44 protein-coding genes and 3 pseudogenes are annotated in these 44,335 nt (G+C 64.4%); 18 read left to right on the forward strand and 29 right to left on the reverse strand.

All coding sequences use genetic code 11. The annotated features are described in order from the left end of the window. Together L284_RS43260 and L284_RS48865 are read right to left on the reverse strand one after the other, a co-directional pair. Positions 1-1,019 (reverse strand): annotated as a pseudogene (locus L284_RS43260) (IS3 family transposase); the annotation flags it as partial. A 63-nt stretch (positions 1,020-1,082) separates the two neighbouring features. Continuing rightward, a pseudogene (locus L284_RS48865) lies at positions 1,083-1,202 on the reverse strand (integrase); the annotation flags it as partial. Positions 1,203-1,347: 145 nt separating this feature from the next. Here L284_RS48865 and L284_RS43270 point away from each other — a divergent pair. Next, the gene (locus tag L284_RS43270; RefSeq protein ID WP_025160581.1) at positions 1,348-4,317 is read left to right on the forward strand and encodes a Tn3 family transposase; all 2,970 of its coding nucleotides are present in this window, start codon (positions 1,348-1,350) and stop codon (positions 4,315-4,317) included. A gap of 413 nt (positions 4,318-4,730) precedes the next feature. Beyond that, positions 4,731-5,366 carry a response regulator transcription factor gene (locus tag L284_RS43275; RefSeq protein ID WP_021235673.1) on the forward strand — a complete coding sequence of 212 codons (636 nt, stop codon included), beginning with the start codon at positions 4,731-4,733 and terminating at the stop codon, positions 5,364-5,366. Between the two features lie 26 nt (positions 5,367-5,392). Here L284_RS43275 and cueR read toward each other — a convergent pair whose 3' ends face one another. The 5 genes from cueR to copC all read right to left on the reverse strand — a co-directional run bounded on the left by cueR (position 5,393) and on the right by copC (position 10,290). Next, positions 5,393-5,791 (reverse strand): Cu(I)-responsive transcriptional regulator, encoded by a 399-nt coding sequence (cueR, locus tag L284_RS43280; RefSeq protein ID WP_020820526.1) that lies wholly within the window; start codon positions 5,789-5,791, stop codon positions 5,393-5,395. Beyond that, the gene (locus L284_RS43285; protein ID WP_020820525.1) at positions 5,788-8,145 is read right to left on the reverse strand and encodes a heavy metal translocating P-type ATPase; all 2,358 of its coding nucleotides are present in this window, start codon (positions 8,143-8,145) and stop codon (positions 5,788-5,790) included. Before L284_RS43285 ends, cueR begins: the two co-directional genes overlap by 4 nt. Before the next feature lie 107 nt (positions 8,146-8,252). Further along, positions 8,253-8,927, reverse strand: coding sequence for a class I SAM-dependent methyltransferase (locus L284_RS43290; protein WP_020820524.1), 675 nt, complete (start codon positions 8,925-8,927; stop codon positions 8,253-8,255). Positions 8,928-8,963: 36 nt separating this feature from the next. Further along, the gene (copD, locus tag L284_RS43295) at positions 8,964-9,908 is read right to left on the reverse strand and encodes a copper homeostasis membrane protein CopD (protein ID WP_020820523.1); all 945 of its coding nucleotides are present in this window, start codon (positions 9,906-9,908) and stop codon (positions 8,964-8,966) included. A gap of 4 nt (positions 9,909-9,912) precedes the next feature. After that, the gene (gene copC, locus L284_RS43300; protein ID WP_007683372.1) at positions 9,913-10,290 is read right to left on the reverse strand and encodes a copper homeostasis periplasmic binding protein CopC; all 378 of its coding nucleotides are present in this window, start codon (positions 10,288-10,290) and stop codon (positions 9,913-9,915) included. A gap of 133 nt (positions 10,291-10,423) precedes the next feature. Here copC and L284_RS43305 point away from each other — a divergent pair, with 133 nt between their 5' ends. From L284_RS43305 to L284_RS43345, 9 genes are all read left to right on the forward strand, one after another. Then, entirely contained in the window at positions 10,424-10,696 is a 273-nt protein-coding gene (locus tag L284_RS43305; RefSeq protein ID WP_004212738.1) for a hypothetical protein, read from the forward strand. Next, a complete protein-coding gene (locus tag L284_RS43310; protein ID WP_007683368.1) occupies positions 10,696-11,136 on the forward strand; it encodes a periplasmic heavy metal sensor in 441 nt (146 codons plus the stop codon). Before L284_RS43305 ends, L284_RS43310 begins: the two co-directional genes overlap by 1 nt. Beyond that, on the forward strand, positions 11,133-11,699 hold the full coding sequence (locus tag L284_RS43315) for an RNA polymerase sigma factor (protein WP_007683367.1): 567 nt from the start codon (positions 11,133-11,135) through the stop codon (positions 11,697-11,699). Before L284_RS43310 ends, L284_RS43315 begins: the two co-directional genes overlap by 4 nt. Positions 11,700-11,765: 66 nt before the next feature. Beyond that, positions 11,766-13,691 (forward strand): copper resistance system multicopper oxidase, encoded by a 1,926-nt coding sequence (locus tag L284_RS43320; protein WP_020820522.1) that lies wholly within the window; start codon positions 11,766-11,768, stop codon positions 13,689-13,691. Then, positions 13,691-14,839, forward strand: a complete 1,149-nt coding sequence (locus L284_RS43325) for a copper resistance protein B (RefSeq protein WP_020820521.1) — start codon at positions 13,691-13,693, stop codon at positions 14,837-14,839. Before L284_RS43320 ends, L284_RS43325 begins: the two co-directional genes overlap by 1 nt. Before the next feature lie 90 nt (positions 14,840-14,929). Continuing rightward, the gene (locus L284_RS43330) at positions 14,930-15,403 is read left to right on the forward strand and encodes a DUF305 domain-containing protein (RefSeq protein ID WP_004212732.1); all 474 of its coding nucleotides are present in this window, start codon (positions 14,930-14,932) and stop codon (positions 15,401-15,403) included. 59 nt (positions 15,404-15,462) lie between these two features. Then, positions 15,463-16,998, forward strand: coding sequence for a PAS domain-containing sensor histidine kinase (locus tag L284_RS43335; protein WP_020820520.1), 1,536 nt, complete (start codon positions 15,463-15,465; stop codon positions 16,996-16,998). Continuing rightward, positions 16,988-17,611, forward strand: a complete 624-nt coding sequence (locus L284_RS43340) for a response regulator transcription factor (protein ID WP_007683357.1) — start codon at positions 16,988-16,990, stop codon at positions 17,609-17,611. The genes L284_RS43335 and L284_RS43340 overlap by 11 nt, the downstream gene beginning before the upstream one ends. Before the next feature lie 81 nt (positions 17,612-17,692). After that, a complete protein-coding gene (locus L284_RS43345; RefSeq protein ID WP_007683354.1) occupies positions 17,693-18,100 on the forward strand; it encodes a response regulator in 408 nt (135 codons plus the stop codon). A gap of 62 nt (positions 18,101-18,162) precedes the next feature. On the opposite strand, the pseudogene L284_RS49120 reads toward L284_RS43345, so the two are convergent. Then, positions 18,163-18,465 (reverse strand): annotated as a pseudogene (locus tag L284_RS49120) (CorA family divalent cation transporter); the annotation flags it as partial. Positions 18,466-19,076: 611 nt separating this feature from the next. Then, positions 19,077-19,907, reverse strand: coding sequence for an SDR family oxidoreductase (locus tag L284_RS43355; protein WP_020820517.1), 831 nt, complete (start codon positions 19,905-19,907; stop codon positions 19,077-19,079). 69 nt (positions 19,908-19,976) lie between these two features. Between L284_RS43355 and L284_RS43360 the strand changes: the two genes are divergently transcribed. The 4 genes from L284_RS43360 to L284_RS43375 all read left to right on the forward strand — a co-directional run bounded on the left by L284_RS43360 (position 19,977) and on the right by L284_RS43375 (position 25,430). Beyond that, entirely contained in the window at positions 19,977-20,543 is a 567-nt protein-coding gene (locus tag L284_RS43360) for a TetR family transcriptional regulator (protein ID WP_015449258.1), read from the forward strand. Positions 20,544-21,281: 738 nt separating this feature from the next. Continuing rightward, positions 21,282-23,984, forward strand: a complete 2,703-nt coding sequence (locus L284_RS43365; RefSeq protein WP_015449259.1) for a TonB-dependent receptor domain-containing protein — start codon at positions 21,282-21,284, stop codon at positions 23,982-23,984. Between the two features lie 10 nt (positions 23,985-23,994). Then, positions 23,995-24,699, forward strand: a complete 705-nt coding sequence (locus L284_RS43370; RefSeq protein WP_021235676.1) for a PepSY domain-containing protein — start codon at positions 23,995-23,997, stop codon at positions 24,697-24,699. Continuing rightward, the gene (locus L284_RS43375) at positions 24,696-25,430 is read left to right on the forward strand and encodes a PepSY domain-containing protein (RefSeq protein ID WP_031342995.1); all 735 of its coding nucleotides are present in this window, start codon (positions 24,696-24,698) and stop codon (positions 25,428-25,430) included. The genes L284_RS43370 and L284_RS43375 overlap by 4 nt, the downstream gene beginning before the upstream one ends. A gap of 3 nt (positions 25,431-25,433) precedes the next feature. Here the strand turns inward: L284_RS43375 and hutC are convergent, their stop codons facing one another. The 20 genes from hutC to L284_RS43470 form a co-directional block, all read right to left on the reverse strand. After that, the gene (gene hutC, locus L284_RS43380; protein WP_004213136.1) at positions 25,434-26,174 is read right to left on the reverse strand and encodes a histidine utilization repressor; all 741 of its coding nucleotides are present in this window, start codon (positions 26,172-26,174) and stop codon (positions 25,434-25,436) included. A 140-nt stretch (positions 26,175-26,314) separates the two neighbouring features. Further along, entirely contained in the window at positions 26,315-26,752 is a 438-nt protein-coding gene (locus L284_RS43385; RefSeq protein ID WP_004213035.1) for a DUF411 domain-containing protein, read from the reverse strand. Positions 26,753-26,820: 68 nt separating this feature from the next. Then, the gene (locus tag L284_RS43390; protein WP_015449261.1) at positions 26,821-28,062 is read right to left on the reverse strand and encodes an MFS transporter; all 1,242 of its coding nucleotides are present in this window, start codon (positions 28,060-28,062) and stop codon (positions 26,821-26,823) included. After that, positions 28,056-29,042, reverse strand: coding sequence for a copper resistance protein B (locus L284_RS43395; RefSeq protein WP_021235678.1), 987 nt, complete (start codon positions 29,040-29,042; stop codon positions 28,056-28,058). The genes L284_RS43390 and L284_RS43395 overlap by 7 nt, the downstream gene beginning before the upstream one ends. Further along, positions 29,039-30,745 carry a copper resistance system multicopper oxidase gene (locus L284_RS43400; RefSeq protein WP_015449263.1) on the reverse strand — a complete coding sequence of 569 codons (1,707 nt, stop codon included), beginning with the start codon at positions 30,743-30,745 and terminating at the stop codon, positions 29,039-29,041. The genes L284_RS43395 and L284_RS43400 overlap by 4 nt, the downstream gene beginning before the upstream one ends. 25 nt (positions 30,746-30,770) lie before the next feature. Further along, positions 30,771-31,796 (reverse strand): alcohol dehydrogenase AdhP, encoded by a 1,026-nt coding sequence (adhP, locus tag L284_RS43405; RefSeq protein ID WP_004212676.1) that lies wholly within the window; start codon positions 31,794-31,796, stop codon positions 30,771-30,773. Between the two features lie 26 nt (positions 31,797-31,822). Further along, positions 31,823-33,343: an aldehyde dehydrogenase family protein gene (locus L284_RS43410; RefSeq protein ID WP_021235679.1), complete on the reverse strand. Its 1,521-nt coding sequence runs from the start codon at positions 33,341-33,343 to the stop codon at positions 31,823-31,825. Positions 33,344-33,595: 252 nt separating this feature from the next. Next, complete coding sequence (locus L284_RS43415) at positions 33,596-33,925, reverse strand: hypothetical protein (protein ID WP_004212674.1); 330 nt, start codon at positions 33,923-33,925, stop codon at positions 33,596-33,598. Positions 33,926-34,072: 147 nt separating this feature from the next. Then, positions 34,073-34,474, reverse strand: a complete 402-nt coding sequence (locus L284_RS48550) for a hypothetical protein (RefSeq protein WP_015449265.1) — start codon at positions 34,472-34,474, stop codon at positions 34,073-34,075. 318 nt (positions 34,475-34,792) lie between these two features. Next, complete coding sequence (locus L284_RS43425) at positions 34,793-35,083, reverse strand: hypothetical protein (RefSeq protein WP_007406388.1); 291 nt, start codon at positions 35,081-35,083, stop codon at positions 34,793-34,795. A gap of 228 nt (positions 35,084-35,311) precedes the next feature. Further along, complete coding sequence (locus L284_RS0124870) at positions 35,312-36,613, reverse strand: glycoside hydrolase family 130 protein (protein WP_438830636.1); 1,302 nt, start codon at positions 36,611-36,613, stop codon at positions 35,312-35,314. A gap of 254 nt (positions 36,614-36,867) precedes the next feature. Continuing rightward, the gene (locus tag L284_RS43430; RefSeq protein ID WP_015449267.1) at positions 36,868-37,308 is read right to left on the reverse strand and encodes a four-helix bundle copper-binding protein; all 441 of its coding nucleotides are present in this window, start codon (positions 37,306-37,308) and stop codon (positions 36,868-36,870) included. Positions 37,309-37,322: 14 nt separating this feature from the next. After that, on the reverse strand, positions 37,323-37,766 hold the full coding sequence (locus L284_RS43435; RefSeq protein WP_007406411.1) for a DUF1622 domain-containing protein: 444 nt from the start codon (positions 37,764-37,766) through the stop codon (positions 37,323-37,325). Next, positions 37,753-38,475 carry a hypothetical protein gene (locus tag L284_RS43440; protein WP_007406380.1) on the reverse strand — a complete coding sequence of 241 codons (723 nt, stop codon included), beginning with the start codon at positions 38,473-38,475 and terminating at the stop codon, positions 37,753-37,755. Before L284_RS43440 ends, L284_RS43435 begins: the two co-directional genes overlap by 14 nt. Next, the gene (locus L284_RS43445; protein WP_007406424.1) at positions 38,472-39,200 is read right to left on the reverse strand and encodes a hypothetical protein; all 729 of its coding nucleotides are present in this window, start codon (positions 39,198-39,200) and stop codon (positions 38,472-38,474) included. The genes L284_RS43440 and L284_RS43445 overlap by 4 nt, the downstream gene beginning before the upstream one ends. After that, positions 39,200-41,110, reverse strand: a complete 1,911-nt coding sequence (locus L284_RS43450; protein WP_030089529.1) for a 2Fe-2S iron-sulfur cluster-binding protein — start codon at positions 41,108-41,110, stop codon at positions 39,200-39,202. Before L284_RS43450 ends, L284_RS43445 begins: the two co-directional genes overlap by 1 nt. A gap of 23 nt (positions 41,111-41,133) precedes the next feature. Then, positions 41,134-41,454 carry a hypothetical protein gene (locus L284_RS43455; RefSeq protein WP_007406382.1) on the reverse strand — a complete coding sequence of 107 codons (321 nt, stop codon included), beginning with the start codon at positions 41,452-41,454 and terminating at the stop codon, positions 41,134-41,136. 59 nt (positions 41,455-41,513) lie between these two features. Then, complete coding sequence (locus L284_RS43460; RefSeq protein ID WP_007406426.1) at positions 41,514-41,735, reverse strand: hypothetical protein; 222 nt, start codon at positions 41,733-41,735, stop codon at positions 41,514-41,516. Further along, positions 41,732-42,211 carry a heavy metal-responsive transcriptional regulator gene (locus tag L284_RS43465; protein ID WP_007406417.1) on the reverse strand — a complete coding sequence of 160 codons (480 nt, stop codon included), beginning with the start codon at positions 42,209-42,211 and terminating at the stop codon, positions 41,732-41,734. The genes L284_RS43460 and L284_RS43465 overlap by 4 nt, the downstream gene beginning before the upstream one ends. A gap of 140 nt (positions 42,212-42,351) precedes the next feature. Then, positions 42,352-42,690 (reverse strand): hypothetical protein, encoded by a 339-nt coding sequence (locus tag L284_RS43470; protein WP_007406371.1) that lies wholly within the window; start codon positions 42,688-42,690, stop codon positions 42,352-42,354. Between the two features lie 261 nt (positions 42,691-42,951). Here L284_RS43470 and L284_RS43475 point away from each other — a divergent pair, with 261 nt between their 5' ends. From L284_RS43475 to L284_RS43485, 3 genes are all read left to right on the forward strand, one after another. After that, positions 42,952-43,314 (forward strand): hypothetical protein, encoded by a 363-nt coding sequence (locus L284_RS43475; RefSeq protein ID WP_007406428.1) that lies wholly within the window; start codon positions 42,952-42,954, stop codon positions 43,312-43,314. A gap of 77 nt (positions 43,315-43,391) precedes the next feature. Beyond that, positions 43,392-43,649 (forward strand): hypothetical protein, encoded by a 258-nt coding sequence (locus L284_RS43480; protein ID WP_007683334.1) that lies wholly within the window; start codon positions 43,392-43,394, stop codon positions 43,647-43,649. A 63-nt stretch (positions 43,650-43,712) separates the two neighbouring features. Beyond that, positions 43,713-44,335, forward strand: a 623-nt coding sequence (locus L284_RS43485; RefSeq protein ID WP_025161040.1) for a TolC family protein, incomplete at its 3' end; no start/stop codon positions are given.

Consider the following 44,335-nt stretch of genomic DNA (forward strand, 5'->3'; position numbering starts at 1 on the left):
GCGAAGCTCTGATCCGGTTTCGAAGGCATGGAGATAGACGCACTCGTACTTCAGGGATCGCCAGAGGCGCTCGATGAAGACGTTGTCCATCCAACGCCCCCGACCATCCATGCTGATGCGAACCTCGGCTTTGCGCAGTACGCTGGTGAAGGCCTGCGACGTAAACTGGCTGCCCTGATCCGTGTTGAAGATCTCGGGCTTGCCATAGCGGGCAAGCGCCTCCTCCAGCGCCGCGACGCAGAAGCCAGCATCCATCGTGTTCGACAGCCGCCAGGCCAGCACCTTGCGGGTCGCCCAATCCATGATCGCTACCAGGTACAGGAAGCCACGCCGCATCGGGATGTAGGTCACGTCGGCGCACCACACATGATTGGGCCGCTCGATCGCCAGCTTGCGCAGCAGGTACGGATAGATCCGGTGCTGTGGATGCGGATCGCTTGTGCGCGGCCGCTGATAGATCGGTGTCAGGCCCATCTTCGCCATCAGCCGCCGCGCCCGGCGGCGACCAACATCATGGCCTATCCGCTTCAGATGCCGGGCCATCTGGCGGCTGCCATACCATGGGCAATCAAGAAAGGTCGCATCGATCACTTCCATCAACGCCAGCGTCTCATCCGTCTCGGGCACTGGCGTATAATAATAGGCCGATCGGCTGATCGAAAGCAGCCGGCATTGGGCAGAGATTGACAGGCGTTGGTGAGCAGGATCGATCTTCGAGCGCCTCCGTGCCACGCTCATCGACCGGAGGCTTTCGCTAAAAAATCCCGCTCGATGACGAGTTGCCCGATCTTGGCATGAAGCTTTTCCAACTCGGCCTCGCTGGTCGATTTCGTCGCTTCGCCTGCCCCTGAGAAGGTCGTTGCCATGCCATCGACCGCCTGACGCTTCCATGCCGCGATCATCGTATGATGCACGCCATGCTTGGCGGCCAATTCCGCCAGCGTCAGATCACCACGGATCGCCTCCAGCGCCACCTTCGCCTTGAAGTCTGCAGAATACCGCTTTCTCGTCGTCTTCATTCCCGTCCGTTCCTCACGTCGGGATTAGCTTAACATCATGTCCAGAAAACCGGCACCACCTCACTGTGCCTGCGCCGTGCCCTTCTCGCGCCGGATCGCGCGCAGCCGCAGCTTCACGAGATCAGCCTGGGTAGGATCTTTGAGGTCGAGCAGCTTATGGATCTTGGCGATCGACGCTTTGTAGGGGGCACCTCAAGGTTCGTTCGCCAGACAACGCTAAGCCGGAGATGTCTCTGAAACTCTGCAATAACCTTTTTGCATGCCTGCCCCATTGCGCGGGTCTAGCCTGACCGATTGGGGGGTCATTCCGACTCAGGCGGGGTACAACATGGCGCGGCGCAATTTACTGACGCGGGAAGAGCGCGAGCGGCTATTCCTACCAAGAACCGACCACTTCTCGATCATCAGGAACTACACGCTGACGGTCGAAGACCTGGATATCATCGGAAAGCGACGAGGCCCCGTTAATCGGCTCGGTATTGCTGCTCACCTTGCCTTACTGCGGCATCCTGGGTTTGGGCTGCGCACGAACTCGGACATCCCCGATGCTATACTCAACTACCTGTCTGCGCAGCTTGGCGTCGCTCCGGGCACATACGGTGCCTATGGCCAACGTCCGCAAACGCGAACCGACCACAGCTCAATTGCCGCTGATTACCTCGGTCTTAGGCCGTTCACACGCGCGGATGTTGCCCACGCTATTGAACTTGCAGCCCGTGCAGCCATGCGCAGTGACCGCGGAGAAACAATTGCCAGATCCTTGATGGATAACCTGAAGGCGGAGCGCTTTATTCTGCCCCCGCCCGACACCCTCGAGCGGGCCGGGCTTGCCGGGAGAGCACGCGCTCGTAAGCGCGCAGCATCGGAAATCGTCGCCGAACTGGGCGGCAGTACATTGGAGTTGCTCGACGCACTCCTGATCAATGACCCAGCCCTTGGTATGACGCCGCTGGCTTGGTTGCGGGATATGCCCGGATCTCCGTCAACCAAGAACATGAATGCGCTTCTCAAGCGGCTGCGGTTCATACGTGATCTCGGGATTGAACCGGCAATCAGCCTAGCAACCACGGGCTTCCGCTTTGGCCAATTCGTGCGCGAGGGCAGCGTCGCTCCGCCGTTTCTGTTGGCCGACTATTCCCACAATCGCCGCAGAGCGACGCTGGCAGCCGCGGTCGTCAATCTCGAGGTCAAGCTTGCAGATGCCGCAATCCTGATGTTCGAGCGCCTCATTGGCGGGCTGTTCACCCGAGCCAAGCGTGGCCAGGAACGCCGCTATCAGGACACAGCACCTTCGGTCGGCAAGCTCATGCGACTGTTTGGTGCAACGATCGCGGCGCTGGATATGGCAGAGGAAACTGGCGGCGATCCGCTGGTCCTGGTCGATGAGATGGTGGGCTGGCATCGCCTGATGGCAGCCCGTCCGCACGTCGATGCCTTGGCGGATCTCGCTCAGGAGGACACTCTGGTTCTTGCAACCGAGCGATACGCTACACTGCGCCGGTTCTCCCGCAACTTCCTCGACACATTCACGTTCAAGGCCTCGGGCAGCGGGACCAACCTGCTCTCCGCTCTCGATCTCCTCAAGCAGGCCAACGGCAGTTGGGGTACGCAGTTGCCAGCAAACCCGCCGATGCCCTTTTCCAATCGGCATTGGTCCAAATTGATAATGGAGGGAGGAAAGGTCAGCCGTCCGCGCTACGAGACGGCCGTGCTGGCGACACTTCGAGATAAACTGCGAGCGGGCGATGTCTGGGTCGAAGGAACGCGGGCTTACCAGCGTTTCGACGCCTATCTGCTCCCCCGCAAGGCCGCACAATCGGCAATCTCCGAACTGCCGATCAACGTGAATTCCGGAGAATATCTGGCTCATAAGAGCGCCGAACTTGATCGGCGATTGCGTCACTTCGCGCATCAGCTGCGGACCGGCCGCTTGCCTGGCGTGACGCTCGTTCGCGAAAAGCTGAAAGTCGTTCCGCTGCAAGCGGCGACTCCACCAGAAGCGGAAGCTCTTGACCGCAAACTCGATGCCCTACTCCCGCGCGTCCGAATTACCGAACTCCTGCTCGAAGTCGCTGAACGTACCGGATTTCTCTCTGCATTTCGGGATGTCCGCTCGGGCAAGGAGCACGATAAGCCCGCTGCCGTGCTCGCCGCCATTCTGGCGGATGGTACGAATCTCGGCGTCGAACGCATGGCCAACGCCAGCCAGGGCGTCACATATGCGCAGCTCGCCTGGACCCAGAACTGGTATATCTCGCCCGATAACTACGAGGCTGCTCTGGCCCAGATTGTGCGCGAACATCACCGCCTCCCGTTCGCGCGAAACTGGGGCGAAGGTGTCAGTGCATCATCCGACGGCCAGTTCTTCCGCACCGGCCGGATCCGATCGGGCGCAGCCGAGATCAACGCAAAATACGGTCACGAGCCAGGTATCAAAATTTACTCGCACCTTTCCGACCATTTTGCCTCGTTCAGTTCGCGCATCATGTCTGCCACCGCAAACGAAGCCCCATACGTGCTCGACGGCCTGATGCTAGGGGCCCGCGAATTGCCACTGAAGGAGCTGTATACCGATACCGGCGGTGCGTCGGATCACGTCTTTGGCCTGTGCCACCTGCTCGGGTTCCGTTTCGTCCCTCGAATGCGTGATCTTGCAGACCGGCGGCTCGGAACCATCGTATCCGGTGCAAACTACAAAGGCATCGAATGTCTGTTCGGCCAGGCGATCAAGGTCGGCACCATTGAGGCAGAGTGGGATGATCTCGTCCGAATGGCCGCCTCAATTCGGGAAGGAACTGTTGCTCCGTCTATCATCCTGCGCAAGCTTTCCGCCTATCGCCGGCAGAACAAGCTTGACCTTGCCCTTCGCGAACTTGGCCGCATCGAGCGGACGTTGTTCACGCTCGACTGGCTGGAACAGCCTGATTTGCGCCGCGCCTGCCAAGCCGGATTGAACAAGGGAGAGGCCCGGCACGCTCTGGCAGACGCCGTCTACACCAACCGCCAGGGCCGGTTCACCGATCGAACTCTTGAGAACCAGCAATACCGCGCATCTGGGCTCAACTTGCTCATCGCCGCCATTGCATACTGGAATGCCCTCTATCTCGGCCGGGCCGCCGATCACCTGCGGTACTCGGGAATTGAGATCGACGAAACACTGCTAGCGCACGTCTCACCTCTGGGTTGGTCGCATATCGGCCTCACAGGTGACTACCTTTGGGAAGATGCATCTTTCAGCGGCAACCGCGGGTACCGAGCACTCCACGACCCGAACGGCAGACTTCGGCTCGTCGCCTAGGATGTTCTCAGTATTTCCAGCTTAGCGTTGTCTGGCGAACAAATCTTGAGGTGAGGCCTAGAACGGCTCGTATGTCCCCAGCAGGTGCCCGAGCTTTGCGGCTCTGAAGTCGAGCCCGACAGACGCACTTTTGGGCCTCACGCCCCTTTTTGCAGGTAGCGCGTTCAGCCCCGTTGAGGGCGTGTACGTTTTCGGCCGCCGCGTTTTGGGGCGCCCCCCTTCCAGGAGACCAGACGGAGGTGCCCGAACTCCAGTGGTAAGAGCCGCCGTATCGGGGCGATGTCGAGCACCTGCGCCGTTGGAACTGCTGCGGCAATATTTCGGCCTTGACCTTGGACCATGGTCCTGCCCGTAAGAGGCCTCCCCAATAGCGGTGCCTTTGCGGCGCGGCACTCCAGATCGATCCGAGGAGTATGGGGAACAAGCGCGTCGTTCACATCGTCGATGACGAAGAGACAATCCGAAAGGCACTGCGATTCACGTTGCGTACCGCCGGCTTCGCCGTCGAGGCCTACGCTTCGGGGCCGGAGTTTCTGTCGGCCGCGGGTGACGCTAAGAAAGGCTGCGTGATCCTCGACATGCACATGCCGGACATGGACGGCCTTCAGGTCCAGGTGGAGCTGACGCGACGCGGGATTGATATGCCTGTCGTCATGCTCACCGGCAATGGCGATCCCACGCTCGCCGTGCAGGCAATGCAGGCGGGCGCTGCCGACTTTCTCGCCAAACCGGTCGAAAAGGCCGCATTGCTTGGCGCGATCGACCGCGCCTTCAGCTCGCTGGAGAATATAACCGGGCGTGCCGCAGAACAGGCCGACGCGCTGTCGAAAGCCGCGAGACTGACGCAGCGCGAACGGGCCGTTCTTAGAGGGATTGCGCGAGGCTATCCCAATAGCTTTATCGCAGATGAACTCGGTACCACGCCGCGCACGGTCGAGCTGGATCGAGCCAGCCTGATGGTCAAACTGGGAGCCCAAAGTTTGCCCGACTTGCTACGGATCGCGTTTGCTGTGGACCTGAACGGATCGCCTGAGGACGATCGCCATTAGGCTTCACCATCCTGCGACATCGGACGTTATGCGGATCGGCCCGTGGCGAGTTCGGCAATGATCGGACAATCCGGCCGCGCGTCGCCGTGGCAGCGTTCGGCGAGATCGACCAGCGTGTCGCGCAGCGCCGTCAGCGCTGCCGCCTTGCGCTCGAATTCCTCGGCACGGGCCAGCGCAAGCCGCTTCACCTCGCCACTCGCGCGACCCGTATCCGCCCAAAGGCCGAGCAGAGTGCGGATCTCCTCGATCGGAAACCCCAGATCGCGCGCATTGGCGATGAACCGCAGGCGATGAAGATCGCGCTCGTCATAGTCGCGATAGCCCGCACCCCGGCGCGGCGGCGCCGGGATGAGGCCTATCTTCTCATAATGGCGGATCATCCGCTCCGAGACGCCGCTCCGCCGAGACGTCTCGCCGATGTTCACAGCGCCTTCCGGTTGAGTCGCAGCGCGTTGGTGACCACGCTGACCGAGGAGAGCGCCATGGCGGCGGCCGCGATGATCGGCGAGAGCAGGATGCCGAACAGCGGATAGAGCGCGCCCGCCGCCACCGGCACGCCCGCGACATTGTAGATGAAGGCGAAGACGAGGTTCTGGCGGATGTTCGACATGGTCGCCTGGCTGAGCTTACGCGCCCGGACGATGCCGGTGAGGTCGCCCTTGAGCAGGGTCACGCCCGCGCTCTCGATGGCGACGTCGGTGCCCGAGCCCATGGCGATGCCGACATCGGCGGCGGCCAGCGCGGGGGCGTCGTTGACACCGTCGCCGGCCATGGCGACCACCCGCCCCTCGCGCTTGAACTTGGCGACCACGGCGCTTTTCTGATCGGGCAGCACCTCGGCTTCGACCTCGTCGATGCCCAGGCGCCGGGCGACCGCTTCCGCTGTCGTGCGGTTGTCGCCGGTCAGCATGACCACGCGAATACCCTCCGCCTTGAGCGCGGCGAGCGCTTCTGGCGTCGTGGCCTTCACCGGATCGGCGATGGCGAAGGCACCGCCGACGGTGCCGTCGATTCCGATGAAGATTGCGGTGGCGCCATCGCGTCGCAGTGCGTCGGCCTGGCCGGCGAGCGCCTCGGTGGCGACGCCCTCGTCGGCGAGGAACCGCGCATTGCCGAGGACGATGCGCCGCCCTTCGACCGTACCGAGCGCGCCGCGCCCGGTCGGCGAGTCGAAGTCGGTGACGTCGCTCGTGGCGATGGCGCGATCCTTCGCAGCCTCGACGATCGCCAGCGCGAGCGGATGTTCGGAAGCCCGTTCGACCGAGGCGGCAAGCCGCAGCAACTCGGCTTCGTCGAAGCCGGGCGCCGGCACGACCTGGGTGACGGCAGGGCGGCCTTCGGTCAGCGTGCCTGTCTTGTCGACGACGAGCGTGTCGACCTTCTCCATATGCTCGAGCGCTTCGGCATTCTTGATAAGGACGCCGAGTCCGGCGCCGCGGCCGACGCCCACCATGATCGACATCGGCGTGGCGAGACCCAGTGCACAGGGACAGGCGATGATCAGCACGGCGACCGCCGCCACCAGCCCATAGGCGAAGCGCGGCTCGGGGCCCCAGATACCCCAGGCGATAAACGCGACCACCGCAACCGCGATGACCACGGGCACGAACCAGCCCGACACCTGATCGGCCATGCGCTGGATCGGCGCGCGCGAGCGCTGCGCCTCGGCGACCATCTGGACAATCCGCGCAAGCATGGTGTCGCGTCCGACCTTGTCGGCGACGATCACCAGCGCACCGGTCTGGTTGAGCGTGCCGCCGATCACCGTGTCGGCCTTGGCCTTGGTGACGGGCATGGATTCACCGGTGACCATCGACTCGTCGAGCGAGGAGCGGCCGTCCTCGACTACGCCGTCGACCGGCACCTTCTCGCCCGGCCGCACGCGCAGGCGGTCGCCGACCGCGACCAGATCGAGACTGATCTCCTCTTCGCTCCCGTCGGCGGCGATCCGGCGCGCGGTCTTGGGCGCGAGGTTGAGCAGCGCCTTGATCGCGCCCGAGGTCCGCTCACGCGCGCGCAGTTCGAGCACCTGGCCGAGCAGCACGAGAACGGTGATCACCGCGGCGGCCTCGAAATAGACGGCAACCATGCCGTCCTCGCCGCGGAAGGCAGGCGGGAACAGCTGAGGCGCGAGCGTCGCGACGACGCTGTAGATCCAGGCGACCCCCGTCCCCATCGCGATCAGGGTGAACATGTTGAGGTTGCGGGTCTTGAGCGAGGCCCAGCCACGCTCGAAGAACGGCCAGCCCGCCCAGAGCACGACAGGCGTCGCCAGCACGAACTGGATCCATACCGAGGTCGACATCGGCACGAGGCGATGGATCACAGGAAACAGGTGCGCCCCCATCTCGAGGATCAGCACCGGCAGGGCCAGCACCAGGCCAACCCAGAAACGCCGCGTGAAATCGACCAGCTCGTGGCTGGGACCGCTGTCGGCGGTCACGGTCGCGGGTTCGAGCGCCATGCCGCAGATCGGACAGGACCCGGGATGGTCCTGCCGGATCTCGGGATGCATAGGGCAGGTCCAGATCGTGCCCACGGGCGCTGCGAACGGCGGTGCCGGCGGGCCGAGATAGCGCTCGGGATCGGCGATGAACTTTGCCCGGCAGCCCGCGCTGCAGAAATGATAGCGTTCACCGCCATGATCGGCATGGTGCGCGGTGGTCGCCGGATCGACGGTCATGCCACAGACCGGGTCCTTGATGCCGGTCGCCGCTTTCGCGCCGCCGTGGCCGCCGCAGCAACCGCCGCCATGCGCCGCTCCATGTGTCTCGTTCATCGCCTTGCTCCTTTCGACGCCTGACGATCTAGGGTCTGACACCGTGTCAGGGTCAATACGTAATCGCCTAAGCGGCCAAATCGGCGTACCCGGTCGCTCGGCCGGGATCAGCCAAGGTCGTTCGCAACCGTAAGGCCCTGGGCCTGCGCCGGTCGATGCGCGGTAAGCAATTCGATCGCGCCGGTGATGGTCAAGAGCCGAAACGTCTCGGCCACATGCCTGAAGCCGGCCGCCGCGATCAGGCCGGGGAGCACGCCGTCGGCGTTGGGTCGGGTATCATCGATGCCATCGAGTCGCTGCACGGTCAGGCGAAAGGCGAGCCGCATGAGACCGTGCTGGCGGCCATAATCTGCGATCACCAGGCGGCCACCCGGGCGCAGCATGGCGAACATGGCGCGCAGGGTTGCCGCCTTCTCCCTGACCGGCATCTGATGCAGCACGAGACTCGATACGACAGCGTCGGCGGTGCCCGGGGCCACGTCCCTGGCAAATCCCTGACGCCAGTCGATATCGGCCTGCCGCGCAGCGGCCTTGTGCCGCGCGATGTCGAGCGCCTCGGCATCGGGATCGAGACCGATCACCTGCGTCCTGGGCTCGGCTTGCTTGAGCATCAGCGCGAAGCTGCCGGTGCCACAGCCGACGTCGACGACCGTCTCACCGGCTTTGGGCGCCAGGGCGGCGAGCATGGCGGCACGCCACCGCTTCTCCCGCGTCCACAGGCGGATCGCGCGATCATAGTCTTTCGTCGATCCGGTCCCGAGCGGCGGGGTGTAGGATTGCATTGGCTTCTCCCAACGCGAGGCGTCCGAAACGATAAGCTACATCGACATGGGTGGCGACAGTGTCCCCAGCCAGGCGACCAGCCCGAGAATGACGATCGCAAGACCGCCTTCGACGACGAGGCTCGCGCGCAGCAGCGCCTGCGCCCGTGGCGCGTCCTCTTCCTCGATCGCCTGCGCAAGTGCCGGGGTCAGGCGATAACGGTTGAGCGCGGCCAGGCCCAGCATGCCGGCGAAGAGCAGCAGCTTGGCGATGAGCAGCAGGCCGTAGGTCGACTGCCCGAGAGACGCGATGTTGCCCGGGCCGACCAGGAACCAGCCGTTCACCGTCCCGGTCAGGATCAGCAGGGCGACGATGATCGTGCCGACGAGGGAGAAGCCCCGCAGCGCTTCCTCGGCGAGCATGACCCGGTCCATGTCTTCAGTGGCGAGATCATCGGTTGCGAGCCTGGTAAGAACCAGCGCAAGGAATGCGGCAAGCGCGCCGACCCAGGCGCCCGCGGCGAGCAGATGGATGAGATCGGCCCCCAGTTGCAGCCAGCCCGCCTCGCCTTCGCCGGCCGCGCCATGCCCGCTCCAGGCGAGGGTCGCGAGTGCGACCGCGCCTGCCAGAGTGGAGGCGATGAAGGCAGGACGGGATTGCCGGCGATAGAAGGGGATGGAGAGCAGAAGAACGAGGAGCGCGACGAGGCGCGCCTTCAGCGCCGTTCCCATGGACGTGCCGTTGAACAGCTCTGCGACCATGGAAAGATCAGGCTGGGTGAGCGGCAGCCCGGTCATGGCCGCTGCCTGCAACGCGAACCCCAGCGCCGACAGCAGGAGGGCGAGACAGGCGAGACCGGCCACCATTGCTACCATCGGCAGATGCCGCTGTACCATCCGGCCGCCGCCGGGCGCATAGAGCGCGAACAGCGGCAGGCCGAACAACAGGCCGAGATCGACGTAGAGCGCCCAGCGGACGGCGACGAGTGCCACGTCGTTCATGGCGTCACTTGACGGTAAAGGCGAGATTGCCCTGGATGCGGTGCGTGTCGGTCGAGACGACGTGCCAGGCGACCTGATAGCTGCCCGCCATGAGCGGCTTGGCGAGCGTCAGCACGAGCGTCTTGTCGCCTTCGACGGACGTCTTGAAGCCGGTTACCGCCATGCGGTGGTTGGGCATGCCGGGCATGCCGGTCATCACGATCTCGGCGCCCGACAGCTTCGGCATCAGACCTTCACTGAAGGTGAGCGTGATACGCGAAGGCGCCGAGACGCTGGCGTTCGCGGCGGGCGTCGAGGACACAAGCTTGGGATGCGCGTAGGCCGGAGCAGAAACACTCAGGCCGACGGCGGCGATAACTGCGAGAGGCGAAAAGAAACGCATTGGAACATTCTCCTGTAGATCCCATGAGACAATACGCAGCCCGAGCCCCCACCCCTCGCAATTATTCTTTTCAATCTACAGCAAGGGTTCCTGGACCATCGTGCGTATTGAAGGATGAAGACGGAGAAGCACCATGGATGAACTTGACCACCTGCTCTCGCGGTTGCGCGATGCGCCTCTCGATCCCAGGCTCGGCGGCCTGGAAAGCCGGGTCATGGCGGAAATAGCGCGCATCCGGGCCATACCAAGCCTTGGCGCTATGACGTTCGGCATCGCGGCCGCAACCGCGCTGTTCATCGGAATTGCCGGCTCGGCAGTTCCGACACGGTCTGCTGATGCCAAACCGCTATCGCCCTTCGATGCTCGGCTCGCGCTTGCGCCCTCGACGCTGCTGAGCTCGCAGTGATGCGCGACCGCCGCCGGCTCCTGCTCCTCGTCCTGGTGACCTTCGCCGCGGCGATCGCTGGCGTTGTCATTGGCCGCGTCTATGTGGTTCCAGTGCGCCCGGTCGAAAATGAGCTGCACGAGCTGCTCCATCGCGATCTGAAGCTGAATTCAGCGCAACACAGCCGACTCGAGACAATCGAGAAGAACTACGCGATCCGGCGTCAAGCGCTGGAGGCCGAATTGCGCGCCGACAATGCGCGTCTCGCGGAAGCGATCGAAGCGGAGCATGGCTATGGCCCGCAAGTCGCAACTGCGGTGGATCGCTCGCACCAGGCCATGGGCGCGCTGCAGAAAGAAACACTTGAGCATATCTTCGCGATGCGGGCCGTGCTGCGCCCGGATCAGACGGACAAATTCGACGACGCCGTGGTGAAAGCGCTGACGGCCAAATCCGAATGACCGCGTGCCTCCCCGACTGCTCGGACGGGGAGCTCGCGGCTCTGGCGCTTGGAGGCCGGCAAGCGGCCTATGGCGAGCTGGTCCGCCGGCATCAAGGTTGGGTTCACCGGCTCGTGCGCAGCCATGTCGGATCTATGGATGAGGCATTGGATGTCACCCAGGCGAGCTTCGTCGCGGCCTTTGCCGCACTCAACCGCTATGACGTAACCCGACCCTTCCAGGTCTGGATGTCCCGGATTGTCATCAACAAATGCCATGACTGGCGGCGTCGGCGAGCGGTTCGAAATTTCTTTGCCCTAGCCCTACCGCTCGGCGAGGCGGACGGCGTCGCCGACGACGCACCGCTGCCCGATCAGGCGATCGGGGCCGAACAGCAGCTCGCGCAAGCAATGAAAGCGATTGCTGCCCTGCCGTCTTCCCTCAAGGACACGCTTATTTTGCGTACGATCGACGAGAAATCGGAAGCTGAAACCGCCGAAATTCTCGGGATCAGCCAGAAGGCGGTCGAAACGCGCCTCTATCGAGCTAGGGCACGCCTTTCGGAAATATTAAAGAAAGTTTGAGGGGGATGAGGCCATGCTGCGTATTCCCAATAGGTACGCCCTCTTTCTTAAAGCTGAGACAACCGAATGATTTCTGCTCTCGACCGCCGCCAGTTCCTCCGCGGCGCGGCCCTCGCCGGCGGCGGCGCAGCATTGTCAGCCTGGCTGCCGGCCTGGGCGCAGACGATCTCGCCGGGGATGCGACCGACGCTGCCGACCGTGTCGGGCGAAGACATTACGCTCACCATCGCCCGGCAGTCGATGACCATCGACGGGCGCAAGTTCCGGGCAATCGGCCTCAACGGCACGGTCCCCGCCCCGCTGATCCGGCTGCGCGAGGGCCAGCGCGTGCGGCTCAACGTCATCAATCAGCTGGAGGAGGACAGCTCGATCCACTGGCACGGGCTGATCCTGCCGGCCAATATGGACGGTGTGCCGGGCGTGTCTTTTCCGGGCATCAAGCCGGGCTCGAACTACCTCTACCAGTTCTCCGTCGTGCAAAGCGGCACCTACTGGTACCACAGCCATTCAGGCCTGCAGGAACAGGAAGGCCATTACGGCCCGATCATCATCGATCCCGCCGGTGCCGATCCGGTCGCCTATGACCGCGAGCATGTCATCGTGCTCGCCGATCACAGCGCGCTCTCGCCGCAGGCGATCTTCCGGCGCCTCAAGGTCAACCCCGGCCATTTCAATTTCCAGCGCCAGACCCTGGCCGGGCTCCTGTCGGGCAAGGATCAGCCGCTCAAGGACCGGCTCGACTGGGGCCAGATGCGGATGGACCCGGCCGACATCTCCGATGTGACCGGATCCACCTACACCTATCTCGTCAACGGCCATGGTCCGATGGACAACTGGACCGCGCTCTTCACCCCGGGCGAACGGGTGCGGCTGCGGGTCATCAATGCGTCGGCGATGACCACCTTCAACGTCCGCATCCCCGGCCTGCCGCTGACCATCGTCCAGGCCGACGGGCAGAATGTGGTGCCGGTCACCGTCGACGAGTTCCAGATTGGTGTTGCCGAGACCTACGACGTCGTTGTCAGCCCAGGCGATGACAAGGCCTACACCCTTGTCGGCGAGGCGATCGACCGCTCGGGCATGGCGCGTGCCACGCTCGCGCCGCGCGCCGGCATGGCCGGCGAGGTTCCCCCCTTACGCAAACGGCCGCTCGCCGACATGAAGGACATGGGCATGGACATGTCCTCGATGCCGGGCATGGAAGGCATGGACATGTCGGGCGGCGCTATGCGGGGCGTCGATCCGACGGCCGAGAAGAACGCGTCCGCGCGCCTCGCGACCGGCGCGGCGGCAGCGATGGCGACCATGGACAATAGCGCCATGGCAGGCATGGATCATTCGGGGATGGATCATTCCGCGATGAGCGGGATGGACCACGGCGCGATGGGCGCCGATGGCCAGATGGCGGGCATGGACCATGGCGGGCACGCGATGGGGTCGATGAAGATGCGAGACTTCTCGAACGCGCCGCAGGTGAAGCGCGACCCGAGCGTCCAGACCATCTCGCCGATGCCCGTCGACCGCACCGGCGAGCCCGGCCAGGGCCTCGCCGACGTCGGCCACAAGGTGCTTGTCTACAGGGACCTGATGGCGCTCGATCGCAATCCGGACGTGCGCGCGCCGAGCCGCAGCATCGACATTCACCTCACCGGCAACATGGAGCGGTTCATGTGGTCGTTCGACGGCGAAAAAATGTCGGACCATCACGAGCCGATCCCCTTCATCGAAGGCGAGCGGGTGCGCGTCAATCTCATCAACGACACGATGATGGGGCATCCGATCCATATTCACGGGCATTTTTTCGAGCTGGTGACGGGGCATGGCGATCATGCGCCACGCAAGCATACGGTAATCGTCCAGCCCGGCGGCAAGGTGACCTGGGACTTCACCGCCGACGCGGTCGGCGACTGGGCCTTCCACTGTCATCTCCTCTACCACATGCATGCCGGGATGATGCGGGTCGTGAGCGTCCGTCCGAAGGGAGACGCGTAATGACCCGCATCCTCACGCCGCTGGTGAGCGCGATCGCCCTTTTCGCTGCCGCGCCCGCCTTTGCCCAGGATCATTCAATGCACGGCATGCCCGGCATGGCGCCGCCGGGCGAGGTGCCGCCGGCGCAGGAGAAGAAGAAGGACAAGGCCGCCGCCAGGCCGCGCGCTCAGACACCAGCGCCAGACGCCACCTCGGCGATGGACCATTCGCAGCACCAGGCCAGTCCTGCGCCGCAGGGAGATGCGGCCGGTCAGCCGCAACCCGCGTCTCCCGCGATGCCGGACATGCCGGGCATGGACCACTCCCAGCATCAGGACGGCGCGATGCCGGACATGCCCGGGATGGACCATTCGCAGCATGGCCAGACCGCCATGCCCGGCATGCAAATGACCGGCACGGCGCTTCCGGCCGGCAATGCGCCCCCGCCGCCTCCCCCCAGCGACCACTTCGCCGATCGTGATTTTCCCGGCGCCGAGATGGCGCGCTCACGCGACATCATGATGAAGGACAGCGGCGGCAACAATTTCGGGCAGGTGCTGCTCAACCTGTTCGAGTATCAAGCGCATAGCGGTCGCGATGGCTATCGCTGGGATGGCGAAGGCTTTTACGGCGGCGATATCAATCGGCTCTGGCTCAAGAGCGAGGGCGAAGGCGAGTTCGGCCGCGGCATCGACAGCGCGGAGGTGCAGGTGCTCTATAGCCGGGCCATCGACCCCTATTTCAATCTTCAGGGCGGTATCCGCCAGGACTTCGGCCGCGGGCCCGACCGCACTTACGCGACGGTCGGCGTCGAGGGCCTGGCTCCCGGCATGTTCGAAGTCGAAGGCGCGCTGTTCCTCTCGACCAAGGGCGATGTTCTGGGCCGGGTCGAGGGCTATTACGACCAGCGCATTACCCAGCGCCTGATCTTGCAGCCGCGCGCCGAGGTCAATTTCGCCGCGCAGGATATTCCGGAGAACGACATCGGTTCGGGGCTGGTCAACATAGAGCTCGGCGCGCGCCTGCGCTATGAGTTCAGCCGCCAGTTCGCACCCTATATCGGCGTCTCTTATCTGCGCAAAGCCGGCGACACGGCGCGGCTGTCGAGGCTTGCCGGCGAGGACGTCCATGCGACCAGCTTCGTCGCCGGCGTTCGCTTCTGGTTTTAGCATCAGGACGGCTGATGGCGGGGGCGAACAGGAGAGCGGGGCGTTACACTCATACCCAGGTCGGCCGGCGCCGAGCGAAGGAGATACGCCATGGACCATTCGTCCCACATGAACACCCGGAAGATGGGCGCCTATTGGAGCCTTGCCGTTCAGACCGTCATCAGCGGCGTCATCATGTATCTGGTGATGTTCGTCATGATCGACGGGCTCGACAGCTTCTACAACAACCTCAACATGCTCTACATGACGCTGATGATGGTCGCGCCGATGGTGGTGCTGATGATCGTCGCCATGCGGCACATGTTCGCGTCGAAAGCCGCCAACATCGCGCTGATCGCCGCGTCGCTGGTCGCCTTCTTCGGCAGCTTTGCGCTCATCCGCACCCAGACCACGATCGGCGACACGGCCTTTCTGCGCTCGATGATCCCGCATCATTCCGGGGCGATCCTGATGTGCCAGGAAGCAAAGCTCAGCGATCCGGAAGTCATCCGGCTTTGCGAAGCGATCAAGCGCTCGCAGCGGCAGGAAATCGACGAGATGAAGGCCATACTCGCGCGGCGCTGAGTGGCACGGTCGGGCTACGCCCGGATCCGTGCGCCCGGCCAGGCATGTGAGCCGGGACGATGGTCGACACGAGGCGCGGGCCGGACGAGATTGCCAGCGACGTAGCGCGGCTTGCGCCGCTGTTCCTGCGACAGGCTGGCGGCCACGTCCTGACGCTGCTCGATCCTGCCGGGATCGTGCTGAGCTATAATGAAGAAGGCGAGCGTGCCGAATGCTGGCCCCTCGATCGCGTCTTGGGACAGCCCCATGACCTGTTCTACCCGCCCGACGAGATTGCGGCCGGCCGCCCGTGCGCAGACCTGGCGGCCGCCCTTCACGAAGGCACGCTGGAGCGCGAAGCGTGGCGGGTCTGCGAGAACGGCGCGGAATATCTCGCGCGCCTGACGATCAGCGCCCTGTTCGAAGGCGACGCACATCGAGGCTTTGCCTGCATCAGTCGCGATGTCACCGACGAGGCGGCGGTCCGGGCGTCAATCGAGACCCGCGAGCAGCATCTCCAGTCGATCCTGGCGACCGTCCCCGATGCGATGATCATCATCGACGAGACCGGCGCCATCACGTCGTTCAGCGCGGCCGCCCAACGCCTGTTCGGCTATTCGGAAACCGAGCTCGTCGGCCGCAACGTCTCCTGCCTGATGCCCCAGCCCGATCGCGACCGGCACGACGAATATATCGCGCATTATCTCCAGACCGGCGAGCGCCGGATCATCGGCCTCGGCCGCGTCGTGGTCGGCCAGCGCCGCGACGGCTCGACCTTCCCGATGCAGCTGTCGGTTGGCGAGGCCGGTGAAGACGGGCAGCGGTTGTTCACCGGCTTCATCCGGGATCTCACCGCCAAGGAGCAGGATGAGCTCAGGCTCAAGGAACTGCAGGCAGAGCTGGTCCATGTCTCCCGGCTGAGCGCGATGGGCACGATGGCCTCGACCCTCGCGCATGAGCTCAACCAGCCGCTTGCCGCGGTCGCGCTCTATCTCGAGACGATCCGCGACATGCTCGACGAGCGGGACGACGAACCCTTCGTGTCGCTACGGTCGTTGATGGATGATGCGGCACAGGAAACGCTGCGGGCCGGCCATATCGTCCGGCGCCTGCGCGATTTCGTCGCCCGCGGCGAGGTCGACAAGAGCCTCCACGAGCTGCCGCGGGTCATCGCCGAGGCGAGCCAGCTCGCGCTGGTCGACGCCCGCGAGCGCGGCATCCGCAGCTTCTTTGCAGTCGATCCCGCCGCGACGCCGGTCCTCGTCGACAGGGTGCAGATCCAGCAGGTGCTGGTCAACCTGATGCGCAATGCCATCGAGGCGATGGCGGAGTGTCCGGTTCGCGACCTCAAGGTGGCGACCAGGTTGCGCCCTGACGGGCTGATCGAGGTGACCGTGGCGGATACCGGCCCCGGCATCGCCGACGAGGTCCGGGAGCAGCTCTTCACGGCGTTCAAGTCGACAAAGGCCGACGGCATGGGCCTCGGCCTTTCGATCTGCCGGACCATCATCGAAGCGCATGGGGGCCGTATCTGGATGGAGCGCCCCGACCGCGGCGGCGCGCGCTTTCATTTTACCTTGATCCATGCGCGGGCGGAGGAGGAACATGGGGGATAGACGCGTCATCCATCTGGTCGACGACGAGGAGAGCATCCGCAAGGCGGCGAGCTTTGCGCTCAAGACCGCGGGCTACGACGTCGTGACCTATGCCTCGGGCGTGGAGTTTCTCAAGGAGGCGAAGTCGGCGGCCGTCGGCTGCGTCATCCTCGACGTGCGCATGCCCGAGATGGACGGTCTCGAGGTTCAGGCCGCCATGGCAGCACGCGGGGTCAATATGCCGGTCATCGTCCTGACCGGCCATGGCGACGTGTCGGTTGCGGTGCAGGCCATGAAAGGCGGCGCGGTCGACTTTCTCGAGAAGCCCTTCGAGAAAGCCGCCCTGCTCGGCGCCGTCAGCCGCGCGTTCGCGCGTCTCGACGATGTCGACTTTCGCACTCTGGAAACCTCTGAAGCCGGCGTGCGGGTCGCTGCACTGACGCCCCGGGAGCGTGAAGTGCTGGAAGGGCTGGCGAACGGCCTGCCCAATAAGACGATCGCCTATGACCTGGGCTGTTCATCGCGAACGGTCGAGGTCCATCGCGCGAGCCTGATGGCCAAGCTCGAGGTCCGCAATTTGTCCGAAGCCCTGCGGATCGCCTTTGCCGCGGGCATGGGCCGCAAGCCGAAGTGACTGCGACCTCTACGTAGCGACGGGACGAGGCGCGATATGCGATCGATGGTGCAATCGTCACACGGGTGTCCGCTTCTCGCAATGCCATCGGTCCGTTCCACTCAGCATGATGGCAGATACACCATCCTCGTCTCCGACGACGATCCCGGCGTGCGGCGTGGCCTCCAGCTGCTGCTGAGATCGCGCGGCTATGCCGTGTGGGGATATACGACCGGCCACGCGCTGTTGGCCGACCCCCGCGCGAAGGAGGCAGACTGCGTCATCCTCGACTATCGCATGCCCGACATCGACGGATTCGCGATGCTGCGTCACCTTCGCGAGATCGGATGGTCGGGACGCGCCATCATGATCTCAGGCTTTCACGACACGCTGCTGGCCTGGCGGGCCGCCGAGGCGGGCTTCGATCACGTTCTCGCAAAGCCTTTGATCGGCAGGGCTTTGCTCGATGCGTTGGACCGGCACCGCGCCGAGGTTCTGCGAAAGCATTGAGTTATGGCGGCCGGCCCCCGGCAGCCTCAGCCCGGCGCGATGTGGAAAGCCGATCTGCGCCGTCAAAGCCAGTGGCTACGTTTGAACCGGATGTAGAGCCCAATGCAGACCGCAGCGATGACGCCGAGGATGACGAAATATCCCCATTGCGTCTTCAGTTCGGGCATATTCTCGAAATTCATGCCGTAGATTCCGGCAATCGCGGTAGGCACCGCGAGGATCGCAGCCCGGGCGGCAAGCTAACGGGTGATCGCACCTTGGCGCTGCTGTTCGAGCAGGTGACTCGCCTCGAACACCGAGATCAGGATGTCGCGGATGCCGGTGATGGCGCTCTCAACCCTGAGCATGTGATCGTCGAGCTTCGAAATCTGGTGGCCGTTGTCGGCACCTTCCATGGCAAGCGGGTGAAGGCCGTAATTCCCGGCGATGTCGGCAAGTTCTGTTTCGCTGGGCTGGGACATTTTGATCCACACGAAGTCATCCTTGCCGACGTGCTCGCACGCCGGATCGATCAGGGTCGCCGGCCGTAGCCGTTTGCCATTGTGACAAAGAACGGCGGCGGCGACCGGAAGCCGTGTGCCTCGCCTATTGAGACGCGCGCACAAACACTCGTCATTCTTCAAGCCCAATCGCAGGAAGAAGAAGGCGGCGCGCAGCAATTCGAGCGAGAGCTTATAGAAAATGCGGCGGAGCGTTGGGTTTCGCAGAAGGCCGCTCCCGTTCATGACGCGCGTGGCTGGGCGGCGCGCTGCCACATCAAGGGCACGCAGACTGCGAAGGTCTGCGCACCCTTGATTGGCGACCGCGAGGGTTTTCCTCTCTTGCGATGGTACCAAGCGATTGCCCGTGTGGCGCCTCTGCAATCGTGTCGGATGACTATACCTAAGTATCGGATAACGGCGCTGACGACAGGGTTGCCGGGCCCCGGTGAGGCGCGTCGCACCGCGCGGAGACGAAAGCTGGAAGACGGAAAAGCTCAACTGTCGAAAGCGACCGAGCGCGCGAGCGCTTCCTGGGACTGCAGAAAGGCGAGCCGCGATTGCAGCGCCGCCTGGACAACGCCGAAAGCGTCACCCCCCAGAGTCACGCGCAGCGGCGGATGGTCGCTGGTTGCGACATCAACGATCGCTTGCGCGATCTTTTGCGGGTCGAGCGTGTAGAGCTCGTTTCCGGCGGTCTCGAACATCTTGCGGATATGGCCGGCGGGCGTATCGCGATACGCGGCGATCTCGCTGGCGAATTGCAGATTGTGGCTGAAGCTGGTGCGCGCCCCGCCCGGCTCGATCAGTGTCACGAACAGGTTGAAGGGTTCAAGCTCCTGGTGGAGGCATTCGCTGAAGCCCTCCAGGCCCCATTTGGCCACATGATAGAGACTGCTCGTCGGAAGCGAGCCCTGACCACTAGCGCTGGAGATCTGGATGATCCGGCCGCTCCCGCGCAGCCGCATGGCGGGGACAAAGGCGCGGGTGATGTGGATGGGCGCCATGAGATTGAGCGCGATCTGGCCTTCGACCTCGGCGTCCGACATCTCTTCGGTGGCGCCGATCACGCCGCCGCCGGCGTTGTTGACCAGAATATCGACGGGTCGACGCGCCTGCGCCCGGGCCACGACCGCAGCAATATCGTCCTTGACCGTGACGTCGAGCGCTTCGACGCGCAGCTGGCTCGGATATTTCGCCGCGAGATCATCGAGGCTTTCGGGCTTGCGGGCCGTCGCGGTAAGGTCGTCGCCAGCGGCCAGGATCAGTTCGGCCAGATGGCGGCCGATGCCGCTGGACGCGCCCGTGAGAAACCAGTGATTGGACATATGTTACTCCATATATTACCAACTGGTAGGTAACTTGAAACCTGGAATGCGTCAATGCTTGGAGGTGTGATGAAGCAACGAACCCGGCGGAATGCCGCACAGAGCCGCGAGACGCTCCTGGCTGCAGCGACCGAGGAGTTCGCGTCCCATGGGCTGGCGGGCGCGCGGATCGACCGGATTGCGCAGGCGGCGGGTATCAGCAAGCCGATGCTCTACACCTATTTCGGGGACAAGGAGGCGCTCTTCGATGCCGCGCTGACGCAGGAAGTGATGGACGCGGCGCAGGCCGATCGCTTCGATCCCAATGATCTTGAGGGTTATGCGGGGCGCACCTATGACTTGCTGGTCGAACGCCCGCGCCTGTGGAGGCTGCTGACCTGGCATCATTTGGAGCGTGGCCAGGATGTTCTGATGCTCCCGGCCGGCGAGGTCCTTCTCGGGGAGAAGCTGGACGGGATCGCAGCGGCGCAGGCCGAGGGGCGGATCGTCGCCGACTTCACGCCCCTGGATGTCGTCCGGCTTGTCGCCGCCCTCACCCAGCTCTGGTGCATGACCGGAGCTGCACGCGACGCTGCCGAGCACGCGGCGCGCCGGGCGACGATCATGCGGGCGGTGGGGCGACTGCTGCGCGTGTGATCGTGCGAGGCGCGAGCTGCACGCCCGCGCGCCGACCGGGACACAGCAAGCATTTTTCGCAACCTGCCGTACTGCCCAGCGGCAAAATCAGGGCGGCTCATGCACAAGCCGGCCTGTCGGCTCCGCGGATGCGATCGACGTTCGAGGACTGCGCCGCCACTGCCGAACCGGATTGGATCATCGCCAAGTGACCCAGTGGCTGCGCGACGATCTCAGGTCGCCGGACTCGTCGCACGACGTTTCGTCAGGAGTCGTTTCATCTGCCTCAAAAGGCGAACCTGCGGCTCAATCCGGAAGAAGGCGCGACACATCCAGGAAACGAGGATCAAATGCGGTCCGCATCGGTATTACTTTCCCTGGCGCGTGCAAGCTCAGCAAAGGACTAATGTTCCCGGAGCATCTCTAGCGCTATACCTAGGTATATCACGCCGACACCAATAACATGTGATCATGCCGCTTCGCATTCTTGCCGGCCAAATGTCCCGATCATCAAATCGAAGCGTGCGAGGCTGTATTACGATATGATATTCTATCTCCTATCTCAGCAGCTTTGCAAATGAGCGCTCGCAAAAATATCTCTTCAGTCATGAGGGTTCGACGTCTGGCGTGCGTATTATAGCTATATCTATGTCTAAATTTCACGAGAATAAGGTATTGGAAAAACAGGAAAAATACTGTTGACCTGTATATACAACTGATGTTGTCTGTGGCTGTTCTAAAACGTCAGGGGGATTGCACATGACCATCAGGATGGCCCTGCTCGGCAGCGCCGCCATCGTCGCGGGCTACGCCGCGCCGGCTCTCGCTCAGGCCGATCCGACACCGCAGCCAAAAGCACAAGTCCTGGGGGATGACAGCGACATCGTCGTTACCGGCTCACGAATCCGTCGGCAGGATCTGGCCGGGGTTGGACCGGCCACCGTGGTCACCGCCGAGCAGATCCAAAATACCGGCATCGTCAATATCGAAACCGCCTTGCAGCGTTTGCCGGCCAATGCCGGCTTCGCGGGCAACCAGACATCGGCCTACTGGACCAACAACGGTTATGGCACTGCTCAGGTCAATCTGCGCGGCCTCGGCATCAAGCGCACACTCGTGCTCCTCAACGGCCGACGCCTCGTCGCGGGCGGCACCGGCGCCAATTCCTCACCCGATCTCAACATGATCCCGGTCGTGGCGCTGGCACGCACCGATGTCCTCAAGGATGGCGCGTCCGCTATCTACGGGGCCGATGCCATGGCCGGCGTGGTCAACCTTGTCACGCGCACCGATTATGAAGGCCTGGGTCTCAGCGTCCGACAAGGCATTACCGAGCGCGGCGACGGCTCCGATCTCACCGCGGACCTACTTTGGGGCATTCGCAACGATCGTGGCGGGTTCATGGCAGCAGTCACCTACCAGAAGACCAGCGCCGTCAACATGGCCTCGCGTGCGCCCTGCTCGCTCGCTGAAACGACGCCGGGCTCGCTGAGCTGCGTCAACAGCGCCTCGACGATCGGCGGACGCGCGGTGCTGCCCAACGGCCAACAGATCAACTTCAACCAGGTACCCGGAGGGAACGGGAACTTCTACGAGCCTTACAGTCCCGCCAAGCACAACTTCAACTCGAACCCGTTTCTCAATGCGGTCAGCCCAGTCGAGCGCGTCAGCACGGCCTTCTTCGCGGACTATGCGCTGACCGACGGTATCCAGGCGTTCGGCGAGTTCCTCTATACGTTCCGCAAGTCGAATCAGATCGCGACACCCGGCACGCTGCGCAATCTCTCGATACCAGCCAGCAATCCGACCAATCCGACCGGCCAGAACCTGGTCCTGGCCCAGCGCCGCCTCGCCGAACCCGGCGCGCGCCACTTCTTCCAGGAGACCGATACCTGGCAAGGCACCTTCGGGCTGCGCGGCAAGCTGGCGAACGACTGGGCCTGGGAAGTCGCGGGCAGCTTCGGGCGTAACACGGCCGTCGACGGCTCGACCAACATCGCCAATCTCGAGCGCGTCGCGAACACGCTCGACAGGAGCAAATGCTCCAGCACGGCGGGCGCGGCCATCCCCTGCGGTGACTATCTTGGGTTCGGAGACCTGACACCTCAGGTTCTGGATTATATTCTGTTCACCTCGCGCGATCGCGGAGGCAACGAACTCGGCACGGTCACGGCTGACCTCAACGGCGATCTCTTCTCCCTTCCAGCCGGCGCGGTGTCCTTCGCCACCGGCGTGGTCTATCGGCGCGAAAAAGGCTGGCGCGATCCCGACCCGTTGACGGTGCTCGGCGTGGCGAACGTCAATCAGCAGGATCCTATTTCGGGCTCGAGCACCGCCAAGGAAGCCTATCTCGAGCTATCGGTGCCGGTGCTTGCCAACACAGCTTTCGCCAAGGCGCTCACGCTCGATGGCGCAGTCCGCTACTCAGACTATAATCTCTTCGGGAGCGACTGGAATTACAAGCTCAGTGCCGACTGGGTAGTCAATGACAGCATCCGTCTGCGCGGCACTTATGGGACGGGCTTTCGCATTCCCAACGTGCCGGAGCTTTTCGGCGGCGTCTCGGAAGGCAATCTGACCACGACCGATCCCTGCTCGCGCTACACCTCCAGCGGCAACGTGACCTTGATCGCCAATTGTCAGGCGTCCGGTGTGCCGGCCAACTATACGCAGCTCGGCACCACGATCCTCACCACAGTGGGCGGTAACCAGAGCCTTCGGCCCGAAAGCTCCACGACCTGGACCGTTGGTACGGTGATATCGCCGCGCGGCATCATCCCAGGGTTGTCGCTGACGGCAGACTGGTTCGACATCAAGATCAAGGACGCGATCCGGGCCATTCCCGGCTCGACCAAGCTCGCAGTCTGCTATGCGAGCCAGAACCTGTCGCACCCGTTCTGCAGCGACTTTACGCGCAGCGCGCTGACCGGCGAGGTCACTTACCTCTCCGCCCAGCCCATCAACACCGGCCGCGAGGAGATGAATGGTCTCGATCTGGGTCTGGTGTACAGTGGTGCGGTGGGCGAGGTGAAGATCTCCTTGGATCTCAACATGACCTATCTCAACAAATATGTCGTAAACCCCTTCCCCGGCGGCGCGCCGATCTATTTCGACGGGTTTATCGGGGGCGGCAATGGCGGCTATCCGAAATGGCGTGGTTATGGCGTGCTGACGGCGGAAAAGGACGGCATCAGCGCGACCTGGTCGACACAATGGATCGGCAAGGCGACCGACTTCAACGCATCGGCCGGCGACATCGGCTACCGCACGCCGAACGTCTTCTACCACAATCTTCAGCTTGCCTTCGCGATCGACGAGAAGACACGTTTCCAGATCGGGGCCGATAATCTGTTCGACCGCAAGGCGCCCTATATCCAGAGCTTCACCGATGCCAACACCGACACGATGACCTATGATCTGCTCGGACGGCGCTTCTACGCCGGCTTCCGAACCGCGTTCTGAAGGGCAGCACATGGCAATTCGCTGGCCTTTGGTCATCCGCCGGACGCACAAGTGGCTGGCCCTGATCGTCGGCGTCCAGGTTCTGCTCTGGACGCTGACCGGCTTCTATATGGTGGCCGTCCATATCGACATCATCCATGGCGACGATCTGGTCCGCCCACCGGTCGTCGCCCCCATCGACCTTGCGAGCTTCGTCCCGCCGGCGCGGATTGTTCAATCGGCTCCCGACGCGTCCGAGATCCGCCTGCAACGGTTCATGAATCAGCCCGTCTGGCGCGCGCAGACCCCGGCTGGTCCAAGACTCTTCGATGCAGGTTCGGGACAGCCCATCCCCGATTTGAGCGAGGCACAAATCCGCGCCGCCGCTCGGCGCATCTACAGCGGCACCGGGGACATCGTCGCAGCCCGGCTGCTGACGACGGCGCCACTGGAAATGCAGGCGCGCAAGCCTCCCTATTGGCAGGTCGAATTCGATGCCTGGAACCGGCCAACCCTGTATCTCTCTCCGCAGACCGGTGAGCTGATCTCGCGCCGCCATGCGCTGTGGCGCGTGTTCGATTTCGCGTGGATGCTGCACATCATGGACTATGACGATCGCTCCGACGTCAACAATCCGCTGCTGCGCGTGGCGACCTGGAGTGCCCTTGCCATGGCGCTGGCCGGGGCTTGGCTGCTGCTTTGGTCGTTCCCGCGGCGCAGGAAGAAGAAGGCATGAAGAAAATCCGGTTCACCCCGCTCTTTTTTCGGCGCATCCACAAATGGGTCGGCCTGATCCTGGGCGTGCAGTTTCTCCTTTGGGCTCTGAGCGGCTCGATGATGGCCTTGCTCGATCAGGAGAAGGTCGGCGGACACAGTGCGCAGGCCAGCCATCAGCACGCCCTACCTGCCGGTGACTATATTGCGCCGGCAAAGCTCGCTCTTGATGGTCCCGTGCTCGGCATCGCCTTGCGGTCCCTTGCCACACGCCGCGTCTACGAGCTTCGATCCACCACGGGCACGCGGCTAATCGACGCGACGAGCGGCGCCCCGGTTCGGGTCGACGAGCAGGTCGCGCGCGACGTCGCGACGATGGTGAATGAAGCACCGATCCGCAAGGCAACGTTGCTCGCCGAACCGAATGTGGAAGCGCGCGAGCACGAAGGCACCATGTGGCGACTGGATTTCGCGGACGCAGAGAACAGCAGCGCCTACATCTCCGCCGACACCGGCCGATTCCTGGTCATGCGCGGCGACACATGGCGCACCTGGGATTTCTTCTGGATGCTCCACAATATGGACTATGTGAACCGCACCAGCTTCAATCACCCGCTGATCGTCTTCGTTGCGTTCGGTACTTTGTGGCTGTCGGGGACGGGCTTCTACCTGCTGTTTAAGAGCTTCAGTCGCGCCGACGTGCGATGGTTGCGGCGCAGGCGCAAATCGGCCGTCAAGTTGGGCGCGGGCTGATCGCTAGGTCCCAACAGAAAAAGCCGCCGATAGCTCGAACCGATTGCCCGGGTGCGTGAGCCAAGCGTGCGATACGAGACGTCCGCGACTCCAGGTTCTGCGCGTCATCATTAGCACTGGTTCTCCTTCAGCGAGGCCCAGCATTGTTCGCATGGCTGTATCCGGCATCGCCGCGCACACCCGGTGCTCTACTCGCTCGAGCGGGGCAACACGTGTCAGATATTCATTCGGCGTCGAGGCGCTGAAATCCCTCTCTCCGTAGCGTGGCGCAGCAGATGCCAGCACAAAGCGCTCCTCGACCTGAATTGGGAATTCGGTCTCGTGATGGACGATAAGCGAATGGAAGAGGCGCGTGCCCAAGCCGACTTCCAGCAGAGCTGCCCTTTCCGCATCAGCCCGTATCTCGATATTATAAATGACGCGCGCGCGATAGGCGTGGCCCCTGCCGCGCACCTCCTCCGCGATGTTGCGGATCTCGATCAGCTGCCCGATCGGCCGGGGCTCGGCGACAAAGCTGCCCCGCCCCGCCCGCCGTACCACGACACCGGCCGATTGCAGTTCCCGCAACGCCCGGTTTGCGGTCATGCGCGAGACTTTGAACGTCTCGACGAGCTCGGCCTCTGACGGCGTCTGGTCGCCGGGCTTCAGGCGACCTTCCCGGATGTCCTCGAAAATGCTGTCTTTGATCGCCACATAGCGAGGTTGCTTCTCCGCACCGGCAGCGTCGACCGCGGGTTCGCCCACAGAAGCAGCTTTCGTCCGGGGAGCGGATGCGCGGCTATGGGGGCGAGCGGGAGCATGCATCAAATGACTATACAGGTGGGGGCGAGCAAGTCCCAGTCATTCAAACAGGAAATCACCAGCGAGAGCCGAGGCGTGCGTGATCAATGCCGCGCGAAGACCTTCTGGCCCGAACTGCCGAACGACACCACCGCATAGGGTTGGCGGGCGGCGCCTGCCACTTCCATGCCCTCCGAGCCGATCGGCATCCCCGCCACCGCAATGCCTCTGACGCCTACGGGACGGGTTGCCAGCAGGCGCTTGATATCGGCGACCGGGACATGGCCCTCGATCAGATAGCCATCAACCATCGCGCTGTGGCAGGATGCCAGCGTGCCCGGCATGCCGGCCCTCCGCTGAAGCGCCCCGCGCGACGCATCGTCGCGCATGACGACCGTGCGGCCCAGCTTCGCGCGAAGCGCCTGGGCCCACTTCTCACAGCATCCACAACCCGGGTCCCGGTGGACGACGACATCATTCGCCGCAAGCGCTGCGCCGGGCAGGGCGAGGAACAGCAAGGCGGCAGAAAGACGGGTCTTCATGAACGGCTCCCGGAAGCATGCGATAGGGTTCCTAATGATCTATACGCATTGATGCCCCCTACCCCTCATCACGCTGAAGATTTCACGATGGCGCGCGGCCTCCAGGCGAGCGGCAAGGACACAAGCAGCGCCAGCGACAGACCACCAATCCCCCACAAGACTAAGTGCTGCGCCCCGGGAGCGACGACGGCGATCGCCAGCGGCGCGAGCGCCTGCCCGATGCTGGCGGCGGAATGCTGGAGACCGAGCTTCAGACCCGAAGGGGCTGCCGCACCGCTGATCCAGAAGCTGGTGACCAATCGAAGGGTTGCCGAGCTCCAGCCGGCAGCAACGATGATCCCACTGAGTTCGGCCATGCTCGCGGCGACAGGGAACAGGAAGAGCGCCGCAGCCAGCAGGCCGAGCGTCAGCCCCGCAAGCCGCCTCGGCATGGTCACCAGCCAATCGAGCCTCGCATGGAAGATCTGTGCTGCCAGCATGCCCAATCCGCAGAGACTGAGCATCCAGGCGATCTCTTCGCGGCTCAGCGAAATGACGCTCCGCGTCACCAGGAGATTGACATGCATCGCCGCCAGCCCGCCGCCCGCGACGATCGTGACGAAAAGCAGGATGAGCGTCGCGCCGAGCGTCGGCGCGGGCAGGTCTCCGCCATCGATGCAAGGTGCACACCAGCGCGGCAGACGCACGGCGCAAAGCGCCGCCCCGACGGCACCGATGCCGAAAGCGAGGATCATGAGGGGAGCGCGGGGCAGGATCGCGGCCGAGACCTCCGCCACCAGCGGACCGGCGAGATCGCCCAGAAACAAGAAGGCGGTCAGCCAGGTGAAGCGCCGCGCCTGGTCCGCGCGCTCGTTTGCGGCAAAGCTCGCGCAGAGCAAGCCCAACGGTATGATGGCGGCCGACGCCATCCCCGCCACCAGGCGCAATGCATAAAGCTCAGGCAGCCCGACGAGGCCGATCGGCGCGGTCACCAGGGCGAGGATGACCAGCGCTGCGCGCAACATCGCCCGATAGTCGACCCGGTCCGCGATCCAGCCCCAGAGCGGCGCCGCCAGCAAGGCTGCCAGGGGATGGACCGCGGTCAGGCTCGCGACATGAAAATCATGAGCGCTTGACGATAGCGCGCCACGAGCCGGGTCGACCAGTGCCGGAAGGAAGGCGAGAATGGCCGTCTGTCCCGCCGACGCCGCAGCCGCCGCGAGCAACAAGACGAAAAAGGAGGCCGGCCAGCGACCGTTGGCTTGCGATCCAGCCTTGTCACGCGGCGCGTTCGCGGTCGACCCCTCGAGTGGCCATCCGCGGATCACCACCAGGCGCGCAAGCCGATCACCAGCCTGTGTTCGGAAGGCCCTTCCCCGCGCAGGCGACGGAAATCGGCCGTGCCGTCAAATGCGCGCTCCCAGACGAAGCCGATATAGGGCGCGAACTTGCGCGACACCTCGTAGCGCAACCGTCCGCTCAGCTCGACATTGCTGAAGCCGCTGCCGAGCTGCCGATCGCTCGACCGCTTCGAATAGATATTGGTCTCCACCTGCGGCGTAAGGATCAACCGATTGGTGAACAAGACCTCATAGGACGCCTTGGCGCGCGCCGCGAGACGCCCATCGGTTCCTACATAGCCGGTGAGCTGGACGTCGAACCAATAGGGCGCCAGTCCCTCGACGCCGGCGGCCAGCCAGGTGGTCGCACCCTTGCCGAGATCCTGCCTGACCCCGAGCAGCGTGCCCCAGAACGGGTTCTTGCTGTGCCACCACAGCGCCTCGACGCTGCTCTCCGGATCGAGACGTTGGTCGCGGGAGTTCTTGAGCCCCTGGCTGCGCAGCCAGAGCTTGTCATTGTCCTGACCCTTGGTGACGAGCACGGTCCAGCCCACGCCCTGACCCTCGTTGCCGCTGGTGAACTCAAGCTCATCGACAAGTATCTTGGGGATTGAGAGCTTGTCGGCCATCTCATAGTCCGGCAGCGTCGAGTTGCGGTAGCCGTCGGCATAATCGTCCGAGTTGCGCGCGTCCGGCGGGGCCTGGCCGCCCTGCATCGAGCCCATGTCCATCGTGGCGCCGTTACCGGACGCCTTCGTGTCGGTCATATCCATGCCCGGCATGTCCATGCCCGCATGGTCCTGAGAGCCTTGCGCGGAAGGGGTGTGCTGAGCGGGAGTGGCCGTTTGGGCAGGGGTGGCGGCGGGCGACGGGGGCGAGGCATCCTGCGCGAGGGCGGGAGCCGTGATCGCCGGCGCCAGGAAGAGGGCAGCGCCAAGAGCGATGCCGCGCGAGGGGAAAATCCGGATCATGCGACCACCACCTCCCGGAACATGCCGGCCGCCATGTGATAGAGCAGATGGCAGTGGAAGGCCCATCGGCCCATGGCGTCGGCGGTGACGCGGAAGCTCACCCGCTGGGCGGGCTGGACCACGACCGTATGCTTGCGGACCTGGAAGGCGCCGTCCGGGCCTTCGACATCGCTCCACATGCCGTGCAGATGCATCGGATGCGCCATCATCGTGTCGTTGACGAAGGTGACGCGCAGCCGCTCGTTTGGCTTGAAATGAAGCGGCCTGGAATCGTTGAGCTTGATGCCGTCGAGCGACCAGATGAACCGTTCCATATTGCCCGTCAGATGCAGCTCGATGTCGCGCTCGGGCTCGCGCGGGTCGGGATCGCCGCCCGGCGTGCGCAGATCGGCCAGCGTCAGCACGCGCCAGCCGCGCCCGCGCAGCCCGGCGCCGGGATCGTCGAGATTGGTGCGCGGATAGTCGACGCGCATGTCGGTATTGGCGCCATATTCGGTGCGGGCGTGCCGTGCCCTGGCCGGCATCTCGGTCATGCCGTGCCCGGCATGCGCGTCGCCTCCCATTGCGCCCATCGTCGCCATCGCGCCCATCATGTCGACCGGCTCGAGCCAGGTCCGGGCATCGAGCGGCGGCACGGCTGCCGCCATGCCCGGGGCCGGTGCGATCGTGCCACGCGCATAGCCGCTCCGATCGATCGCCTGCGCGAAGATGGTGCGGGCGCCGCCCTCGGGCATGGTGAACTCGACGTCGTAGGTCTCGCCCGGGCCGATCCGGAATTCCTCGACCGTGACCGGCTCGACCGGCTGCCCGTCGGTCGATACGACCGTCAGCTCGACCCCGGGGATCCGCACGTCGAAGAACGTCGCCGTCCCCGCGCCGACGAAGCGCAGGCGCACGCGCTCGCCGGGCGCGGCGATACCGGTCCAGTTGCCGGCGGGCGGCGCGCCGTTCATCAGATAGGTGTAGGTCGCGGCAGAGACATCGCTGTAGTCGGTCGGGTTCATCCGCGAGCTGTTCCACATCCGCCGCCGCTCGAGCGCCTTGCCCAAGCCCATGGTGCCGACATCCTTGAGGAAATCGCCGGCGGTCGGCTGCGCAAAATTATAGTAGCTGCTCTGCTTCTTGAGATTGAGGAAGATCTGCAGCGGCGGCTCGTCCGACCAGTCGCTGAGCACGATGCAATAGTCGCGATCGGGCGCCCGCGCCGTCGGCACCTGTTTTGGCTCCACGATGATCGCTCCATAGAGTCCCGTCTGCTCGGCGAGCGTGTGAGCGTGATACCAGTAGGTTCCGCTCTGGCGGACCTCGAAGCGATAGGTGAAGGTCTCGCCCGGCGCGATGCCGGCAAAGCTGATGCCGGGCACGCCGTCCATCTCCGCCGGCACGATGATGCCGTGCCAATGGATGCTCGACATCTCCTTGAGGCCGTTGCGTACGCGCAGCGTGACCGTGTCGCCTTCGCGCAGGCGCAGGACCGGCGCGGGCACGCTGCCGTTCACGGCGGTCGCGATACGGCGTTTGCCGGTGAAGTTGACCGGCAGCTCGGCGATCTCGAGGTCGAACTCGGTCCCGCTCAGCTCAGCGGGCAAGGTTGGTGCGGATCGCGCGAGAAGCGCCGGGGCGAAACCGGCGACCGCGCCGCCGATCGCCAGCCCCTGGACGAAACGGCGCCGCGCGATCGGCCGGATATGTAAGGGAGACATGAACTGTACTTTCGCGAAGTCGGCTTCAGGCGAGGTCGAGGACGATCCGGCCCTCGATGTCGCCATGATGCATGCGGGAGAAGACGTCGTTGATGTTCTCCAGCTTGTCTGCATGGACCGTGGCCTTGACCTTGCCCTCGCCGGCGAACGCCAGTGCCTCGAGCAGATCGAGCCGCGTGCCGACGATCGAGCCGCGCACGGTAATGCCGTTCAGCACGGTGTCGAAGATCGACAACGGGAAGTCGCCCGGCGGCAGGCCGTTGAGCGCGACCGTGCCGCCGCGCCGGACCATGCCGAGCGCCTGCTGGAACGCCTTGGGCGAAACGGCGGTCACCAGCGCCCCGTGCGCGCCGCCAATGGCTTTCTTGAGCGCTGCCGAAGGGTCCTCGTTGCGCGCGTTGACCGTCAGTGTGGCGCCAAGGCGTGTAGCGAGGTCGAGCTTGCTATCGTCGATGTCGACCGCGGCCACATTGAGACCCATGGCTCGGGCATATTGCACCGCCATGTGGCCGAGCCCGCCAATGCCGGAGACGACCACCCACTCGCCGGGTCGGGCCTCGGTGGCCTTCAATCCCTTGTAGACGGTGACGCCCGCGCAGAGGATCGGCGCAATGTCGAGGAAGTCGACATTGTCGGGAAGGTGACCAACATAGTTGGGATCGGCGAGGACATATTCGGCAAAGCTGCCATTGACCGAATAGCCGGTGTTCTGCTGTTCGTGGCAAAGCGTCTCCCAGCCACCCAGGCAATGCACGCAGTGCCCGCAGGCGGTGTAGAGCCAGGGCACACCGACCCGGTCGCCTTCCTTCACATGGGTGACGCCGGCACCAACGGCGGCGACATGCCCGACGCCCTCATGGCCAGGAATGAAGGGCGGGTTGGGCTTGACCGGCCAGTCCCCTTCTGCCGCGTGCAGGTCGGTATGGCACACGCCGGTTGCCGCAATCTTGACCAGGACCTGCCCGGGGCCGACCGTCGGGATCGGCGCGTCCTCGATGACCAGGGGCTTGCCAAATTCGCGGACGACCGCCGCCTTCATGGTTTTCGCCATGTCCGTTTCTCCTTTTAAGCGGGGGGTCAGAATAGGCCGAGCGCGTGCTCGTCATAGGAGACGAGCAGATTCTTGGTCTGCTGATAATGATCGAGCATCATCCGGTGGTTTTCACGCCCGAAGCCCGATGCCTTGTATCCGCCGAAGGCGGCATGGGCGGGGTACTGATGATAGCAGTTGGTCCAGACCCGCCCGGCCTCGATCGCGCGGCCGAGCCGGTAGGCGGTGTTGCCGCTCCGGGTCCAGACGCCCGCGCCAAGACCGTAGGCGGTGTCATTGGCAAGTGCGATCGCCTCCTCGACCGTCTTGAACGTGGTGACCGACAGGACGGGACCGAAGATCTCCTCCTGGAAGATGCGCATGTGGTTCTGACCCACGAACACGGTCGGCTGCACGAAATAGCCCTGGTCGAGCGCACCGCCCGGCAGCGCCCTGGCGCCACCGACCAGACACTGCGCGCCCTCGGCCTTGCCGATATCGATATAGCCCAGGATCTTGTGGAGCTGGTCCTCCGACGCCTGCGCGCCGACCTGGACCGACGGGTCGAGCGGATCGCCCTGGCGGATCGCGGCGACGCGCGCCACGGCGCGCTCGATGAAGCGGTCGAAGATCGACACATGGATCAGGGCGCGCGACGGGCAGGTACAGACCTCGCCCTTGTTGAAGGCGAACAAAGTAAAGCCTTCGAGCGCCTTGTCGAAGAAGGCATCGTCCTCGTCGAGCACGTCCGCCATGAAGATGTTGGGCGACTTGCCGCCAAGCTCCATCGTCTGGGGGATCAGATGGTCCGCCGCGGCGTGCATGATCTGCTTGCCGGTGACGGTCTCGCCGGTGAACGAGACCTTGGCGATGCGCGGATTGGCGGCGATCGCCTGGCCAACGGTCCGTCCCGGGCCGGTAACGACATTGAGCACGCCGGGCGGCAGGATGTCGGCGGTGAGCTCGGCGAACATCAGCAAGGTGAGCGGCGTCTGGGATGCGGGTTTGATGACGGTGCAGTTGCCCGCCGCCAGCGCCGGGGCGATCTTCCACGCCGCCATCAGCAGCGGGAAGTTCCACGGGATGATCTGGCCGACGACGCCGAGCGGCTCGCGGAAATGATAGGCGATGGTGTCCGCATCGATCGTCGAGATGCCGCCTTCCTCCGCCCGGATGCAGCCGGCGAAGTAGCGGAAATGGTCGATCGCGAGCGGCACGTCGGCAGCGCGCGTCTCGCGGATCGGCTTGCCATTGTCGATCGTCTCGGCAAGTGCCAGCAACTCCAGATTGTCTTCGAGCCGGTCGGCGACGCGATTGAGAATCCTGGCGCGTTCGGCGGGCGCGATCCTTGCCCATTGATCCTTGGCGGCGTGCGCCGCATCGAGCGCGCGCTCGACATCTTCCGGCGTCGACAGCGCGAACTCTGCGATCTGGGCGCCATTGATCGGGCTCGTGTCGGCGAAATACTCGCCGCCCGCAGGAGCGCTCCAGCGGCCTCCGATGAAATTATCATAGCGGTGTCGGAAGGAGGCCGCCGCGTTAATGGTCCCGATCGCCTTCTCGAACATAACCTGACTCCATCTCTATCGATGGCCTGACGGAGTAATCTCTTTGCCCGGGTGGCCTATAAGTAAGTTCCGCAGAAGGTAGTCTGGTATCGGGGTCGCGGGCTTGAGGGTCAGACACGCCAACAGAGCCGATGACTATTCATCGACTCCTGAACGTATTCGCGCACGCCTGATCGGAATTATGCCGAGACAGGCGTTACTCGGCCGAGTCTTCTTTTGGCGAGGGCGGCGCTTGGCATTCCAATTCTGGCGTTACGCCCGGACGCGCTTTAGGCTCACCCAATCGCCTTTCTGAAGCGTCCCGTCCCTCACGCGGAAATGAGCATAATGGTCGTCGAAAATCTGGTCGACTTCGACATGACCGACAAGACGGCGGTGGCGCGGCGTTGCGTGATAGACTTCGAGTATCTGCCCGATGTGCGCGCCATCGGCCTTACCCAGGCAGGCCACTGTGCCGCCCGCATCCATACGGACGATCTTGCCGCGCATGAACAAGCTATGGCCGATACCCTGTGCGAGGAGCGGCGTGCTGCCAAAGAGCAGAAAGCCAACAGCAGCACCGACGCCAAGATGTTTTCGCATCGCTGTTTCCTCTGTCAAGTCAGACGCTCGGACCCGGTTTTGAAAGCTGGGAGCACGGGGCGACGCTGGGCATCGTCAAAGAACTGGCCCGCCGAGGGGGAACGGCGGGCCCTCAGCCCCTGGGGTCTGTTCTCGGGGCTGGAAACCTCACATGTCGCTCATCGGCTTGTCGGCCATGGGCTTGGCGGTCTTCTTCTTCGCCGCCGGCTTGGCCTTCTTCATCGGCATCTTGCAGCAGCCACTCTTCGCCTTACCGGCCATGCCCGAGCCGTTCGATGCAGGCGAGCCGCCGGACATGCCGGCCATCCCCGACATGCCCTGTTGATCCTGCTGGGCCGGTTGCCCCTGCTGCTTCTGCGCGCCGGCCTGATGATCCTTCATCATCTGATCGTGCATCTGCTGCCCGCCATGATCCATGCCCTGCTGGTGGGCATGGGCCGGCGCAGCCTGCGCGGGCGCGGGCGTCGACTGGGCGAGAGCGGTGCCGGCGGCGAAGGTTAGCGTCGCGAAGAGGCTGACGGGCGCCGCGAGAAATGTCGTCTGTCGCATTGAGGGTCTCCGAGTGTTCTTCCTGTTGCCCGATCGACGTTCCGATCCCGGCAATTCCGAAGCTTCAATGCTGCTAGCGAGACGCTGTCTGTATACGTAAGTTACGAATCGAAATCCGATCGGCCGTGTGCCTGCTGGAGCAGGCGCGTAAAATGATGATCCGGGATCGATCAAAAATGTGACCCGGCCTGGTTTTCTCGTCCTGAGACCGGCCAGAAAAGCGATTGGCCCGCCGTGGGAACGGCGGACCAAGGCTTCGGTTGAAAGCGGCCATGATCTTGTCCGTCAACCTTGTCGTCTGATGGAATGATGGCAGGGTCAGCAACCACCGTCCGACCTGTGTGACATGCCGGAGGCGCCGTCCTGGTCCTGCGAATCCCGCATCGCCATTCGATGGCCCTGCATCATCTGGCCGTGCATCTGCTCCTTACCGTGAGCCATGCCCTGCATGTGGGCAGGATCGGGCTGGGCAGGCGCCGGCCTGGCCTTGAGGGTCTCCTCAAGATCGGGCATGCCCGGCGGCATCCCGTCCGCCAGCACCGGTCCGGCACTGACGGCGAGGAAGCCGAGAGCTGCGAGCGAAGCGATCATTGCCGTCTTCTTGCGCAAGTATCCATTCCTTCAAGTCTGGGTTTCCCGTTCGATCGAGCATATGCCCGGTCGATTGTCGCCCCTTCCGGAGCTTGCCCGTGAAATGGTGTCACCTTCCGCCTTGCTGTATACGTAATGTGCGAAGTCCGTCTCTGAGATGGCCATAAATTATCGCACTGGCATCGTTGTTGTGCCGATGTGTAACTATGGTTCCGACTCGAGAGCAGGACAGGTCGGCAACAGTGACTAATCCATGGCGGCCAGCAGACGCTCGAGAGGAATAGTGGCAAAAGTGGTGAAGCTGTCAGCAATGGCATAAGGCAGTACCAGCACCCGATTATGTACCATCGCGCCGCAGCTGTAGGCTACGTTTGGCACATAACCTTCGCGCTCATCCATGTCCGACCGCAAAAGCGGTAGCTTCGTCCGCGCCAGCAGCTTCGAGGGATCGTCACGGTCCAGCAGGCACGCCCCGATGCAATAGTTCCGAACGGCGCCGACTCCATGAGTTACGACCAGCCAGCCTTCGTCGATCTCGATCGGCGATCCGCAATTACCGATCTGGACAAACTCCCAAGGCCAGCGAGGTTCGATGGCTTTCGCTCCGCCACTCCAGTCGTGAATGTCCGCGGACGTCAGGAACCAGATATTTTCGTTATCCTCGCGCCCAAGCATGGCAAAGTGCCCGGCAATGCGTCGGGGGAAAAGCGCCATGCCCTTGCTACCGGTGGCATCCCCACGCAGCGGTCTGAGTTCGAATGTCCGGAAGTCCGGCGTGGACAACAACTCCTGCCGGACGGACTGGCCGCTAAATGCCGTATATGTACCGAAATAGGTGGCTCGGCCATCGTCGTCCAGGAAGCGGACCAAGCGAAGGTCTTCGATGCCACCACGCTGGCTGGGGGTTGTCGGAAAGATCACGATCTCCGAGAGATCGTGGCTGCCATCGCACTTGATCCGAATGCCCGCGTCCGGCCCGTCCTCGCCGGAGATGTTTTCAGTCTCCAGCACGAGCGGCATGGGGCTCGGAGGATTGATTGCTATGGTTCCGTCCGCGGCGCAAAACCCGGTGCGAAAGGTGACGGAGGAGATATGCCCCTCGCCCACGCCTCGCAGGGAAAGAATGAATCGGAGAGAGTTTTCAGGTACAGCAGACTGATCAGGATGCAGGACGATGCTCGGATTGAAAAGCGCTGCTGCCTCATAGGAATATTCGTTGCAAAAATGGGCACCGATCAAGAGCGCCTGTTCATGGGTGACCTCGCAATCACAGACGATGATGCCATCAACCTCGTGGAACCGCCGCAAAAACAGGGACGGAACCTCACGATGCCTTCCCGAGAAATCATCAAGAATGCGTTGCAACTCATCGTGGAGCGATGCTGGGTCGAGCGCCAGGACGCGGTCGGCGATGCGCTGCGCACGTGGCTGATCCGGTACCGCATATTTATAGGTTTCCGTCGACGGCATATAGGGTCTGATCACTACCCTTGCTGGATTGGGGCGGAGCAATTCGGGTAGCCGGTTGACAAATTCGGCGGTTGACACTGACTTCTCCAATACAGATCGACCGTGGAGCGTTCACGCAATCGTAAAGATGGTGCTCGGCATTACCCGACTATCGGGTGGCGGCACGGAAGGCTCCGGCGATGGCGGGTGCGATGATTTCCGCCGTTGCCGGATACTCGGACTTTGTGCCACGTGCCATGATCGCTGTCCTGGCGTAGTTGTCGGACACACAAGCTGTGACCGGGGGCTCTGGCCTGAACGTGACTATGTGGGGCACGTGCGAAGCGCGCCGCTCAGCTCGACATGTCCGCCATCGTTCGGCAGCTCGCCGCGCATTTCTTGCAGGTGGCCGAGCAACGCGCGATCCGCTGGTCCGCGCTATGGCGTCCGCATTCCTCGGCGCAGCGCTCGCAAGCGTCGGCGCAGGCGCGGCAGACGATGCGGTGCAGGGCAGATTCCCGCAGCATCGAGTTGGCGGTCGCCTGGCACAGTTCCGCACAGTCGTTCAGCATGGCGATCAGCGACGCCGTAGCTGACGCGCCGCCTTGCTTCGTCAGCCAAGCGGCGGTTTCCAGGCACATGCGGTGCGAAGCCACGCAATCGTCGATGCAGTCCGTCATCGACATCGCCATCCCTTCCATTCGATGCTGCTGCGCCGCCGCCGGCACAGCCAGCGTTCCGGCGGCGGCAAGGCCGGCGCCGGCCATCAGCAATTCGCGTCTCTCGATCATCATGCACCTCCCATCTGCTATCCCTTGAGCGCTGTGCCGCATCCGGCGGCCTCAGCCGTCGCAGGCGACCCATCCGACGCCGCACGCGCCTTCTCCCGCGCCATCCGGGTTTCCTCCCAGGGCCAGTGGCCGTTGATCTCGACCCCGAGCGAGATGCTCAGGAAGGTCCGCACCAGCACCAGCCCGGCCAGAACGATGAGATCGTCGAGCGTTGGGTTGATCACCAGCGACTTGACGATGTCGCCGGCGACCAGAAATTCCAGGCCGAGCAGGATGCTGCGGCCGAGCGCCGAGCGGAACGCGCTATAGGCCTCGGTTCGGTCGCCCGCCCTCGCCCGCCGCGCAAACAGAAAGGTTGCGAGCCCCGCGCCGACCAGGATGGTCAGCGTGCCCGCCAGTTCCAGGCCGATCACCGCGAGCCGGAAGAAGGCGCTCAGCCAGTCGGCCTCAATGGTGATCATACCAGCCTCGCTTGCGGATATTGTTGAAGCTGTCGGTGGCGTGACAGGCATAGCATTGGTCGACGCGCGCCTTCGATCCGGCTGCGCGCTGCGAGACCATGCTGAAATGCTCCATGAAGTGACTCGGCGGCGCCTTGTGGCACTCGGCGCACTGCGTCGAATTGACCGATGGATGGCGGTAATTGGCGATCTTCCAGCTGTCGGTCTTGTGGCAGCTCGCGCAGTCGGTGCCGAACAGGCCCTGGTGCGGATCGCGGAACGCATGGCAGCTCGCGCAATTGAGCGCGGTCTCGGGGGTCAGGCTTCGAGTGTTTGTCGACATGCCCGCCAAAGGCTGCCGCCACTTCGCCATGTCGAGCAACGCGGCGTGATCCATGCGGATGATGCCGCGCTCTCCCTCATGTTCGACGTGGCAGGAGGTGCACTGCGTCGCTTTCGCGTGGAACTGCGTCGACTGCTTCGTCCCGAAATCGGTGCCCGCATGGCAGGTGAGACAGGTCCGGGTTTCGACGCCCTTGCCCGGCGTGTGGCAGGCCGTGCATTGGCCGGCAAAGGACTGGTGCGCGCTCGAGAGCGGGCCGGGCGAGACGAGCTGCGCCACCAGGCCGGCATCCCTCGGCGCGTCCGATCGCATCCGGATCGCGACCGCGGCGACCATCACCAGCAGGGCTGCGATGAAGACGGCGTAGGAAAGACGCTGCCAGCTCATAGCCAGCGCAGCCCGTAATAGATCGCCGCGCCGACGTGGAGCGCGAGCAGCGCGAAGATGAGACAGCCCAGCAGGATGTGCAGGAACCGCCACCGCGCGAACAGGGTGTTGGTTGCCTCTTCGGCACGGATCGCGAATTCGGTATCGGCCAGCGCTGCGGCGATCCCCGCCTTGTCCTGGGGGCGCTGGCCCGCGGACGCATCCCCGGCGACGAACAGATAGCGCTTCCAGCCCGACAGCGGCGGGGCTGCGGTATCGGCCTGCGTCGGCGCCGCCGGCTCCTCGAGGAAGGCGGCGCGAAGCGAGGCCAGTTCTGACCTGCGTCCGCGCAGCGCCCGACCAAGCTGGGCAAGCAGGTAGCGGCCGATGAAGCCGGTGATGACCGTCATCAGCAGGAGGACGGTCAGAAGCAGGCCGACCGGGCTTTCGAGCTTGTGCGCGGCGTGGACCAGACCCAGGATCGGCGCCAGCACGCCGGCATAGATGTGGATGGCGAGCAGGGTTGGCTTGCTGACGACCCGGGAGAGCGCCTTGTCGACCCAGGCGATGTGCTTGGCCGCGACATAAGGAAGCGTCAGCAGCATCAGCACGAGCGCTGCGATCCCGATGATCCCGCCGGCCAGGCTACCCGGAAAGCGGGGCGACACATGCACGAGATAGCCGAACGGGAACAGCAGCAGGAACGCGACCAGCAGGCCCACGGCAATGTCGCTGCGTTCGCGCATCAGGCTTCGACCACGAGCGGCGTGCCCGTCCCCTTCGCCTGGCACGCGAGCACATAGCCTTGCGCCTTGTCGGCGGGCGCAAGGCCGGATTCGACCTCCATCGTCACTTCGCCCTGCAGCAGCTTGACCACGCAGGCGCCGCATGTGCCCGCACGGCATGCATAGGGGATCTCGACGCCCGCGCCCTCGGCCGCCTCCAGCACGGTCTCGTCCGCGGGCAAGGCCGCCGACACCCCCGACACGGAGAAGGTCACCGTGCTCGGCGCCACCTCGGCGCTCGGGGCCGGCTTATCCGCTGGCGGGGGCGCGGGCTTGACCTCGAGATCCTCGTGGTCGGCCGGCAGCGAGGCCGGACCGAACGCCTCGGTGTGCAGCTGCGCTTCGGGGACGCCGAGTTCCGCCAGCACGCCGCGCATCGCGCCCATCATCGCCGGCGGGCCGCACATATGGATGCGCCGGCTCGCGATCTCCGGCACCGCGGCCAGGATCATCTCGCGCGTGATCGGCCCTTCGGGGCCCATCCAGACGGTGCCGGGCGCGCGCTGCATCGCGGCGACGACATGGAGGTTGGGAAAACGGCGTTCGAGCCGCTCGAGCTCGTCGCGGAACACGAATTCCTCGGTCGACCGTGCGCCGTAGAAGAAGAAGATATCACCCTTCCACGCGGTGTCGGTGAGATAGCGCAGCACCGACATCATCGGGGTGATGCCGACCCCGCCCGCGATCAGCACGATGCTCTGGGCATCCGTTCCCGTGAAGGTGAAGGCGCCGAACGGTCCGCTGACCTTCAGCAGATCGTCGGCGACGACCTTGTCGTGCAGGTATCGCGAGACCACGCCCTGCTCCTCGCGCTTGACCGTCAGTTCGACATAGGCCCGCTGGGTCGGCGAAGAGGCGATCGTGTAGGAACGGCGCGCGGTCTTGCCCGCTTCGGGCTCTACCTCGACCTGCAGGAACTGGCCCGGCAGGAAGTCGAACGGCAGCCGGTCGGCGGTCGGGTCCGCGAGCCGGAAGGTCAGCACGCTCGGCGTCTCTCGCACGATCTGGACCACGCGCAGCTGCCCCGCCCAGCTTTTGGGCTTGCGCAGCGACGCCCCAGCGGGTGCGGCCGCATTGCTCGGCGCGAGCCCGGCGCTGTCGGCAACGGGTGCAGGCGCGGGCGCAACCCTGGTAGCGGGAGGGGCAGCCTTCGGCTCCGGCTTTGCTGGAACCTTGGCGGTGGCGACACCGCCGGCGATCGCCCCGATCCGCCGCAGGCGGAAGATCTGCAGCGCGATAAGCGTGGCGCTCACCAGCCCCAGGAACAGCATGAGAAGGAGGTGCGAGGGCGAGATGCCGAACCAGTGATCGGCATGGCCGGGCGCGGCCTGGTCGATGTCGAGCTGATCGCGCAGCCAGGCAAGCCCGACCTCCCGGGGCGGCTGCAAGCCCCCGATCGCGCCCTGCGCGGCGGTGCCGGAGCGGAACAGGTCGGTTCCCTCGCGCAGGCGCCGCGCCGCATCGAGCCGGGCCGAGACCGTGGTCGCACGCGCGCCGTCGGCCGAGGCGGCGTTGATCATCGCCAGACCCGTGCTTACCCGTTCGCCGGCCTGCGCAGCGACCCGCTGCCTTGCCGCTTCGTCAAGCGCGGGAAAGGCGAGCAGCTGCGAGATGAAGCCGGTCCGGCGCGATTCGTGGCCGTGCTCATTCTCCCCTTCCCCATTGATCATGCGATCCATCATGGGGTTCATCATCTTCGCCATGTCCGACGACCCCGGCTCTGCCGGTGCGGACATGCCCCCGCCGGCCGGCATGCCTGCGCCATGATGCGCGGCATGATCCTCGCCCTCCTGCGCGCCCGCGCTCGCGGACAGGCTGAGAGCGATTGCGCAGCCGAGGCTCAAGCGTCGAAGGCTGATCCGCCTGGACATCCTCATCCCCTTAGTGTGCGAGCCTACATATCCTTCATCGGCATCGCCGCATTGCCCGGCGCGGGATCGGGTGCCGGCGCGGTCTGGTTGCCGGCCCCGGCGCGCATCGCGTCATGGTCCATCGCCTGACGGTGATGCCGCTCCATCTCGGCCTGGTTGCTCATCGCGTCCATCGGCGCCGCGTCTGCAGCGTTGCCGCTGTCGGTCAGGACCGGGGTGGCGGCGACGCTGTTCGCCGCGGGCGGCACCGTCTGGTCGGCCTGGCGGTCGCAGCCCGAAAGCGCGAGCGCCAGCAACAGGCTTCCGCCGACAAGTGGAAGGGCTTTCTTCGCATGGTCGATCATGGCTTTGCTCCTTGGCTTGAAAACTGTGTCCGGGCGCCATCCCTGGCGTCCGGACCGGCTCATTGCGCGCTGCGCAGAATCCGGAGACACCGGTCGTGCGAGAGGTTCATCGGGTTGCGCCCCTGCCCCTTCATCTCGCCATGATCATGCGGCGTCTGGAGACCCATATTGCCCTCCATCGCCCGGCAACTCTCGACCTGCGCCGAGGTCGGCCGCGTGGTCACACAGGCGCCTAGAAGCAGCGCCGGCGTGAGGACGGCGATCAAACGCATTTTCTTCATGACAAAACCCCTTTCGCTCGTGGTGATCGTTCGTCCTGCGCTGCCTGATGTTTCTTGTTATGCTGCTGGTCTTTCCGCCGCGCCGTCAGGAAGGCGAGGATCGGGCAATCGGAGACCGGCACTTCGCCCGGGCATTCGTCGGCGAGCATCCGCAGCATGTCGCGGATATCCGACAGGCGCTCGAGCCGGGCTTCGGCGTCCGCGATCTTGGCAAGCGTGATATCGAGCACGGCCTGGGCATGCGCGGTGTCCGACGCCCTGAGTGCCAGCAGCTGCCGGGCCTGTTCGAGTGTGAAACCAAGCTCCTGCGCCGAGCGGATGAAATTGACGCGCTCGAGGTCGGTCGCGTCGTAGAGCCTGTAGCCCGCTGCCGTGCGCGCGGGCTCGCGCAGCAGGCCCATCCGCTCATAATAGCGGATCGTATCCCGCCCCACGCCTGCGGCCGCGGCCAGTTCGCCGATCTTGAAATTGCCCATGTCATCCGCTCGATCATGCCGGTTGGACCATGGTCCAGGGTCAAGCGGTTTCGCTTTGACCCCGAACGGTCTCCTCGTCGCCGGCGGCCCGCTGCCCCGACGCGTCGCAGGGCAGCCCGTGCCGCCGGGCCACCGGCTTGTCAGTTCTTGCGAAGCTCGACGATGTCGTGCCTGGCAGGCGTGCCGTCGGCGACGGACACGTGCGCGAAGTGATCGTCAAAGATATGGTCGATCGTCACATGGCCGACGAGCTGGCGGTGATAGGTCGGCGCCACGCCCTTGGACGGACCCGGATGGGTCACGACGCGATAGACCTCGAGCTTCTGGCCGACCTCGGCGCCATCGGCCTTGCCGATGCAGACGACCGTGCCGTTGCTGCCCGTGTCGACGATCGAGCCGCGCATGAACAGGCTGTGCCCGATGCCCTGGGCCATAGCGGGGACGGCAGCAAGCATCGAAATGCCGGCAAGCGCGACCATGAGAGTTTTTCTGACCATATTCACCTCCTTGGATGGTAAGCCACCGCCCGGACTTTGCCGAGGGGAAGAGCGTCTCTTCAGGCTTGGGACTACGGTCCCGGGTCCAGCCTCGATATACGTAGAGGCCGCAGCCGATCTTCTTCCCCGGGCCGGATCTTTATTGACGCGGAGTTGACGGAATCAGCCGTCAGCACTTCAAAATCCGCGCGGCGCGAGACTTTGGTTGGCTGCGCCCGCGAAACCCGCTAGATATCGAGGCCCGTGAAACGCCTGCTCGCCCTCCTGCTCGTCATCGGAGCGCTGTCCGGTCTCTTCGGAGCCCAGATGGCGGCCGCGCACAGCGTGCCGCAGGCGGCAGGCGCGCCGCTGGCCAAGGGCATGGATGCGGACTGCATGGCGATGATGGCCAAGCAGCAGCCTGCGCCCAGCGAAAAGCCCTGCAAGGGCCTGACGCTCGATTGCATCGCCGCGATGGGGTGCGTGATCCCGCTGGTCGCAGCGGACCTGGCAGGCGGCGTTGCGCCTGCGCGTCTCTACGACGCGCCCAGCTTCTGGACGACCGACACGATATTGACCGGCAAGGCGGTTGCGCCCGAGCCGGATCCTCCCACCAGCCTTGCCTGATTGAACGAGCACGGGCTGCGCGCATCGATCGATGCGTGCGCGCCCGGTTTCCTTCTTTTCAGTCAAAGGTTTTCGTGATGATCAAACTGCTTCCGGCCGCCCTTGTGGCGGCCCTCAGTCTCGCCGCGCCTGCGCTTGCAACCGACGCGAGCCGCACGCCGCAAGGCCATTGGGAATGGCGGTCGGCGCCGCAATATGGTCCGCGGGCGACTGGCCCTGCGCGTGTCCGCATATGGGTGCCCGACAGCCGGGACATGGCCAGCTGCGATTGCGCGATGATGCAGGCAAGCGCCGCCGACTGCATGCGCGGCGCAGTCAGGTCGGACAAGGGCTAAACCCGCTCCGGAGCGGCGCGTCACATCTTGGCGCGCCGCCTCTGTCATGAGGGGATGATATCCATGATCATGATGCCGAGGCGCGCTGTGCGACGCCTGTTGCTCTCTATCGGTGCGACGCTTGCGAGCGCCTGGGCCGTGCCGGTGTCGGCCGGCCCGCTCACCTACGAGCAGGCAGTGAGGCTCGCTGCCGCCAACGCGCCAAGCCTCAAGGCGCGCGCGGCGGCGACAGCCGGCGCCCGCTCTTCGGCGGTCGCGGCCGATCGCCTGCCCGATCCGACGCTCGACCTGGGCCTGCAGAACTTCCCGGTGAGCGGCCCCAATGCCGGCAGCTTCACGCGCGACGATTTCACTATGGCGACGATCGGGTTCAGCCAGACCTTCCCCAATCTCGCCAAGCGCCATGCACGCGCCGCGCGCGCCGCGGCCGATATCGGTATCGCCGAGGCGGGCGAGCTGGTCGAAGGCCGCAACGTGCGGCTCGAGACCGCCCTCGCCTGGGTCGATCTCTATTATGGAGAACGCCGGCTCCGGCAGCTCGACCTGCTCGATGCCAGCCTCGACGACCTGCAGAAGACCGTGACCGCACGCCTGGCGTCGGGCAGCGCGCGCCCGAGCCAGGCGCTCGAGCCCGACCAGCTCCGCGCCGCCATCGCCGATCGCCGCGCCGAGATGGCTGCGGTGGT

This window comes from Novosphingobium lindaniclasticum LE124, assembly GCF_000445125.1.
Taxonomy (GTDB): domain Bacteria; phylum Pseudomonadota; class Alphaproteobacteria; order Sphingomonadales; family Sphingomonadaceae; genus Novosphingobium; species Novosphingobium lindaniclasticum.

What these genes read in the sequence shown, in the direction of transcription:
- L284_RS43270 (WP_025160581.1), top strand. Translation starts at nt 1,348, where the DNA reads ATGGCGCGGCGCAATTTACTGACGCGGGAAGAGCGCGAGCGGCTATTC.
- L284_RS43275 (WP_021235673.1), top strand. Translation starts at nt 4,731, where the DNA reads ATGGGGAACAAGCGCGTCGTTCACATCGTCGATGACGAAGAGACAATC.
- L284_RS43285 (WP_020820525.1), bottom strand. Translation starts at nt 8,145, where the DNA reads ATGAACGAGACACATGGAGCGGCGCATGGCGGCGGTTGCTGCGGCGGC.
- L284_RS43290 (WP_020820524.1), bottom strand. Translation starts at nt 8,927, where the DNA reads ATGCAATCCTACACCCCGCCGCTCGGGACCGGATCGACGAAAGACTAT.
- copD (WP_020820523.1), bottom strand. Translation starts at nt 9,908, where the DNA reads ATGAACGACGTGGCACTCGTCGCCGTCCGCTGGGCGCTCTACGTCGAT.
- copC (WP_007683372.1), bottom strand. Translation starts at nt 10,290, where the DNA reads ATGCGTTTCTTTTCGCCTCTCGCAGTTATCGCCGCCGTCGGCCTGAGT.
- L284_RS43305 (WP_004212738.1), top strand. Translation starts at nt 10,424, where the DNA reads ATGGATGAACTTGACCACCTGCTCTCGCGGTTGCGCGATGCGCCTCTC.
- L284_RS43310 (WP_007683368.1), top strand. Translation starts at nt 10,696, where the DNA reads ATGCGCGACCGCCGCCGGCTCCTGCTCCTCGTCCTGGTGACCTTCGCC.
- L284_RS43315 (WP_007683367.1), top strand. Translation starts at nt 11,133, where the DNA reads ATGACCGCGTGCCTCCCCGACTGCTCGGACGGGGAGCTCGCGGCTCTG.
- L284_RS43320 (WP_020820522.1), top strand. Translation starts at nt 11,766, where the DNA reads ATGATTTCTGCTCTCGACCGCCGCCAGTTCCTCCGCGGCGCGGCCCTC.
- L284_RS43325 (WP_020820521.1), top strand. Translation starts at nt 13,691, where the DNA reads ATGACCCGCATCCTCACGCCGCTGGTGAGCGCGATCGCCCTTTTCGCT.
- L284_RS43330 (WP_004212732.1), top strand. Translation starts at nt 14,930, where the DNA reads ATGGACCATTCGTCCCACATGAACACCCGGAAGATGGGCGCCTATTGG.
- L284_RS43335 (WP_020820520.1), top strand. Translation starts at nt 15,463, where the DNA reads ATGGTCGACACGAGGCGCGGGCCGGACGAGATTGCCAGCGACGTAGCG.
- L284_RS43340 (WP_007683357.1), top strand. Translation starts at nt 16,988, where the DNA reads ATGGGGGATAGACGCGTCATCCATCTGGTCGACGACGAGGAGAGCATC.
- L284_RS43345 (WP_007683354.1), top strand. Translation starts at nt 17,693, where the DNA reads ATGCCATCGGTCCGTTCCACTCAGCATGATGGCAGATACACCATCCTC.
- L284_RS43355 (WP_020820517.1), bottom strand. Translation starts at nt 19,907, where the DNA reads ATGTCCAATCACTGGTTTCTCACGGGCGCGTCCAGCGGCATCGGCCGC.
- L284_RS43360 (WP_015449258.1), top strand. Translation starts at nt 19,977, where the DNA reads ATGAAGCAACGAACCCGGCGGAATGCCGCACAGAGCCGCGAGACGCTC.
- L284_RS43365 (WP_015449259.1), top strand. Translation starts at nt 21,282, where the DNA reads ATGACCATCAGGATGGCCCTGCTCGGCAGCGCCGCCATCGTCGCGGGC.
- L284_RS43370 (WP_021235676.1), top strand. Translation starts at nt 23,995, where the DNA reads ATGGCAATTCGCTGGCCTTTGGTCATCCGCCGGACGCACAAGTGGCTG.
- L284_RS43375 (WP_031342995.1), top strand. Translation starts at nt 24,696, where the DNA reads ATGAAGAAAATCCGGTTCACCCCGCTCTTTTTTCGGCGCATCCACAAA.
- L284_RS43385 (WP_004213035.1), bottom strand. Translation starts at nt 26,752, where the DNA reads ATGAAGACCCGTCTTTCTGCCGCCTTGCTGTTCCTCGCCCTGCCCGGC.
- L284_RS43395 (WP_021235678.1), bottom strand. Translation starts at nt 29,042, where the DNA reads ATGATCCGGATTTTCCCCTCGCGCGGCATCGCTCTTGGCGCTGCCCTC.
- L284_RS43400 (WP_015449263.1), bottom strand. Translation starts at nt 30,745, where the DNA reads ATGTCTCCCTTACATATCCGGCCGATCGCGCGGCGCCGTTTCGTCCAG.
- adhP (WP_004212676.1), bottom strand. Translation starts at nt 31,796, where the DNA reads ATGGCGAAAACCATGAAGGCGGCGGTCGTCCGCGAATTTGGCAAGCCC.
- L284_RS43410 (WP_021235679.1), bottom strand. Translation starts at nt 33,343, where the DNA reads ATGTTCGAGAAGGCGATCGGGACCATTAACGCGGCGGCCTCCTTCCGA.
- L284_RS43415 (WP_004212674.1), bottom strand. Translation starts at nt 33,925, where the DNA reads ATGCGAAAACATCTTGGCGTCGGTGCTGCTGTTGGCTTTCTGCTCTTT.
- L284_RS48550 (WP_015449265.1), bottom strand. Translation starts at nt 34,474, where the DNA reads ATGCGACAGACGACATTTCTCGCGGCGCCCGTCAGCCTCTTCGCGACG.
- L284_RS43430 (WP_015449267.1), bottom strand. Translation starts at nt 37,308, where the DNA reads ATGATGATCGAGAGACGCGAATTGCTGATGGCCGGCGCCGGCCTTGCC.
- L284_RS43435 (WP_007406411.1), bottom strand. Translation starts at nt 37,766, where the DNA reads ATGATCACCATTGAGGCCGACTGGCTGAGCGCCTTCTTCCGGCTCGCG.
- L284_RS43440 (WP_007406380.1), bottom strand. Translation starts at nt 38,475, where the DNA reads ATGAGCTGGCAGCGTCTTTCCTACGCCGTCTTCATCGCAGCCCTGCTG.
- L284_RS43445 (WP_007406424.1), bottom strand. Translation starts at nt 39,200, where the DNA reads ATGCGCGAACGCAGCGACATTGCCGTGGGCCTGCTGGTCGCGTTCCTG.
- L284_RS43450 (WP_030089529.1), bottom strand. Translation starts at nt 41,110, where the DNA reads ATGTCCAGGCGGATCAGCCTTCGACGCTTGAGCCTCGGCTGCGCAATC.
- L284_RS43455 (WP_007406382.1), bottom strand. Translation starts at nt 41,454, where the DNA reads ATGATCGACCATGCGAAGAAAGCCCTTCCACTTGTCGGCGGAAGCCTG.
- L284_RS43460 (WP_007406426.1), bottom strand. Translation starts at nt 41,735, where the DNA reads ATGAAGAAAATGCGTTTGATCGCCGTCCTCACGCCGGCGCTGCTTCTA.
- L284_RS43465 (WP_007406417.1), bottom strand. Translation starts at nt 42,211, where the DNA reads ATGGGCAATTTCAAGATCGGCGAACTGGCCGCGGCCGCAGGCGTGGGG.
- L284_RS43470 (WP_007406371.1), bottom strand. Translation starts at nt 42,690, where the DNA reads ATGGTCGCGCTTGCCGGCATTTCGATGCTTGCTGCCGTCCCCGCTATG.
- L284_RS43480 (WP_007683334.1), top strand. Translation starts at nt 43,392, where the DNA reads ATGATCAAACTGCTTCCGGCCGCCCTTGTGGCGGCCCTCAGTCTCGCC.